Source organism: Paractinoplanes hotanensis (assembly GCF_023717965.1).
In the GTDB taxonomy this organism is placed as follows: domain Bacteria; phylum Actinomycetota; class Actinomycetes; order Mycobacteriales; family Micromonosporaceae; genus Actinoplanes; species Actinoplanes polyasparticus.
In genome coordinates this window covers 54,700-111,060 of the sequence record NZ_JAMQOL010000034.1, presented here as the reverse complement: position 1 = coordinate 111,060, position 56,361 = coordinate 54,700, and the positions used below count along the sequence as shown (strand labels likewise).

The window sequence follows — 56,361 nt, the reverse complement described above, 5'->3', positions numbered from 1 at the left end:
TGTAGGAGCGTTTTCTCAAAGCCGCCCCAGAGCCGGGGCCGGGAATCCCGAGGTGTGGAATCGCGGATGGTGGGCATTGCCACGCTATGACCCAAGCCGCCCTACCTGTGAGTTCCCCGCACCGCCGTCGCTGGCTCGCGCTCGCCGGGTTCGGCCTGGCGGTGTTCGTGGCCGCCGCGATCGGCGGGCTCGGCGTCAGCGGCGCCGGCGCCGAGTACGGCGGCCTCGAACAACCCGCGTGGGCGCCGCCCTCATGGTTGTTCGGCCCGGTCTGGACCGTGCTCTACGTGATGATCGCGGTCTCCGGGTGGCTGGTCTGGCAGCGCGTGGGCTTCACCCGGCCGCTCTGGCTGTGGTCGGCCCAGCTGGTGCTGAACGCGATCTGGACGCCGCTGTTCTTCGGCGCCGGGCAGTACGGGCTGGCCTTCGCCGACATCGTGCTGCTCTGGCTGCTCATCGGTGCGACCGTCGCCGCCTTCTGGCGGGTGCGCCGGCCCTCGGCTGTGCTGCTGGTGCCGTACTGGGCCTGGGTGACCTTCGCCGGCGCCTTGAACCTCTCGATCTGGCTGATGAACACCTGAGCGTGCCAATTTCGGTCGGGGGACCTTCCTAAGTGGGCCTTCGTCACTGCAAGATGATCGCGGTGACACTATGAGTGATACTGGGCTACCGCTGAGCGTGCTGACCGAGATCGGCAGTCCGATCCGGGAGTCCCGGCTGACCGGGGTCGACGAGCTCGCCCGGCTGGCCTGGGGCGCCGACCTCGCGCTGGCGGCGTCCGCCCGCCACGCCCTCCAGCAGATGACGGAGGACGACAGCCGCAGCGTCTCGGCCGCGGCCGTCGCTGCCCTGGAACGCACGGCCGTGCGCCTCGACCCCGAGCGCATCGACTTCGGCACGGTCGCCGCCGAGACCCAGCGCCTGGTGGCCGAGGTGCGCGTCGACGGGCCGCCGCTGGCTGTCGCCGGGGCCACGGTCACCGTCTCCGGTCCCGGCCTGCGGGCCATGCTGAGCGACCGCACCCTGCGCATCATGTGGCTGCCCCGTTCCGACTGGCTCGACGGCTCGGTCACCGTGCGCGGCCCGGCCGGATGGGCCGACGTCCGCGTCACCGGCCAGGTCGGCACCGCCGGCGCTCCCTTCGCCCCGGCCGGCGGCTCGGCCTACGGCACCTCCGGCTCGGCCTACGGCACCTCCCGCGGCGCCGAGCCCGAGGGTCTGCGCACCTACGACGGGGGAATGGTCGCCAACGGCTACGGCCCCTCGCGCGTCACCGTGCTGCCCGCCCCGCCCAGCCCCGGCCGCCGTCAGATCGGCACCACCGTGCTGGTCGCCATCCTCACCACGCTGGTCGTGCTGGGCGGCGCCGGCGTCGCGATGGCCCTGCTCAGCGACGGCCGGTCCGAGCCCCCGCCGGTGGTCGCCCTGCCCACCCAGCCGCAGCCCCAGCCGGCCGAGGCGTTCGAGTCGGCCGAGCCGGCCAGCCCCGCGCCCGAGGTCACCCGGGTCCCGCTCGCCCAGCGGGTGAAGAGCGTTGCCAAGCCCCGGGTGATCGGCACGATCCGGGTCGGCGCCGAGCCCGAGGGGGTCGCGGTCGCGCCCGACGGCCGCACGATCTACGTGGCCAACCAGAACAGCCGCATCCTCTCCGTGGTCGACGCGGCCACCCGCAAGGTCACCCCGGTCGTCCTGCGCAACACCCCGCGCTTCGTCGCTGTGTCGCGCGACGGCAACACCGTCTTCGTCTCGATGTACGAGGACGACAAGCACACCGGCAGCGGCGTCGCGGTCGTCGACACCCGCAGCCGCAAGGTGCTCCGCTACCTCGACACCGGCCACATGCCGTACACGCTGGCCGTGGCCCCCGACAACAAGCTCTGGGTGCCGATCCACAGCGACGGCCGGCTCGAGATCTTCAGCTCGGGCACCCTGCGCATGGTCAGCGAGCTGCCGGTCAAGCCCAACCCGCACGCCGTGGGCTTCTCGAGCGACCAGATGCGCGCCTTCACCGCCAACCACGAGTCCAACGCGGTGACGGTGATCGACATGCGGACGAACGGCGTGCTCCGCAGCATCCCGGTCTCCCGGGCGCCGCACAGCATCGCCGTCTCGCCGGACGGGCGGATGGCACTGGTCGCGGGCTACGAGGCCGACGCGGCCAACCTCATCGACACGGTCACCCTCAAGCGCACCGGCCCGTTCAAGGTGGGCCGCGACCCGCAGAGCGTGGCCTTCTCAGCCGACAGTCGCTACGGCTACACGGTCAACGAGGGCGACGGCACGATCTCGGTGCTCAACGGGCGTACGGGTGCGGTCACCGCGACGGTCAAGGTCGGTAAGAGCCCGCGCACGATCGGGGTGTCGCCCGACGGCCGGCTGGCCTACGTGTCCAACGGCGGCGACAACACCATCTCCATCCTGCGGGTGGGGGAGTGAGCCGACGCGATCGGAGCGCCGGTGAGGTGCTGGTGCGGCGGCTCCACGCCGAACACGGCGCGGCCCTGCTGGCGTACGCGACCAGGCTGAGCGGCGATCGGGCCGCCGCCGAGGACATCGTGCGCCAGACGTTGCTGCGCGCCTGGTCCGACCCGGCCGCCCTCAGCGCGGAACGGGGGGCCGTACGCGCTCGTCTTTTCGGTGTTCTGCGCGAGGTCGCCGGGGCTCCGGCCGACCCGCTCCAGATGCTCGGCGCGGTCGGCACGCTTCCGCCCGAGGAACGCGAGGTGCTGAACCAGTTGTACGTCCAGGGGCGTGATGTCAAAGAGGCGGCAGCGTCGCTCGGTCTTCCGGCCGAGACGGTGAAGTCCCGCAGCTACCAGGCCCTGCGCCGGCTGCGGGAGGCGCTGGCGGCCGGTGTCACGACGGGAGCAGCATGAGCGGGCACGAGACCGGGCAACTCGGGGCGTACGCCCTGGGTGTGCTCGACGACGACGAGTGGGCCGCCGTGCACGCCCACGTCGAGGACTGCCCGCAGTGCCGGGGCGAGGTCGGCGACCTGCGCGCGATCGAGGAACGGCTGGGTGAGATCCCGCCCGAGGCCTTCCTGGAGGGCCCGCCGCCCGGCAGCGACCTGCTGCTGGCGCGAACCCTTTCCCAGGTACGGCAGGAGGGCCGCGGCCAAGACCGGCGGCGCCGGGCGCTGTGGGCGCTCGGTGCGGTCGCGGCCGCCCTGGTGGCGGTGGCCGGCGGGCTGTTCATCGGCCGCGCCGGGGCGGGCTCGCCCGACTCCGTGGAGCCGCCGCCCGTGGTCGCGGCGCCCCGCACGATCACCGCAACCGACCAGGTCACCGGCACGTCGCTGAACGTCACGATCACCCCGGCCGTGGGCTGGGTGCGGCTGCGGGCCACGGTGGCCGGTGTGCCGGCCGGCTCCCAGTGCCGCTTGTTCGTGGTGGCGCGCGACGGCTCCCGCGAGTTCGCCGGAAGTTGGCTGGTCGGCGCGTCCGGCACCACTGTGGACGGCAGCGCCCTGGTCGCGCCGGCCGAGGTGACGGCGGTCCAGGTCGAGACGTACGCCGGGCAGGTTCTCGCCACCGCCCCTATCTAGAACCCCCACCCGACGCCTATGCTCAGATCGTGATTGCTCGATCGACTCAGCGTCACCGCGTCGGGATCCGGTCATGACCGGGGCCGGCTGGGTCGCGCTGGCGATCGTCAGTGTCGGATCGCTCTGTTACGCGACCGCCTCGATCCTCCAGGGCGTGGGCGCCCGCCGCAGCGTCGGCACCGCGCAGACCATGGCCCATCCGCTCTACCTGGCCGGCATCTTCTTCGACATCCTGGCCTGGGTCGGCGCGATGATCGCGCTGCAGACCCTGGCCGTCTACGTGGTCGAGTCCGTGCTGGCCGGCTCGCTCGCCTTCACCGTGCTGGGCGCGCGCATCGTGCTCGGCTCCCGCCTGCGCCGGCGCGACATGGTCGCCGTAGTGATCACGATAATCGCGCTGACGTCCCTGGCGTTCTCGGCCGGCCCGCAGCACGCCGTCGACACCACTAACGAGCTGCGCTTCGCCCTGTGCGGCGCCGCCGCCGCGATGGTCCTTGTCGGCTACGGCGCGGCCAAGGTGGACGCTCCCGGCGGCATCATCGCGGCCTGCGCCGGCCTCTCCCTGGGCGGCGCGGCCCTGGTCGGCCGCTCCCTGCCGGTCCCCGAGGGCGCAGGCGCGGGCGAGGTGACCCTGTCCCTCCTCACCGAGCCGCTCTCCCTGGCCCTGCTGGTCTTCGCCGGCACCGGCATGACCCTGTACGCCCACGCCCTGCAACACGGCGACGTCGGCCCGGTGACCGCGATCCACTGGACGGCCGAGGTGATGGCCCCCTCGATCGTCGCCGTGGTCTTCCTGGGCGACACAGTGCGCGACGGCTGGCTGCTCCCAGCCGGCATAGCCTGCGCCCTCACCGTCGGCGCAGCGATCGTGCTGGCCACCGCCCCCGCCACGCACGCCACCCACGTCGAGGCCCCGGCCGAGGGCGAACCCGTCCCCGCCGGCCCGTCCGCCCTGCCCCCGCAGCCGGTCCGCCCGGCCCTGGGCGCACCCCCACTGCCGGTGCTGCCCCAGCCCGCCGGCGAACGCATCATCTGGTGGGGCCCGCCCCCGATCTGGCGCCCACCGGACAGGGGCCGCCCGGTCGACCCGACCTACCGAGCGCTACCCCTCCCGGCCGCCGCGGCCCCCCGCTTCGTCTGGGCCGCACCCCCACGCCGCCGCTGACCGGTCCGGAATGGTGGATGGCATAGCCGGCCCGGTGTACCGTGCCGTTAACAGGGGATCGTCGCCATGACGAAAGTCTTCGGGCTGGAGGTCAGGCGCGCTGTCTTGTATAAGATCGAACCCGCTCCGGCACTGCCCAGCTCTACCCGTCCGTGAGGGCCGTTCATTCAGGGGTTTGAACAGCCCCAGGTCGGGAGAGCGATCCTTCGGGACATCCGCATAGGCGGACTGCCCCTGGAGGATTGGAGTCCAGAATGAGGTTGCACCGCCCTTAGGTTGGTGCGAGGTGGACCTGTTCCACCTCCTCGAGTTGGTTCGACCGGATCCCACCGACGCTTGACGTCGGTGGAATCTGTCCAGGGAAGGATGGCGCAAGCATCGAGATGGCGTCATGTTTGTGACGGTCCAGTTCCCGATGGCCGATCTTCGGCCGTTTCTGGAGGGAACCGGACGGCTGAACGCTCCCCCATGGCCGCTGGCCGAACCGGCTCGGCATTTTGTGCGTTCGCTCGGCGGGGTGCAGAAACGGCGGCGCGGTGGGCTGACCGAGTGGGTTGGGGAGGATGTCTATTGTGACGTCCGTAGCGGGTTCAGTCTGGAACTGCCGTCCGGAGCATTCCGGCAGGTGGGGCTGCGGCCTCTGTGGAGGCGTTATTACGCCACGGGCGGCTTTCACTGGCCCGGCGTCGTGACCCGGATGGAAGTCGGGTTCGCCGCTCGGATTCCGCGCTCACTGCCGTCCGGCATGCTGTCGATCGCCGCGCGCAATATGGCCGAGCTGACCGTCAACGTCCCTGCCGCGGTCGCCTCGACGTCGCGGCCCGCTCCACTCGGCACTTGCGGGTCCCGGCTCGCCCGGTTGCTTCTGGCCGCCACCACGTCCCACTCCGCTGCGAACCCGCCCCGGAACTGGTGGATGCGGGCGGGCCAGCCGATCGCCCTCGCCGAGATCCCGGCTGCTCGCGGAGAAAGCACCTCGACACTCGCTGTCCAAGAGCTTCACACGCTGCGCGTCGAGAACGTCGAAATTCCCCTCTGGGTGCTCCATTACGGGCCGGGTACCGATCGCGGCGAGCTGCGTCGGCTCAGGATTCATCTGTGGCGGATCCATCAGGAGCGAGAGGTCCTACGGATTGCGCTGGCCGCCTGCCTGGAGAAGCGGCTCGACCCCACCACCAGCCCGGCACTGCGCGACTATCTTGCACAGCAGTCAAAGTGGCTGGGCAAGGCGCGGACCGAAGGATTTCCCCAACGCGAGCTGTTGAGCCATGCGTACCGTCTGGATGCTCTGGTCGAGCCGGGCGGGCTGGAGAAGCTCAAAAGCATGCTCGGCCAGCTCGGCCCGGGGCTCGTTCATTCCGTCGTATCGGTGGCCGGGCAGAACGCAGGCAGCGCACATGCCACGAATGTCATCGTCTATCAATCGGGAGGAAGAATGGTGGTCCACGAGGGCAGCGGGCAGCACGTTGACGTCGGTGGAGGCACCGTCGGCAACATCGTCGGCGGCGATGTCGACAACTCGACGCTGGTGGGGGTTCAGAACGTCACCGATTCGTGGAAGACGTTCGCCGCGGGAACTGATATGAAACAGCTCGCCGAGGAACTCGCCGTGCTGCGGGCGAGTCTCAAGCAGCAGGCCACGACGCCGGAGCACGACATCGCCGTGGCTGAGATCGCCAAGGCCGAGGTCGCGGCCACGGCCGAGGAACCGGAGGAGGCTCGCTCCGCTCTGAAGAAGGCGGGCACGTGGGCGTTCGGGGTTGCAACGTCGATCGGCGTGGCCATCGCAGCCGGCGCGATCAAAGCGGCTACCGGGCTCTGACTTTCAGAAGCGCTGATAGGTGGCGTCGGCGAGTTGGGCCTGGCCTTCGACGTTGGGGTGGAAGTAGTCGACCTGGTTGACGCGGTCGAGGTTGAAGCTGGTCTCGTGCGAGTCGTTGTCCCAGCGGCAGCGGGCGCCGTACTTGTCGCAGGCCTGGCGTAGCTCGTCGTTGTAGTCGTTGATTCTGGACTGGACCTCCCGGCGCCGGGCGTCGTCGGACTCGTCGGTCGAGGTGGGGTCGGCCAGCATCGACGGGCACGTGTTCAAGCGCTTCCAGGCTCGTACGGCCTGGTCGTTCTTGCGGCCCAGCTGCCACAGGCGGTAGAGGTCGGGGACGCCCGCGACCAGCACGTCGGCCTTGGGCAGGCCCTTCTTGAGGCGGGTGAGCGCACGGCCGACGTCGCGGCGGAAGGTGGTGACCGACGTCATCCCGGCCGGGGCGGGGGCGCACGCGTCGTTGGCCCCGATCAGGATCGTGACGTACTGGGCCTTCATGTCGATGGCCTGGGCGACCTGGCCGGGCAGCTCGCCGGCCTCGGCGCCGGGCTTGGCGAAATTGCGGGCCTTGCCCTTGATCTTCGGATTCTTGGCGAGGATGCGGCGGTAGTGGCTGTCGACTGCCTCGGCGGTGCCGGTCGACCACGAGTTGCGGCTGCAGGCCAGGAACGTCCCGCAGCTGCCGAAGCCGGCGGTGATCGAGTCACCGAGCGCGGCCATCGAGGACGGATAGCCCTTCGACGGCGTGCCCGGCTCGGGGTCGGAACCACCCGCACCCCCGGCCCCGGCCTCGCAGGCCAGTGCGAAGACGGCGAGCGTGCCGAGCACGACGAGATGCCAGCGGCGGACCATCGAGCCTCCAGAGTGACGGAATGCAATCACTCAGGCACGATATGTCATGGTGGCGAGGCGGTCAGCTTCCCGGGCGGAAGAGTTCGGAACGCGGCACGTTCAGGGTGACAGTGGCCGGGGCGCCCGCCACGGACCCGGCGATCTGGTCACCCGAGGCGTAGACGTCGTTCGACAGAAAGCCGGTGCCGTCGATCCGCAGATAACCCGTGGCCATCAGGCGCTCGGCCACACCGGCCGCCACCTCGGGGCGTACGTCGGTGTCCGGCATCTGCACCACGGTCACCCGGCCCACCTCCTCACCCTGGGAGTCGGCCACGGTCATGCCCACGTTCACCCGGGCGATCGGCAACGCCTGTGTCGGATTCTCTGGCTGCATGAACCCGGGGTTCCCCGGCCGTAGCGACGAAAACCCGCTGGAAGAACAAGACGATCACCACGAGGTGCAGCAGGTCGCCGCCGTAGTACATGATCTGCGCGCCAGCCTCCGCGTCCGCTGCCGGCACCCCCACGGGCGGGTGACCGTAGAGATATTTCGCCAGGACGCCGTGCGCGGCGATGAACGCCAGGAACACCAGGCCCCGGGTGCGCGGGCCGGGCCGGTGCGGCGCCGGGTCGCGCCCGATGATCGCGGCGGTGAGCAGGCAACCGGCCAGCAGCATGTGCACCTGCACCAGGGTGTGCAACCACGGTCGCGCCATGGCCTGGGCGTGCAGATCGGTCGTGTAGAGCAGCCACAGTCCACCGGCGTCGAGAACGGCTGCGGTCACGGGGTGGGGCAGGACCGACGCTGCCGGCGAACGCAGAACGCGCGCCACGCAGCGGGCCGGGCGCACCGGGAGCGTACGCAGGAGCAAGGTCATCGGCCGGGCGAGCACCAGCAGGATCGGCGCGGCCATGCCGAGCAGCAGATGCGCGGACATGTGGGTACGGAAGTCGTGGTGGTTGCCCAGCCCGGCCGCCGCCGCGGTGGCCACGCCCGCGTACCAGGCGAGTGAGCGCCCGGCCGGCCAGTCGATGCCGCGCCGGCCCAGCCGGGACACCGCCAGCGCGTACGTGCCGGCCAGCGCGACCAGACCCCAGATCAAGCGGCCACCACACGGCGTGAACGGGCCAGCAGGACCACCCCGGCGACGATCAGCAGGACGGCGACGATGTTCCAGGCCCAGTCGTACGCGGTCAGGTCCACCCCGTACCGGATCTGGTGCAGCTGCATCAGCTTGTGCTGCACCGTCCCGTCGTACAGCTGGAAGGCTCCCGCCGCGGCCAGCAGCGCGCCCCACCACGGCCGGGCCTGGAAGGCGCCCCGGCGCCGCAGCGAGGACAGCAGGAAGAGCGAAGCCACCGCCGCGAAGAAGCTGGCGGCGTGCAGGATGCCGTCGGAGACCAGGCCCACGGCGGGGGTCGACCTGTCGTAGAAGTGATGCCAGTGCAGAAGCTGGTGGAACACGACCTCGTCGACGGTGGTGGCGATGCCCAGGCCGAGCAGCGCCCCCGAGAGAACGTTGTCCTTCATGGCTGGTCCGGGTTCCCCCGAAGACCATGGGCAAACGGGGCATGTCAGCGGGGAATGCGGGTATGCGGGCGTGGCGGTGCCGCCCCCAACCTCCTGGCCCGGGGACGGCACCGCACCATGGCGGATGAGGTGTCAGCCGCCGTTGATGACGAACTGCGAGCCCGGCTGGGTGACGATGTTGCCGTCGGCCGAGTTGGTGATGGTCACGTTGGTGAGGTTGGCGTTGCCGCGGGCGCCGCTCATCGCGAGGATGCCGGCCCCGTTGTTGCTCTTGTCGATGCGTACGTTGGTGATGGCGACGTTCGGCATGTTGCCCCCGCCCGTCTTGAACTGGATCCCGTCGTACGTGGAATCGAGGATCTCGGTGTCCCGGATCGTCACGCCCGGGATATCCTTGCCCTGCGGGAACAGGGTGATCGCGCCGAACTCCTGGTCCTCGTTCCAGAACACCCCGCCGGCCCGGTAGAGGCCGTTGTTGGCGAGCAGCGTCGTCCCGCCGAACGGCAGCGGGTCGTGGTCGGTCGCCAGCATGATGCCCGGGTAGTTCATCGTGTCGTAGATCAGGTTGTTCTCGGCCGAGTTGTTGGAGCCGCCGTAGATCGCGATCCCGTTGGCCCGCCACGGCAGCTGCACCGTGTTGTTGACGAAGTGGTTGTTGGACGCGACGTCGACCGACGTGTCCCTGACGCGCGGGTTGGCCCACACCGCCAGGGAGTCGTCACCGGTCGTCCGGAAGGTGGAGTTGAACACCCGGGAGTTGCGCGTGCCGTTGCTGAAATTGATGCCGTCGGCGTACGTGTCCCGGATGCGCATGCCGCTGAACTCGAGCCCGTCGCCCGGGTTCCAGTAGGCCGGCGTGTCCGAGTAGTCGCGGCCGACCCAGGCGCCGACGTTGACGTGCTCGATCCACACGTTGCTGATCTTCGTGTTCTTGCCGAGCCGGCCGTTGATGCCGTGGCCGCGGTTGGCCCGGTTCGTCGTCATGCCGAAGATGGCCAGGTCGGAAATCTGCGTGTTGTCGTCGATGTCGAAGCCGACGTTGCCCTCGTGCGGGTGGTTGATGTTGCCGACCACGTTCTGCGGCTCGGTGTTCGTGTAGAGCCGCGTGTGCCACATGCCGGCGCCGCGGACCACCACGTTCCGGATGCCCTTCTGGTTCCACTGGTTGCGGGCCGGGTCGGGCGACAGGATCTTCTGCTCCTGACGCCACTGGCCGGCCGGGATCCATACGCAGCTGATCACGCCGTTCTCGTCGTCGGTGACGGCCCGCTGGATCGCGGCCGTGTCGTCGACGCCGTCGTTCGGCACCGCGCCGTAGTTGGTGATCGACACACAGCCCGCGGGCTGGCTGAGCGCCGGCGCCACCTGCTCGAGGTCGATCATGTCGACGTAGTAGAACGACGCCGTGTCACCGGCGTCCCGCTGCAGCTTGAAGCGGGTGCCCGCCGGGTACGACGTGGACAGCAGCGCGTTCGACTCGTCGAAGAGCCGGCGCGCGTCGGCCGACGGCGTGTTCGACAGCGACTCGGTGTCGTCCGTCGTGCCGTAGAGCCAGCTGTTGCGCGACGACAGGGTCAGCTTCTGCACGAACTGGTCGTTCGCGTAGAGGCTGATCGTCGCGGTCTGACCGCCGCCGTTCGGGGCGTCCGGGATCGAGTTGCGCACGACGATCGAGTTGGCCTGGTTGACCGAGGTGAACTCGACGAACTGGCCGGTGCTGTTCAGGCGGACCGACTTGCGGCCGGACGACTCGGTGCCGAAGTTCGTGTGCCCGAAGGTCCGCAGCGCGTCCGCCTCGACCAGGGTGCCCGAGTAGCGGGCGGCTTCGGCCTCGTACGAGACATAGGGGGTCGCCGCGCCCCGGCCGACCACGATCGATTGCGTACGGGCGTTGTTGTTCTCGTTCGTCTCGGCGACCACATTCGTGGCGTCGGCGGTGGCCGTGACGGTCGCGCCGCCGCTGCTCGCCGTCCACGTCCCGACGTTCACGGTGACGGTCGCGCCGGCCGCGACGCTGCCGGTGTTGGCGCTCAACGTGGTGCTGCCGGCGACGACCCGCGTGACGCTGGCCGCGGCCGCGCTGGTGCCCCGGTTGTTGACCTGCACCGCGAAGGTGACCGACGTGCCCGCGGCCGGGTTGGACGGGTTCGGGGTGACGCTGAGGACCTGCAGGTCGGGGCCCGGCGCCTGGGCGACGACGAGCGGGGCCGGTGACGTGTAGGTGTTGTTGCTGTTGTCGGTCTCGGGCACGGTGTTGGCCGGGTCGACGACGGCGGACACCTGGTAGCTGCCCTGGCCGCGTCGTCCCGCGCTGACGCTGACGGCGGTCGAGGCGCCGGCCGCGAGGGCGCCGACGTTCGCGCTGCCGATGACGTTGCCGTTCAGGCGCACGTCGACGCTGGTCGCGGCCGAGGCGACGGTGCCGGAGTTCCGTACGGTGGCCGAGACGTTGATCGTGGAGGACTCGTCCGGGGCGGTAGGCGTCCACGTCAGACCCGACACGGCGAGATCCGACGCCGGCGCCCAGGAGCCGAGAACCTGCAGCTCAGCCACCTGCGCCCCCGGGGCACCGGTGTTGCTGAAGACCTGCAGCTGCAAGTCGGCGACCCGGCCGGTGACCGGGATGGTCACGGTGTTGCCGGAGCCGAACGCATAGTCGGCGCGCGCCTTCAGCGAGGTGAAGCCCGCGGCGCCCTGGGCCCGGCCGAGCACCTGGATCGCCTGCGTGCGCGGGCCCCAGGCCGGATCGGGGTTGAGCTTGACGACCACGCCGGTGACGTTGGCGTCCGACCCGAGCTTGGCGGTCAGCGTCGCCGGGAAGCCGTTGGACTCCCAGTAGCTGGCCAGGTTGTTGTCGTTGGCGTTGGCGGCCACGAAGTTGAAGACGTTGTTCGACGCCTCCATCGGCTTGCCCGCCGCGAGGTTGGCGCCGGTCGGCGGGTCCGGATCCGGGTCGGGGTCGGGGTCCGTACCGGCCACGCCGTAGACCTCGAGCTCGGACAGCTGCCCCGCGGGCCAGCCGGTGTTGCCGGTGATGTTCACGCGGACGTATCGGACGGTGGCCGCGGTGAAGTCGACCGTGACGGTGTTGCCGCTGCCCGGGTTGAAGGTGCGCCCGGCGCTCGCCGACAGCGTGCTCCAGCTCGAGTTGTTGGTGCTGCCCAGCACGCTCAGCGTCTGCGTACGGGTGGCCCAGTCGGCCGGCGGCGGCAGCTTGAGCTTGACCTGGTCGATAGCCACGCTGCTGCCGAGGTCGACCTGCGCCCACTGGGGGAACGAGTTGTTGGGGCTCTCCCAATAGGAGGAAGCGTTGCCGTCGGTGACGTTTCCGGCGCCGTACGGGCCGTTGACGCCGCTGGCGGTGGCGGCCTTGCCTTGCGCGAGGTTGGGGCCACCGGCTGCCTGAGCAGGGGTGGCCGAGATCCCGGCGGTGACCAGAGCGGTCGCCAGGATGCCGGTAAGGAGTCTTCGTCCTCTCATCGTTCCCTCTTCGTGTGCGCACGTGGCCGCCGGGCGGGGACCCGGCGACCACCGGGGGGACGGGGATGCCTGCCACGATTTTTCGCTGTGCTGCTGAGTTTTTTCGTGAACAGGCATTCAAGGTTTCAGATACATCACTAGTTCGTCAACGGGTGATGTCGTAGACACGGCAAAACGTTCGCGGAGCCAGGGAACGTGAACACCCGGCCATGGTCTGGACCGGTCTTCTCACGGCAGTGCTGCTGCTGGTCGCGGAGGCGACGACCGGAGTTCCCGGCGCGACCGGCAGCACGCCGTGGGTCGCCTGGGTGGGCGCGGCGGTTGCGGCCGCTGTGGCTGCGGCTGTCCTCGTACGCCTGCCGGTGCGCCCGGCACTCAGCCGATGCGGGTGATCATCCGGTTCCGGTTCGGAACGACACCTGCACGCGCAGGCCGTCGTGGCCCGTGGAGGAGGCCGCGATGATGCCGTCGTGGGCCCGGGTGATCGACCGGGCGATCGCCAGGCCGAGCCCGGCGCCGCCACTGTGGTCGATCCGCGAGCCGCTCCGCCGGCGGAACGGCTCGAACAGCGCGGGCACCTCGTCCGGCGGCACGTCGTCGCCGGTGTTCACGACGGACAGCGCGGGCTCGTCGCCGACCCGGACGTCGATCGTCCCGCCCGGCCGGTTGTACTTGATCGCGTTCTGGATCAGGTTGGACACCAGCCGCTCCAGCAGCACCTGCTCGCCGATCACGACCCGCGGCGACAGCTCGCTGGTGATCGTGACCCCGGCCGCGTCGGCCCGGGCGCGATGCGCGTCGAGAACTTCGGCCGTGATGCGGTCGAGGCGTAACGGCGTACGGGAAATGAGCCCCCGATCGCTCTCGCTGAGTGCCAGAAGCCCCTCGATCAGGCGCTCGTTGCGTTCGTTGGTCTCCAGCAGCTGCGCCGCCAGCAGCTCCAACTGGCCGTCCTTGAGCTTGCGGGCCAGGCCGACCTCGATCAGCGTCCGCTGCACCGCGAGCGGGGTGCGCAGCTCGTGCGAGGCGTCGGCCGCGAACCGGCGTTGCGCCTCGTAGCCGATGGCGATCCGGTCCATCATGTCGTCGATCGTGCGTCCCAGCACGGCCAGCTCGTCCCGCCCGTCGCCGGGACGCAGCCGGTGCCCGAGGTTCTGCGGCCCGACGTTGGCGATCACCGGCGTCAGGTCATGCAGCGGGCGCAGACACCACCGGATCGCCGGATAGCAGGCGGCGAGCAACGCCGTCAGCACGAACGTCGTGGCCAGGATCATCGGGATGCTGGGCCGCCGGAACAACTGACGGCAGATGATGTTCGAGCTCTCCGGACCGGGCGCCCCGCACCAGCCCGGAGTGATGTCCCACCACACCGACAGCAGGGTCTCGGCGGCCGGGCGCACGACGAACCCGGCGACGAGCAGCGCCGCGCAGAGCAGCAGGATTCGTCGCCTCACCTCCCCACGCTGACACACGATCGATAAAGAATTCATAAGGACGCCGCTGACACCGGCCCGACGCCCGGTCCCGAACGATGTTCACGTGTTCAAGCTTCTCGCCGCGCTGGCGGCTTCCACGCTGCTCGTTGTGGGGACGGCAAGCCCGGCCTCAGCCATCGCGTACGGGGAGAACGCGCGCGACGGCGCCTACCGCTTCTCGGTCCTGCTGACGATGACCGGCCTGCCGACCGCCGACCGCGGCACCCGCGACAGCTCCTGCTCCGGGGCGCTGATCGCACCCACCTGGGTCATCACCGCCGGTCATTGCTTCCGCGACGCCAAGGGGCGCAAGGTCAGCCGTACGGTGGCCGAAAGCACCAAGGCCACGGTCGGCCGCACGCTGGTGTCGGGCGGTCGTGGCGGCCAGGTCGTCGAGGTGATCGCCGTCCGCCAGTCCGAGACCACCGACGTGGCCCTGGCCGAACTGGCCGCACCGGTCACCGGCATCACTCCGCTGCGGGTCGCGACCTACCCACCGTCGCCGGGCGAGACGCTGCGCCTCACCGGTTTCGGCCTGACCGCCGACCAGACGCCGGCCGAGCGCCTGCAGACCGGCCGGTTCACCATCGACGCCGTGGGCGACTCCCTGCTCGAGACGTCCGGCACAGCCCCGCAGGACGACACGAGCCCCTGCCCCCACGACTCGGGCGGCCCCTACTTCCGCACCACCGACGCCGGCCCCGAACTGGTAGCCGTCGTGAGCGGCGGCCCCGGCTGCCCGCACACCGGCCCCGACTACAGCGCCCGCACCGACAACATCAGCGACTGGATCACCGCCACCACCGCGTCGACCGGCCACTCGCGGCTCTACCTGGCGGCCCTGATCCCGCTGACGCTGGTCGTGGTGGCCCTGCTGGTCTGGGCCTATCGTCGTACCCGTGCTGACCCTGGGAGTAGACCTGGCCTCGGCCGATGAGCGCACAGCCCTGGCCCTGATCGAGTGGACCGGCACCGCGGCCGTCGTGCGCGACCTGCGGCTGGGCGTCTCCGACCCGGAGCTGATCGACGCGATCCGCGCCGCAGACAAGGCCGGCCTGGACTGCCCGCTCGGCTGGCCGTCCCTGTTCGCCGACTTCGTGGCGGCCCAGCGAACGGGGGACTGGCAGCCCGTTCCGGCCGACGCGGCCTGGCGGCGGGGCCTGGCCTACCGGGTCACCGATCTGGTCGTACGCGCCGAGGCCGGTCTCAACCCGCTCAGCGTCGCCGCCGATCGCATCGCCTACGTGGCCTTCCGCGGCGCCAACCTGCTGGCCCACCTGGCCGCCGACGGGATCCCGATCGACCGCTCCGGGGCGGGGCGCGTGGTCGAGGTCTATCCCGCCGCCGCCCTGCGCCGCTGGGGCCTGACCCATCGGGGTTACAAGCGGCCCGGCCAGGCTTCCCTCTTGGACGAGCTGCAAGCTGCCGCGCCCTGGCTCGACCTTGGCGCTTTCGAGCCGCCGGCCCGGCGCAGCCACGATGCTTTCGACGCCCTGATCGCCGCCCTGGCCACCCGGGCCGCCGCCCTGGGCCGCTGCTTGCCGCTGACCGCAGCCCAGCTGGACGCCGCGCAGGCCGAGGGCTGGATCGCACTGCCGACCGGAGAGCTCGGAGACCTGGTTCTCTCTGCCTGATCGCGCGCACCAGCCCTTGCCGCGCGGTGTCAGATGGGCTTTTGCCGACTGGTCGGTCTTCATAGCCGGCTCCGGTTCAGGCGCCTCCGCCCGGTCCGACGGAGGCGCCTCGCGGGCGAGGGGTTCGTCAGCGGCTCCGGGCGAGAACCTGTGGATCGGCCGGTGTGCCGTCCCTCGCAGCGTCGTTGCCGGCCGGGCGTCCGGGTAGCAACCGGTCCAGCCATCCCGGCAGCCACCAGTTGGCCCGGCCCAGCAGCGTCATGGTCGCCGGTACCAGGACCATCCGCACCACTGTGGCGTCGATGAAGATCGCGGTAGCGAGGCCGAGCCCGAACATCTTGGTCGACGGGTCGTCGGCGATGGCGAAGGACAGGAACACCGCCACCATGATCAGGGCGGCCGAGGTGATCGTCCGGGCGGTGCCGGAGATGCCCTGCACGATCGCCTTGTGGTTGTCGCCGGTTCGCACGTACTCCTCTTGCACGCGGGACAGGAGGAAAACCTCGTAGTCCATGGACAGGCCGAACAGGATCGCGAAGAGGAACATGGGGATGAACGACACGATCGGTACCGTTGCCTCCAGCCCGATCAACGCACCACCCCAGCCCCATTGGAACACCGCGACCAGGACGCCGTAAGCCGCGCCGATGCTCAGCAGGTTGAGCAGCACCGCTTTCAGCGGCACGAGCACCGACCGGAAGGCCAGCATCAGCAGCACGAACGACAGCGCCAGCACGGCGCCGATGAAGATCGGCAGGCGCTGGCTGGTGCGGTGACCCACATCGGACAGGCTGGCCGCTGCACCGCCGATGTGTGCGTTCGACGGGCCCGGCCCGACCGCGGTGGGGAGAACCTCGGCGCGCAGCCGGGCGACGGTATCGGCCGTGGCCTGCTCCTGCGGTCCGGTGGAGGGGAACACCACGAGGGTCGCGATCCCGGTGGCCTGATCGACTCGCGCCGGCGCGACCGAGGCGATGCCCGGGTCCGCCGCGACTGCTGCTGCGACCCGGCCTGCCGATCCTTGATCGCCCGCGAGGTCGACGGCGATGATGAGGGGGCCGTTGGTGCCCGGGCCGAAGCCGTCGGCGATGAGGTCGTACGCTCGGCGCTCGGTGCGGTTTTCCGGAAGCGAGCCGTCGTCGGGCAGCCCGACGCGCAGGCCGAGGACGGGCAGCGTCGCGGCTAGCAGCAGCCCCGCTGCGCCGACCGCGTACGGCACCGGATGCCGGTTGACGTGCCCGATCCAGCGCTGCCAGCCGGATGCGCCCGCGGCGTCCGCAGCCGCTGCCCTCCGCTGCCCGAACCGACCCCGGCCGAGCAGCCGACCCAGCGTCCCGGCCCCGGCCAGGCGTGAGCCGGCGGCGCCGAGGAAGGCCGGCAGCAGCGTCACCGACGCAATGACCATGGTCAGCACAACGATGGCGACCGCGAGCCCACCCATCGTCATGAACGGCACGTTCGAGACCGCCATGCCGAGGATCGACACGACGACGGTGCCGCCGGCGAAGACGACGGGCCGCCCGGCCGTGGCCACCGCTTGCCCGGCCGCCTCGTGGGGCTCCAGCCCGAGCTTGAGGTACTCGCGGTGCCGGACGAGCACGAACAGCGCGTAGTCGATGCCTACCCCCAGCCCGACCATGCTGCCGAGTACCGGGGCGAATGTCGGGATCTCGGTCACCCGCGCGAGCAGCGTCATCGTGGCTACGCCGACGGTGAGGCCGAAGACCGCCATACCGATCGGCAGTGCGGCGGCGGTGAGCGAGCCGAACGCCAGGAACAGGATGGCGGCCGCGGCCAGGAGGCCGATCAGCTCGCCGGTGCCGCCGCCGGTGTCGGAGAAGGCGAAGAACAGGTCCCCGCCCATCTCGATGCGTAGCGGCATCTCGCTGCGCAGCCGGTTCCCGAGGTCGACGAGGGCGTCGAGGTCGTCGACCGAAAGCCGGCTCTGGTCGGGGTACTGCACGCGCACGACGGCGATCCGTCCGTCGGCCGACACCAGGCCGGCGCTGACGGCGGCGTCCGCGCCCCGGCCGAGCGCCCCTGCCGGGTCGCTGGTGTCGAGCACCTGCGGGAGTCGCCTCGCCTCGGCCTGCAACCGCGTCAACGCGGCACGCGCCGGACCGACGTCGAAGAACGACGCCCCGCTGTCGACGGGGGTGACCACCACCTGGGCGGTCATCCCCTCCTGGCCGGTGCCGGCCCGCTCGATCAACTCCGCGGCCCGTTGTGAGTCCAGTCCGGGAGCGGTCATCGTGTCGGCGGTCCGGCCGCCGAAAGCGGTGGCAGCGAGGACTGCCAGCGCAGCGGCGAGTAGCCACGCCGCGATCACCTGCCACGGATGGCGGGCGGCGCTGCCACCCAGTCGGGAGAGGGCTTTCGAGAGCATGGGGTCCTCCAACCACCTCGTCGGCCGCTTTTCGCACGACCGCCGACCACGAGGGTCGTCGTGGCGGCGCTCGCGGGCATCGGCCCGGGAGCCTCGGATCGGCCCGCCCCCGGGCGGAGAGACGTCCCGTTCTTTCGGCCGATGCGCGGCGCGGTGGGCTCCATAGGCTGAGACCGTGCTGCGAGACAATCTGCGAAGCCTGTGGACCGCTCCACGGCCGCCCGACGCCCCGGGCCGGGTGTGGCGGGACTGGGCGCTGGTCGCCGCGGCCCTGGGCAGTGTGCTGCTGGAGGTCACGCTGCGGGAGGACGTCGTGTGGCGGCCGGTCGCGGCGGTGCTGGGCGTTTGGCTGGCGGTCCTGCCGCTGTGGCGGCGGACCCGCCCGCTGGCGATGGTCGCGCTGGCCTTCGGCGCGGTGATCGCGCTCCAGGCGGCCACGCTGGTGGCGGCCCCGCGGGAGCCGGTCGGTCTGAACTCCAGCCTGGTGGTACTCGTACTGGTGTATGCGTTGCCCCGGTGGGGATCGGGCCGGGAGATCGTGCTGGGGGTCCTGGTGATCCTGGCTGCGTTCGCGATCTCGGTCGTAACGGACGATATCCCCGCCGGTGAGGGGATCGCGGCCCTTGTTTTCCTGTTCATGCCCGCGGTGATCGGGGCGTCCGTGCGGTTCTGGGCGACCGCTCAAGAGCGGCAGCTGGAGCGGATGCGCTCCCATGAGCGGGAGCGGCTCGCCCGGGAGCTGCACGACACGGTGGCACACCATGTCTCGGCCATGGTGATCCGCGCCCAGGCCGGCCGGGTGCTCGCCGGCGCTGACCCGGCCGCCGCTGTCGAGGCGCTGGAGGGGGTCGAGGAGGAGGGCGCGCGCACGCTGGAGGAAATGCGCCTCATGGTCGCGACCTTGCGCGACAGCGGCGCCGGCCCCGAGCTGGCGCCGGCGGCCGGTGTCGCCGACCTGGAGCGCCTGCTGCGCGCCCCGGGCGCCCGGCTCCGCGTGGACCTGGGACTCGACGGCGACCTGGACGGGCTGCCCCCGGCTGTGGGCGCGGCGGTCTACCGCATCGTGCAGGAGTCGGTGACCAACGCCATGCGGCATGCGGTGGACGCGACCGAGGTGATGGTCCGGGTCACCGGAGAACCGCAGCGGGTGCGGGTGACGGTGCGAGACGACGGCGCGCGAGTCGGCCGCGGTCGCGACGGGTACGGTCTTGCCGGGCTGCGAGAGCGCGCTGCCCTGCTCGGCGGGGAGCTGAGCGCCGGGCCGGGTACCGACCGGGGCTGGCATGTCGAGGCAGAGCTGCCGCGGGGGAGAGCGAACAACGGTGTCCATCCGCGTACTCGTCGCTGACGACCAGCCGGTCATCCGTACCGGCCTGCGCATCATGCTGAACGCCCAGCCCGATGTCGACGTGGTGGGCGAGGCAGCCGACGGGCGGGAGGCGGTCCGGCTGGCCCGGGACCTGCGACCCGACGTCTGCCTTTTCGACATCCGGATGCCCGAGGTCGACGGGCTGCAAGCCACCCGGCTGATCGCCGGTCCGGGCGTCGCCGACCCGATGGTCGTGGTCGTGATCACCACCTTCGATCTGGACGAGTACGTCTACGGCGCCCTGCGCGCCGGGGCACGCGGGTTCCTGCTCAAGGACGCGGGACCCGAGTTGCTGGCGCAGGCCGTACGGTCTGCCGCCGACGGCGAGGCGCTCATCGCGCCGAGCGTCACCGTGCGCCTGCTGCAGGCGTTCGCGGACGTACCGACCGGGCGGCCCGCCGCTCAGCCGATCTCTCCGGTCACCGCCCGCGAGGAGGAGGTGCTGCTGGCCGTCGCTCAAGCGCTGACCAATGTCGAGATCGCCGATGCCCTGCACATCAGCCTGAGCACGGTCAAGACGCACCTGGCGAGCCTGATGGCCAAGCTCGGCGCCCGCAACCGCGTGGAGATCGCGATGTGGGCCTACGAGACCCGCCGGATCATCCCGGGCCCCTGAAACCCGCATTCCTCAGGTCGTGCGGTGTGCCGTCTCATCGATGGGGCGGCGGGGCTGCGCTGGGTGGACGTCGCCCTCACTCCCACCACATCCAACCGATGTGCGCCACAACTCGCGCAGCGCCGGTGCGGTGCAAGAGTGGCCATCTGATCGTGGTTATGATTTGGGGCACACCGAAGGGCTTGGGTCCGTCGCCGGCGGGGCGGACAACGCACCCGGTGAATGCTGCGCAGCCTTCGGCGGCGTATTGCTTGGGTCGATGCGAGGGTGTCTACGCTCCAGGGTCATAGCCGATCAGTGGGGTGCCGTCCAGCTGTAAGGCCATCAGATTGCTCCCGGACTGGGCGCTTGCAGGCCCGGCCGCGTCCGCCGTATCGCATCCAGTCACCTTTCGAGGTGGTCTTGCAACTCAGGGGCCCGGCCTGCCACCCTTGCCGCGCCGTCGTTTGCGGCTGAACGCGCTCCGCTGGCCCCTGTGGGAGCGGATCTTCCATGCGGTGCGTTCGACCATCGATTGTCCGGCCCCGTGGGCCTCATCGGCCAGGAACCGCTACCGAACTCCGGTCATCACGGTAGCGTCGAACAGTGCCCGCCTGGATAGGCCCCGGCCACCTCAGCGGCCACCCGGATTCACTGATTGAACAGGTCGATCGCACGGGTCGAACGTGCGCAGCGCCAAGCCGACGGTCCGGTCATCACCCCTACACGTTCCCCCGGCAGTCAGAACCTTTCGCCATGGCCGGCCGCCCCTCATCGCGTCGATCGCCTAATCGAGCCGCCCGCAGCCCGTCAAGAGATAGTTATCGGTGTGTCTCGGCGCCCGTTCGGTGAGACGCGGACTTCGTCAGCACCGTCGTGACCGTCGATGTCACCCGACACCGACGCCACCACCCTTATCAGACAGTTCAGCCCGACCCGTGGGCGAGTCGGCGCACCCAGGTCAGGGTGAACTACCCAGATCCTGCATTCTCGGCCAGCCTCTCGAGGTACGTCCTGAAGGCCCCGTATAGGCGGCGGACTGGTCATTTGACTCTGGCTTGGCCGTGCCAACCTCGGCATGGCCAAGCAACGTCGGGTTGGTGCCCCCGTCCCCGCTCTGTGTGTGGGGTGAGCGGCCCTCGTCGCTCAGTACGCCCGCCATTGCAGCTCACTGGCTATGAATTTCTACGGTTCTGATGTTGACATCCTCCGCCACTCAGGTCGTTGAGACAGTGAGGGAGGATGTGTTCATGACCGCACCGGACGGGTTCACCGAGTTCGTCTCGGCCCGCAGCCACCGCCTGCTGAAGGCGGCCTGGCTGCTGACCGGAGACGCCGGAAGAGCCGAGGATCTATTGCAGACGGTGCTGGCCAAGGCGTGGCGGCAGTGGGGCCGGATTGAGTCAGGCAACGCGGAGGCATACGTTCGCCGTATGCTCTTCCACGCCCACGCTAGCTGGTGGCGCCGTCGATGGCGGGGCGAGACTCCGGCCGAGGCTCTGCCCGACCGCGCAGCTATCGGCGACCTGGCTGGTGAGGCGGCCGACCGCGACGTGGTGCTCCGGGCCTTGGGCCAGATCTCACGGCAGCAGCGCGCGATCATTGTCCTTCGCTACCTAGAGGATCTCTCGGTCGTCGATACCGCAGCCGTCCTGGGCTGCTCGGAGGCGACTGTGCGAACACAAACATCGCGTGCTCTGGCCACCATGCGCACTGACCCTCACTTTCAGGGCTGCCGAACGGAGGGTGTCAACTCATGACCAGCGATGAAAAAGAGCTGCGCCGGCTTCTACATGCTGTCGGGCCGGCGCTGCCCGAACCCGAGAACCGGATCGCGGCCGTCAGCGCCCGGGTCCGGCGGACTCGTCGCGCCTGGACCGGCGGGGCGCTGGCGGCCGTCGCTATCGGGGCCGCCCTCGTTGCCGGTCTGCCGGGATTGGTGGGCCAGTCCGACGGCGGCACACCGGCCGCCGGCCAGGCCACGCCCGGCACGGTCACTGCCCGCACCGACGGTTGCGACGAGCCTTCTTCGGCGCCAGCCGACCAGGCCGGATTGGCCGACATCAACAACCGCCTGTGGGCGGCCGGCGAGGCGCGCTTCGCCGACTCCTTCGGCGAGACCCTGACCCTGTCCGACCGGGTCCGAGTGTTCCGCAAGCCATCGACAGAATTCGACTCTTGGGTGAAGGGCGAGTTCCGCGCTGCATGCGTAGAGATGGCGAACTCGGTCTACTCCGCCCGCGGCGTCCAGGCCATCCTGGACCGGGTCGAGGCCGACCGCGCATTCTGGGAGTCGAAGGGCCTGGCGTTCAGAACTCTCAGCGTCGACGTGAACGGCACGATCACCGTCGGCGTCGATCCGAACAAAGTCGACAGGGCCCAGACGGAGCTTCAGGCCCGCTACGACAACCCCGTCGTGGTCGAGCCGCAGAAGGAGGTTGCGCCGGCGACCGGAACAGACTGACGCCAGCGCAACCTCGATCGATCAGTTGTTGATCGGAGTTAGCTTCCAGACCCGGGTGACGTCCGCCCAGTCCTGGTAAAACATGTCGCTTCCGCTGCCGGCGGAGACGATGCCCTCCGCTCGGGCCTCCGAACCGCTGTAGGAATACACCGGACCGCCGCTGTCGCCACCACGCACAGCGACGCCACCGCCGACCTTGTTCGTCTCGATGGTGCCCTGGATGACCAGATTGTTGTTGCCCTGATCATCAGGCTTGGTGAAAGTGATATTAGTGCTCCGGACCTGACGCAGGTTGCAGACGGCGGCACTGGTCTCCATGGCGGTCGTGACGCCTGACTGGCAGACCAGGCGACCCGCCCCCCAGTGATTGAAGCCGCGGACAACCCGTGACGTCGGGTTGAGCGTCGAACCCTCGAAGATCAGCGGGGAGCTTTCGGTCCGGATGATGAGCAGATCGCTGCCACGGGACTCGAGGTACACCGGACCCATGGTCTCCAGCGAATTGTGGCCAGGGTGCCCCTGCTTGGCGCTGTCTCCGGGCGACGCGCAATGCGCAGCGGTGAGAATGTACCTGTTACCGTCTGCGTTCCGCACGCCGAACCCGGTCGTGCAATACCCCCCGCGGGACACGCCGTTGCGCCACGTCTCCCAGCGCGATCCTCCATTCCACTGCGCGTAGTCGTCGTACCGGCTAGCCATCGACTCGATCGGTGCTTCTCCAAGGGTGTACTTAACTGGATAGGACACTCCGGAGGCCGCGACAACTTCGCGCGCCTGGGGAACAGGAGGAAGGCCCTTCGCGGTCCGAGCCCGGGAGCGCGCGGCCACGGTAGCCGCAGGAGCGGCCTGGACCGTGAGCCCACTGCCATCGGGCTCTACCGCGACGGCCTGGATCTCGCTGCTGACACTCGCCCCGTTGGCCGAGATTACATTCGCCGCCGCCTGCAGCTCGGCGAAGGAGTGAGCAGCCGGCACAACGGTGACCGACCCGAACTTGCGAGCCGAGGCCAGCGCCTCGGTCATTTTCGGGGTCAGGTCGCCCTTGTAGTAGAGCGTAATACCTGCACCCCGGTACGCGACTCCCGCGAAGCCGGACGCCTTCTCGAGCCCGGCCTCGCTGAGCACGTTACTCGCCGGCGCAAGTTTGGCCTGAGCCTGCATTTCGTCCAGAACAGTCGGCTCGACGTGGTCGAAATTGGGTGTGACATGCGGCTTGGGATCGTCGGCGAAGGCGGGCGACGGTAACGCCAGCCCAAGAGGAATCAGCAAGGCGGCAAGCGCGCCGACGGCCGACCGGGCCCGGCGGTTCGCAGGTGGACTGTCGTTGGTGGACATTGGAACAAGGCGCATGGGCGGTGAGGTTAATCGATCAAGATCGTCGCCGCCGCCCCGTTTTGCGCTGTTGTCAATGGGGCGGGCAAGTTTCGGCGTCGATAGTGCCCAGCAGGGCAAGGGTTGCGGTAATGAAGTAGGCCTGTCGGTCGACTCAGTGCAGCGGCCTCCCGATGATCGCTTTGAGGGAGAACCCGGGGGCGGTGTCGCTCTGGTCTGGACCGCCCAGCGGGTCGAGGCGTGGCAGCAGACCGGGGAGCGGCCCGCGGTAGCGGTGTGGACGGTCGAGCAGACCGCCACCTTCCTCTCCTACGTCGCCCAAGACCGGCTCGCCGTGATGTGGTGGCTGATCGCGCTTCGCGGTCTACGCCGTGGTGAGGCCGCCGGGCTGCGCTGGGCCGACGTCGACCTTGACGCCGGGGTCGCGATGATCGAGCAGCAGCGCATCGCCAACGGCCGCGCAGTCACCGTCGGACCGCCGAAGACCGCCGCGAGCCGGCGGCTGGTCGCGCTGGACCGGCACACGATCCGGCTGCTGCGTGAGCACAGGCGCCGGCAGCGCGCCGAGCAACGCGCGGCGGGCCAGGCGGCGTGGCAGGACTCCGGCTACGTGTTCGTCACCGAAGGCGGGGCGCCGCTGCACCCGGACTTCTTGACCCGACGCTTCCACCACCTGGTCGGCGAGTCCGGGCTGCCGCCGGTCCGGCTGCACGGCCTGCGCCACGGCGCGGCCAGCCTCGCGCACTGCGCCGGCGTCGATCTCAAGACCGTGCAGGCCCAGCTGGGGCACAGCAGCATCGTGCTCACGGCCGACACCTACACCAGCGTCCTGACCGACCTCCTGGCCTACGCTGCCGAAGCCACCGCGAAGCTGGTGCTCGCCGCCGCGGCCCGCAATCCCGGCCATCGGCACCGCCGAAACGATCACCCGGCAAAATCCGCTGGGGTGCTCGAGGTCGCGGCTTCGAAACGTCCCGTTACCAGGCATTCCGATCATCGCAAGGGGTTGAGGCAGGGCCGCCCACATACGTCCCACCGACGTCCCACAAAGATCAAGGGCGTATAGCTGGATAGCTATACGCCCTGGTCATGCTGGTGCGCCGCGTAGGACTTGAACCTACAACCCGCGGATTAAGAGTCCGCTGCTCTGCCAGTTGAGCTAGCGGCGCTCGTTGGCAACGACGAAAACGTTAGCACGGCTCTTGGTGATCTTGGAAATCGGGGGTGTGGGGGGACCCGCGGACGAGGGCACCCACCCGGACGGAGGACTCGATCTCTTGCATTCATGAGGCAGGATGTCCCCCGCAACTGGAACAACGGGACGGACGGACGGTCAGCATGCGGCGCACGCTCGTGGCAGTCATGGCGATGGCGGTGATCACGCCGGTCGCGCTGGCGGGGTGCGGCAAGGACGAGGACAAGGGCGCGTCGGCCTGGATGGGCACGCCGTCGGCCGGCGCGAGTGCGGGGCCGAGCGCCGGCGCCGGGACGTCGCGGGAAGAGTCCGCCACCGTGCCGATCAGCCTCGCCGTCACTCCGGCCGCGGGGAAGACCGGGGTGCCGGTGAGCGCCGAGATCGGCCTCAAGGTCGCCGGCGCCAAGGTGACCACCGTCACGGTGAAAGACGCCGCCGGCAAGGCTGTGGCGGGCACGCTGCGCGAGGACGGTTCGGCCTGGGTGCCCAGCTCGCCTCTCAAGACGAAGCAGAAGTACGCGGTGAACGTCGTCGCCACCGCCGATGACGGCACCACCAAGACCGCCGGCACCACCTTCACCACGATGGGCAAGCCCGGCAAGAAGACCGGCACCGGCCTCTACCTCTTCGACGACCACACGTACGGCGTGGCCATGCCCGTCGTGGTCGAATTCAGCCCGGGCATCAAGAAGGCCGACCGCGCCGCCGTGCAGCGCCGCCTGTTCGTCACCACCACGCCGGCTCAGCCGGGCGTCTGGTCGTGGACGCCGAACGGCACCCAGGCCTACTACCGCGGCCCCGAGTTCTGGAAGTCGGGCACCACGCTCAAGGTCCGCGTCGCGCTCGGCGGCCTGCCGACCGGCGGCGGGCGTTACGGCGACCGGGACCGCTCGGCCACGGCGAAGATCGGCCGCAAGTTCGAGATGAAGGTCGACAACGCCACCAAGAAGATGACGGTGGTGCAGGACGGCAAGACGGTGAAGACGATGCCGGTGAGTCTGGGCAAGAAGAGCACGCCGTCCTCGAGCGGCGTCATGGTGGTGATGGAGAAGAAGGCCGACACGATCTTCGACACCACGGCCGAGCTCGGTCCGGACGAGGGCTACCGCACCGAGATCCAATTCGCGCAGCGGCTGACCTGGAGCGGGCAGTACATCCACTCCGCGCCGTGGTCGGTGGGTGACCAGGGGCGTCGCAACGTGTCCCACGGCTGTGTGAATGTCGCGCCCGGTAACGCTCGCTGGCTGTTCGACCGCACCCTGATCGGCGACCCGGTGACGGTGAAGGGCACGGGCGACAAGCTTTCGTACGGCAATGGCTGGACGCCGTGGGACAAACCGTGGTCCGAGTTCGTCAAGGGCAGTGCTCTTCCGGTGCCCGCGGAACTCAAGTGACCATTGTGGCAAATGGTTCCAAATCGGGCTGAACCGCACCGTTGAAATGTGCGGGCGGCACGATTCCGGGATTGGTGGACGGGGAAGATAAAGGCAGTATTGGCGCCGGGACGACCGATGCCGTGAGGGGACCATGAAGACCTGGGGAATCAAGAACGCCGCGATTGCGCTGGTCGCTGCGAGCGTCCTGCTCGCCTCGGGCTGTGGTGACGGCGACAAGAAGTCGTCGTCCTGGCAGGGCGGCGGCGAACCGGGCAGCAGTGCCGCGCCGAACGGCGAGGCCCCGTCACCCGAGGCGCTGCCCAGCACCGTCGCGGTGTCCTCGCCGGCCGCCGAGGCCAAGAACGTGCAGGCGATCGCTCCGATCAAGTACACGAGCGAGAGCCCCGGCGACACCACCGTCACGGTGACCGACGCCAAGGGCAAAGAGGTCGAGGGCACCCTCGACAAGGACGCCAAGACGTTCACCCCGGCCAAGGCGCTCGCGTGGGACACCAAGTACACGGTGACCGTCACCGGTCCCGAGGCCGACGGCAAGACCAACACCGCCACGAGCACCTTCACCACGATGGCGAAGCCGGCAAAGCTGATCCGCGTCTCGAGCTTCCTCGGCGACGGCCAGAGCGTCGGCGTGGGCATGCCGCTGATCATCCGGTTCGGCCGCTCGATCCCCGAGAGCTACCGCGACGACGTCGAGCGCCGCATGAAGGTCACCGCCACCCCGGCCCAGGAGGGCACCTGGCACTGGACCAGCCCGACCGAGGTGCACTACCGCACGAAGGTCTACTGGAAGGCCAACTCGAAGGTCTTCTACAAGGTGGCGCTGGCCGGCGTCCCGCTGGGCAACGGCTACTACGGCCGGTCCGACCTCACCGTCGATCTCAAGATCGCTCGCGAGTTCATCATGACGGTCTCGAACAAGTCGAAGCAGATGACGGTCAAGCAGAACGGCAAGGTCATCAAGACCATCCCGGTCAGCCTGGGCAAGAAGAGCACCCCGTCCTCCAGCGGCACGATGGTCGTCATCGAGAAGAAGAAGCACACGATCTTCGACACGACGGACGAGCTGCCGCCCGGCGAGGGCTACAAGACCCCGATCGACTTCGCCCAGCGCATCACGTGGAGCGGCCAGTTCATCCACGCCGCACCGTGGTCCGAAGGCAAGCAGGGCAAGGTCAACGTCTCGCACGGCTGCGTCAACGTCTCCGAGAAGATGGGCGCCTGGCTCTTCGACCGCACCCTCATGGGCGACCCGATCACGGTCACGGGCACGGAAGAGAAGCTGAAGAACGGCAACGGCTGGACCGACTGGAACATGAGCTGGGCCGAGTACAAGAAGGGCTCCTACCTCTGAGCGGTCCAACACCTGAGCAATGCGGGGCCCGGTCGGCGACGACCGGGCCTTTTGCTTCCGTACGAGGTGAGGCCCGCCTAGCCTGACCAAGTGTCACAATTCGTACGTTTAATTCTGGTATTTATGCTTTTGGCGGGGTGCAGCGGCGTGGAAGAGAAGCCGGCCCCGCCCCCATCGCCGAGCGTGGCCCCGCCTGCCTCGGCGTCGCCCCCACCCGTGGATGATCCGCCCGGCACGCTCGCCTGTGCCGCATTGGCCGAGGCGATAGCCGACTCGTCACTCATGACGCCCGGCGTCGTGGACGGGATCGCCGGGGCGAGCGCCACCGCGGACGCCCCGGTCGCCGACGCGGCCGAGCGCCTCGCCGTTGCGTACGCCTCAGCCTTGGCCGCCGCGGGGAAAGACACCGAACCGGATGCAGTCGCAGCGGTCGGAGCTGCCGCCTCGGACATGGCGAATGTCTGTTCGGACAGCGGGCTGCAGACCGTCGGGTGATCACGAAATCGCTGGCCGGGGATCTAATCGTTCGGCAAACCGCTGACGCCGATGACGCTCAGCGGCCGGTTCGTGACACAACTTGGTCACGAACCGCCCGCATCCACGTCTGGCAATGCAGGATGCACTACCGGAGCGGGAGACATAGAAGGAGACCGCGATGGCGCAGATCCATCACTTCGACCATGGGTGGATCACGCCCACCATCAGCTACGTCCTGTCGGTGCTGGGCTCGATGCTGGGGCTCACGTGCGCCATCCGGTTCCGGAGTGCCGCCGGTCGTGGCGAGCGCGTCTGGTGGCTCACGCTGGCGTCGGTGTCGATCGGCGGCACCGCGATCTGGAGCATGCACTTCGTCGCGATGATGGGCTTCAGCGTCACCGGCACCGCGATCCGCTACGACGTCGGCCTCACCCTCGCCAGCGCGATCATCGCGGTGGTCGCGGTGGGCGTCGGCCTGGCGATCGCCCTGCTGGGCAGGGGTGCGCAGAATGTTCGCATCGTGAGCGGTGGGGTCGTCGCCGGTCTCGGCGTCGCCGCGATGCACTACACGGGCATGGCCGCCATGGAACTGCACGGCGATGTGTCGTACTCGATGACCCGGGTCGGCCTTTCGGTCGGCATCGCGGTGGTCGCGGCCGCTGTCGCGCTTTGGCTCGCTGTCACGGTCCGCCGGCCGCTGGTGGTCTTCGCCGCCGCGCTCGTGATGGGTATCGCCGTCAACGGCATGCACTTCACCGGCATGACCGCGATGTCCGTCGACGCCGACCCGTCAACCGTTCAACTTCCGGGCGCGACCGCAGCCGGCATGATCGTCCCCATCGGGGTGGCCGTCGTCTTCGGCATCATCGGCCTCGCGTACGCCCTGATGTCAGCCCCGACCGCAGAGGACCGCGCCGCGTCCGCCTACCTGGCACAGCGCCGGGAAGAGGCCGCCGCCCGGATCCCGCAGCAGGCGCCTCCGCCCACGCCGGGCAGCCTCGCCTCGGGCGCCTGGACCTACCGCGATCGGGACCGTTCGCCGCGTTGAGACGGATCTAACAAAGAGGGGCCGGCCGCCGAGGCCGGCCCCTCTTGCGTCTCAGGAGCCCCGCACGGGATTTCACTATCTGAAGATGGTGAAACCGCTTTTCCGGGCGGCAAATGCAACGCCCCTGGTGACGCTGCGTATCCTCTGCCTCGACACAGCGAACGACCGCGGTGTATTTGGTCTCCACTTGTTACCGACCCGTTTCCGGCGGCTTCACGGGTGGGCCGATCGGCTGATGGGCGGGCACCGCCCGGTCGCTCGATCTTGTCTGACTGTCATAGCCTAAACCGGATAGCCTCTTTCCTCAGGGAGTGGGCGAGTTCGATCAAAGTGGGGGCGAAATGAGCGTGGGCATCCTGGGTACCGGCTCGTACCTGCCGGCCGAGGTGGTCACCAACGACGACCTGGTGCGTCTCGTGCCGGACGCTGACCCCGAGTGGGTCAGCCGGAAGACGATGATCCAGGCCCGTCGTTTCGCGGCCCCGCACGAGGCCGCCTCCGACCTCGCGGCCGAGGCGGCGCGAGAGGCGCTGGTCAATGCCGGTCTCGAGGCCGTCGACATCGACTACCTCATCGTTTCGACGTCCACCGGTGACTCTCCGCAACCGCCGACCTCCACTCTGGTGCAGCACAAGATCGGCGCCAACGGGGCGGCCTGCTTCGACATCAACGTCGTCTGCGCCGGCTTCATCTTCGGCGTGGCGCTCGCCAACAGCCTGGTGTCGATGAACCCGACGGCCAAGGTGCTGGTGATCGCGTCCGACATCTACTCGCGCATCCTCGACTTCGGCGACCGCCGCACGGCCGTGCTCTTCGGCGACGGCGCGGGCGCGGCGGTCGTGGGCACGGTGGCCGACGGCTACGGCTTCCTCGACATGGAACTGGTGTCGCGGGGCGAGGCCAGCGAGCTCATCCACGTGCCCGGCGGCGGCAGCCGCCTGCCGGCGTCGGCCGAGACGGTGGCCAACGGCGACCACTACTTCAAGATGAACGGCCGCGGCGTCCGCGACTTCGTCAACATCGGCGTCCCGCCCGCGCTCGAGGCCCTGCTCAAGCGGGCCGACGTCGCGGTGGAAGACGTCACCCACTTCGTGCCGCACCAGGCCAACGGCATCATGCTGGCCGAGCTGGTCGAGAAGGCGGGCCTGACCGAGGCCACCACCCACCTGACCCTCGACCGCTACGGCAACGTGGGCAGCGCGTCGGTGCCGGTCACGCTCGACGAGGCGGCCCGCAAGGGCGCGCTCAAGGACGGCGACATCGTGCTGATGGCCGGCTTCGGCGGCGGCATGTCGGTCGGCGCGTCCCTGATGCGCTGGGGTGGCACGCCGCGGCGCTGACGTTTTCTCGTGCTGCTGAGCGGCGCGCGGCGGATTCTCGCGGCGCGTCGCTTTTCCATGCCAGCCCTGGCGGGTCGCTCTCGCTCGGCCTGGCGGGGTCGACTTTCGCGCGCCCGGCCCGAGCTAGCGGGGCTGGATGAGCCAGTTCCACGCTCGCTTGAGCGTGTGCTGAAGGCCCTCGTCCGCGTTGTGGGCGGCCGGGTCCTCGCTCGGCTCGGGCAGGTCGGCGCCGGGAACGGTCAGGATCACGCCGTGCTCGAACAGGCCGCTGATCTTGTCGGCCGGGGCGAAGCGGTGTCCCCCCGGCGTCTTCACGATCAGCCCGTGAAAGACGTCCGACTGCTCGTCGTCCAACACGTGCTCGACCTCACCGGCGCGGGCGCCCGACTCGTCGTACACGGGCGTGCCGTCCTTGAGCACAAGGTAGGCGACCGGGGCGCCAAGGTCCTCGGGAGCTTCGTTCTTGGTCATGGCTCCCGCAGTACCCTCAGGTGGCGCGGCCTATGCTTCGCGGTCGGCCGGCAGCGTCGCGATCTCGCGATAGAAGCGGTCGATCTGGCGTACGGTCGCCTCGAACTCGTCCAGGCCGAACGGCTTGGTCACGTACGCGTTGGCCCGGTGCTGATAGCTGGCGACGATGTCAGGCGCCGCGCCCGAGGTAGTCAGAATCACCACGGGGATGGCCTTGAGCCGATCGTCGGTCTTGATGGCGGCCAACGTCTCGCGCCCGTCCATCCGCGGCATGTTGAGGTCGAGCAGAATCAGGTCGGGCCGGCTCGCGTTGGCGTAGACACCCTCGCGGCGCAGATAGTCCAGCGCCTCGCGCCCGTCGGCCACCCGGTCGACGCTGGTGTGCGTTGTCGCGTTCTCCAACGCCTCGGAGATCATGAGGGCGTCGGCGTCATCGTCGTCGACGACGAGAATCTGCAGGCTACGCACAGGGGCCCCTTTGGTTGCTGTGCCGCAAGCATAGGGGCAAGCGCCGACCTCAACCACGCCCGGGCAGTTCCAATTCGGCATCCTCGGACGGCGCCTCCACGAACCATTGCCTCACCTGCGCGGGAGCCAGGTCGTAGCCGGTGGCCCGGGCCCCGGACCAATTGACCCCCACCAGCATCCCGTCCTGCTCGAGCCGCGGCAGCCACCCCCGCGCCCATTCATCGACGTCGACCGCCAGCACCTCGAACCCCCGGTAGGCGGCCACCTGATCCACCACCCGCCCGGCCCGGGTCGCCTTGGACCAGAACGGAACCGCCCGCCGCCCGTCATCCCCCGCAGGCGCCGGCATCCCCTCCGGGTCCCGGATCGAGAAGACACGCCCTTCCCGCGCCACCTCCCGCCGAAAGGCCGCCCGGTGCGCCCCACTGAGCGACATCACAGTCCCCCCATCCTGATCGAGCGCCTCCATCGTGCTGCATCCAAGAGCCGGACGAGGCCGAGACCGCTCGAAAACACCCCCTTCCCTCCGCGCGCCCACCCACGTGCTGTTCGTGCCCGACGTGCGGACCCGACATGCCCTTCGTGCCCGAGGCGCCGCCCGCGCTGCCCGGCCGTGCCGGTCTCGCTGTGCCACGCCGCTTGCCCTGGCGTGTCGTTCGGCTGCGCCGCGCCGTCCGCCGGCTCGGGCCGGGGGTGGTGGTCTGTCAGGTGCGGGCTCCGGGAGTTGCAAGGGGTCTTGTGAATGTCTATAAACGCTGGTCGCCGCGTATTTGTGCGAATTCTTGATCTTGTTATTGCGAGCGTTCCGAGCATTTGTTCGGGTTTCAAAGGGTTGGTACAACCTCAGCTTTTCGGTCAATCCGGGCTAAACATTTAGTACAAGAAAGAGGAATTCATCCAGAAACGCGGGGGAAAGGCGCGGCGGGACCGGCTCGTGGGCATAGTGTCCGTTTTGTCGGTCGGCCATTCGCCGGGCAACCATCAGTAACTGGAGGAATTTCGATGAAGAACAATCGGCGCATCGGTGCGTTCGTGGCTATGGCCACGGCGGCGGTCGGCATGGCTACCGTGACCGCGACGGCGCCCGCTGCGGCGGCGCCCGTCCGGGGGCCGCAGCCGGTCTCGAACTGGCTGGGCGCGGTCCGGGCCAACGCGGACAGCTGGGTCAAGATCTACTGGCGTACGGACCGCCCGATCTGCGACGTCGAGGTGCGGGTCGGCGGCGGCCGTGACGTCGATGTCGACTACCCGGGCCGCAAGCGTTTCACGTCCTTCACGCGGGGCGACATGCTGCGTCCGGGCCGCACGGACTTCACCGCCTTCGAGGTGAACCCCGACTACAACCGGGCCGGCGTCGCCCGCCTGCGCGCCACGATCTCGTACGACCTGTGCGGTCGCCGCGACCGCACCCAGTACAAGTCGTTCGCGCTGGCGCTGCCGGTGCTGCGCAACAACGGCCCCCACAGCGGCCCGGGCCGCCCCGGCAACGACGGTCGCCCCGGCAACGACGGTCGCCCCGGCAACGACGGTCGCCCCGGCAACGACGGTCGCCCCGGCCACGACGGTCGCCCGAACGGTGGCCACGACGGTCGCCCGAACGGTGGCCACCACGGCCGCCCGGCGAGCCCGAGCCCGTCGGCCAGCACGTCCAGGCCTGCCGCGTAAGCAGAGCGCATCCCCCGTGCCGCGGGTCCCGGGACCACCGATTGTGTCGGTGAGCCGGGACCCGCACGCGCGCGCCCCTGGCCCGTATGAAACGGCATCAGTGACGTGCGGGTCGTGGTCCTGGGCGACGACGAGCTCGAGACCAACCACGCGGCGACCGGGAGTTCGCGCGGCGACTCGCTCGGCCGGGGCAGAGCCCGGGTTGAGGCCGGCCACGACCCGGGCGGCCACGGCAACGATCAGCTGACGCCCGCCGAGGCCGCGACGCGCCGGCCCGGCCCGGTCGAGAGACACCACCCTGATGCCCCCGTGCGGAGCTGAGGGGCTGAGGCAAGCGGCACCGAGGTGCCGGAACATAGTGGGCGCCGCCTTCGTGGCGCTGGATGAACGAGGGCGGCCCAGACCCGCCGGACACGAGCGGCGGTTGACGCCGGACATAAGTCGCCCGGCCAGCAGAACTGGCCGGGCGCGGACGTTTCTTGGGGTCAGACGCGCGAGAGGAGCTGGGTCTGCTCGTCCGACTCGCGCCGGGCGTTCATGATCAGGGCCGATGGGTCGGTGAGGACCATCTCCATCGCCTTCGAGATCAGGTTGGGGTCGAAGGTGGACGCGTGGAACGTCGCCTCGAGGTGGAGCACGCCGTTCATCTCGCTGGTGGTCAGCGTGACGCCCTCGGGGCTGTTCAGCGTGGGCACGCTCAGGTTGACCCGCCACTCCGGCCCGACCGACCACGGCAGGTCGCCGAGCAGGTCGTGCCGGCCCTGGTTGCTGAAGGTCAGGCGGGGCCGCGGCGGGATGGCGAGCTCCGACGGGTACGGGTCGGGCATGCCGGGCGCGCCGTCCAGAGCGATCTTGCCCTCGCGCAGCACCATCATCGTGAGGATGCGGCCGGTGGCCAGCTCGCTCTTGATCGTCGTGTTGATCGACGCCGGGTCCATCATGTTCTGCGGGGAGAGGTACGGCCCCATGCAGAAGTTGCTGTCGATCCGGGTGTCCTTGTCGAGGAAGCGCCGGCCGTCGGCCAGGAACGTCGCGCCGCCGGTGTCGGGCTTGAGGCCCAGCTGGTGCAGCGCCGCGGTGAACGCCGCGAACGTGATGGCCGACGTGGTGACACCCGGGGAGTACTCGTCACGCCACTGACGCATCAGCTTGAGCGTCGTGGCCGAGCGGGCCGAGCGCACGGTCAGATTGGGCTGCCACTTGCGCATGCGGGTCTCTTCGGGCTCCGGCGGGCGGGCGAAGCTGATGCCCTCTTTCCACCGGGCCGGCTTGGTGCCGAACTGCTTCCACCAGGCCTTGGGCAGCGCCATGCGGTTGCGCTCGAGCGGCGGGATCACCGCGGCCCGGCCCTGGCTGGCCGCGAGCACCAGCTCGTGCACCAGCGAGTTGACCGGTCCGGCGTCGCCGTACGCGTGGGAGACCTTGATCGCGATGTAGCCGGCCCCGACGAGGATGCGGATCGGGTGCACGCCGCGCGGCTCGGCCTGGAGCTTGCGGGTCATGCCGTCCATGTCGAGCGACCAGTCGCCGGAGTCCTGCACGGCGCGGTGCACGAACTGGGCGAACTCGGCCCCGTCCATGTGTTCCCAGCGGGCGCCGACGCGGTCGAGTTTCGAGACGGCCCGGTGCTTGGGGTCGGCCGCGTGCAGACCGATCAGAGCCCGGCGTACGCCGTCGACGGTCACGCCGTACAGCGGGCCGACGGTCCGGATGTATTCGAGCGGCAGCCAGGCCCGCTCGTGCAGCGTCATGGTCGTCGTGTTCGCGCTGTCGCCCCGGCGCTTGCCGCCACCGAAGACGACCCGCAGGACGGTCGGCGCGACCAGCACGGTCTCGACGCCCATCACGATGGCGACCCACATCACCAGGTCGGTCAGGCCGCCGGTGCTGCCGCCGTACCAGGCGCCGCCCAGCTCGGCGAGACCCGCGAACAGCGAGAAGATGCCGGCGCCGCGCACCCTGTCCTGCACGCGGGAGATCGCCATGAAGAAGTGCAGGAAGACGAACGGCACGTAGGTCAGCGCGAGCAGGCGCAGCGCGTCACCGGCCGTCTCGGCGTACTGCGCGCCGAAGACGGACATGATCGGGTTGGCCAGGAAGAACACCAGCGCGGCGGCCGGCACGCCGCCACCGAGGCAGATCATCAGGCCGACCCGGACCTTGGAGGTCAGCGCACGCTTGTCGCCGCTGGCCACCGCGAACAGCGTGAGCGCCACGTTGCCGGGCACCATGGCCAGGAACGACAGCACCATGAAGGCGGTGTAGAACGACGCGTTGGCCTCGGCCGACAGCACCGCCGTGACGACCAGCGGGAGCGCCGCGCGCGGCAGGTACGTCGCCAGGTTGAGCAGGTTGTGGTCGAAGGTCGACTTGCCGCGGCCCTTGAGCAGCGAGAGCCGGGGGCGGGCGGAGTCGATGATGCGGCGGCGGCGCAGGGCGACGCTGAGGATGGCGGTCGACAGCACGATGCCGGCGACCCAGGTGAGCAGCAGCTCGTTGCCGGTCAGGGTGATCGGCGCGAGGGCCAGACCGCCCAGCAGCACCAGCTTGATCACCGAGAACCAGGCGTTGCGCATCAGCTGGAGCGGGCCCTTGAGCAGGCCGACCAGGGCCTCGTCGAGCACCAGCGTGACCGAGTTGAGCGCGATGCCGACGACCAGCAGGACGGTGCCGAACGTGCCACCCAGCGCCGCCTGCAGGCCCGGGATCCACAGCTGGGCGACGACCACGTAGACGATGCCGCCGACCGTGGCGGCGCTGCCGGCCACGAGCAGACAGGTCGTGATCAGTTCCCACTTGGGACCGCGCAGCTGCGACAGGTCGGAGATCAGCATGGTGCCCATGCCGAACATGCCGATGGTGCCGATCAATGTCATCGCCGACACCGCGGCCGACGCCTGGCCGACCGCCTCGGGCGACGCCGAGCGGGCGGCGACCCACCAGAAGGCGAAGCCGAACAGCGACGTGATCGCCGTCGTCGCGATCAGCGACCCGGCGTTCAGGAACAGATCGACGTGCCCCTTGAGGGCGGTAATGATGCTGCTGCGGCGTTTGGCCGGCTTCGGCACCGAGCCTTGCGGCACTCTGACCTCGGTCGCGGTCACACAGCCTCCCCACGGAACGACGATGAAAGGGTAGTTACTCGCCGGTTTCGAGTGCTACGGGAGAGCGGCCGACCCTTTGCGTACTGTCCGGTATGGACGATCAGTGAAGCGGCGGATCGGAGTGGCCGTTCGGTCGATACTTGGTACGCCTGAAGTCCCAGATGAATCATCCGGTCACTCGCGGTGACGTGGATCATCACAACCAACCCGCTCGTTTGAAACGCCAGAAGAGGCCGCTACAGACGAGAACAACTATCACAATCGTCGCCGAGAACCCGTACCGGGAGTCGATACCGGGCATATTTGTGAAGTTCATCCCGTAAATTCCGGTGCCGACGGTCGCGACGGCCGCGATGCCCGCCCAGGCGGCGATCATGCGCATGTCGTTGTTCTGCTCGATAGTGACCTGCGTGAGCCGTGCCTGCAGCACCGAGTTGAGCAGGTCGTCGAAGCCGGCCACCCGGTCGGCGGCCCGGGCCAGGTGTCCCCGCACGTCCTCGAAGTAGGGCCGCAGAGTGGATGGCGCCGCGGTCAGCTCCAGCACCCGGGTCAGTGGTTCCTGCAGGGGCAGGACGGCGCGCTTGAGCTCGACCATCTCGCGTTTGAGCTGGTAGAAGTGCGCCACGTCGGCCGAGCGGCCGGTGGCGAAGGTCTCCTCCTCCAGACGCTCCAGGTCGTGCTCGATCTCGGTCGAGACGTCCAGATAGTCGTCGACCAACCGGTTCGCCACCGCGTACGCGACGGCCCACGGGCCGGCCCGCAACAGCTCCGGTCGCTTCTGCATCTCCTGCCGCACCGGCCACAGGGCGCCCGGCGCGCCGTGACGCACGGTGATGACAAACCACGATCCGATCAGCAGGGTCACGTCGCCGGTGTCGACCACCTCACTGGTCGCCGTCAAGGTGTCGTGCTCGACGTACCGGGCTGTCCGCAGCACCAGCCGCGTCACGTCGCCGATCGTCTCGACCAGCGGCCGGTGCCCGCCCTCAGTCGTCTGCTCGACGATCAGCTCGTGCAGGCCGAACGTCTCGGCGACCGTGCGCATCGTCACCAGGTCGGGCTCGTGCAGCCCCAGCCAGAGGAACTCGCCCCGGCGCCGGTGCGCCGAGGCGTAGTGGACAGCGCCGGGTTTGCGCCGCCCGCCCTGATAGACAGCGCAATCGACCACGGCATCCGGATTGTGGCGCCGCGCTTCGAGGTCGGGGCCCGTGGCGCGTGGGGCGATACCTTCGACGAGCCGGCCCAGGAGCTTGAACACCAGCCGACGGTAGCGGTAGTCAGCGACTCAGTCGGACCGGCGCATGGCACGCACGCCGGCCCACAGGCCGAGTGCCGATACGGCGGTCGCGGCGATCAGCCCGCTGAGGGTGGCCGAGGTGAAGATCTCACCGTTGAACAGTGCCCGTTCGGCGTCCACCACATAGCTCAACGGATTTCCCTTGGCCAGCGCCTGCAGCCAGCCCGGGCCGTTCTCGATCGGCAGCAGCACTCCGGCCAGCAACAGCAGGGGGAAGAGCAGGGTCTGCTGCACGGTCCAGAACAGCCATTCCTGGTTCTTCGAGGCCAGGGCCAAGGTGTACGAGAGAGCGCCGAGCCCGATGCAGAAGGCCGCCAGGATGAGCAGCCCGAGCACCGCGCCCGCGAACTCGAAGCGGAACCCGAACGGCACGCAGACGGCCACAATCAGGGCAGCTTGCGCGAACATCGGAACGATCTCCTTGAGCGCGCGCCCGATCAGCAGGGCCGGTCGGCGCAGGGGAGTGACCAGCATCCGTTCGTGCGAGCCGGTCTGGATCTCGAAGAGCAGGTTCGACCCGGTCATCGAGCACGCGAACAGGCACGACATGACGATGATCCCGGGCACGAACCACTGCAGGGAGTTGTCCGGCAGCAGCGGGGCGAACAGGCCCAGGAAGACGAGCGGCTGCACCATCGAGAAGATGATCGTGAACGGGTCGCGCAGCAGCGGGCGGAGTTCGCGGCTGAAGACGGTGCGGGAATCGGTGATCAGCGTGGTCACGGCTCAGACCTGCACGAGTTCGCCGGCGGTGTCGGCGGGCTCCTGGGCGGCGCCGCCCTCGCGCAGGCTGCGACCGGTGAGCTTCAGGAAGACGTCGTCGAGGGTCGGGCGGGTCACCTCGACCTCGGCGGCGGGATGGCCGGCGGCTCGCAGGTCGTCGAGGATTCCCGGTACGCGCCGGGGCGCGCCCTGGGCGGCGATGACGAGCCGGGCGCCCCGGCGTTCGGGGTGCAGCGCGGCCACCGCCGAGGCGGCCGCGGCGGCGTCGGTCTCGTGGTCGAACCCGAGGGTGATGTGATCGCCGACATGCTCGGCCTTGAGCCGGGCCGGGCTGTCGTCCGCGATGATCCGCCCGTGGTCGATCACGATCACCCGCTCCGCCATCGAGTCGGCCTCGTCGAGGTAGTGGGTGGTCAGCACGATCGTCGCCTCGTGCCGGGCGCGTAGCGCGAGGATGTGCTCCTGCAGGTTGGCCCGGTTCTGCGGGTCGAGGCCGGTCGACGGCTCGTCCAGGAAGAGCAGTTCGGGCGAGTGGATCAGGCCCATCGCGATGTCCAGACGCCGGCGCTGGCCCCCCGAAAGGGTCGAGACGCGGCGGTCGGCCACCTCGGCCAGCCCCAGTGATTCGATCAGGGTGTCCGCCCGGTTCCGGGCGTCGCGCACGCCCAGCCCGTACGCCCGGCCCTGACTGATCAGTTCGTCCCGGCCGCGCTGGCTGTGCCCGGCGCCGTTGCCCTGCCCGATGTAGCCGATCCGCAGGCGCACCTCACGCTGTTGCCGCACCACGTCGAAGCCGGCCACCCGGGCTGTTCCCGCGGTCGGCGGGATCAGCGTCGTCAGCATGCGCAACGTCGTCGACTTGCCGGCGCCGTTGGGGCCGAGCAGTGCGACGAGTTCGCCCGGCGCGACGGAGAGGTCGATGCCGTCGACGGCGCGCACGTCCTTGAAGTGCTTGGTCAACCCTCGTGTCTCAATCATGAGTACGACGCTAGGGTGGCTTGCGGACACTTTCTGACCTCAATGTGGCGGAGTCTGGATTCATGGCGAACACGAGTGCCCGGATGCTGCGACTGCTGTCGTTGCTGCAGACCCACCGCTACTGGCCGGGGTCCGAGCTCGCCGGCCGGCTCGAGGTCAGCCCCCGCACGCTGCGCCGCGACGTCGACCGGCTGCGCGACCTGGGCTATCCGGTCGACGCGAGCCGCGGGGTGGCCGGCGGCTATCAACTGCAGGCGGGCGCGGCCGTGCCGCCCCTGCTGCTCGACGACGACGAGGCGGTCGCGATCGCCATCGGGCTGCGGACGGCGGCGGCGGGGGCGGTGGCCGGGTTCGAGGAGACTTCCGTACGAGCCCTGGCCAAGGTCATCCAACTGCTGCCGCCCCGCCTGCGGCGTCGCATCGATGCGCTGCGCGAGGTGACCACGCCCGGCGTCCTCGGTGGCGGGCCCACTCTCGACGCGGGCGTGCTGACCACGATCGCCCTGGCCTGCCGGGGCGAGGAGAGGCTGCGCTTCGACTACACCCCGCGCGACGGCGGGACCGCCGCCCGGTTCGTCGAGCCGCACCGGCTGGTGCCGCTCGGCCGGCGCTGGTATCTGGTCGCCTGGGACCTCGACCGCGGCGACTGGCGCAGCTTCCGCGTCGACCGGTTGAGCTCACCGGCGCTGACCGGCGCCCGTTTCCGCCCGCGCGAGATCCCGGGCGGCGACCCGGCGGCCTGGTTGCGCTCGCGCATGTCGCAGATTCCCGCCCGGTACGACGTCTCGGTCGTGTTCGAGACCGGCGCCGACACGGTGCGCGCCCTGATCGGCCACTACGGCACGACGGAGGCGCTGACCGGCGAGTCGTGCCGCATGCGCATGAGCATCGACGACCTCGGCTGGCCGGTCATGGTGCTCGGGGTGCTGGCGGTTCCGTTCACCATCGAGTCGCCACCCGAGCTGCGCGACCGTGCGCTGGAGACGGCCGACACCCTGCGCCGGGGCGCCGCCTGATCCACTGACCTGTATGGACGGATCGGCGCCCCCGTGGCGCCGATCCGCACGGAGAAAGCTACCGGCCCCCTCCGACACTTTTCGCGCCAATCTAAGCCGGTGCTTATATAAGACTGAATGAATTTCCGTCGGGCGTTCGGCACCGCCGGAAAATGTCGGGGGTGGCGGGCAGAATCGGCCCATGACCACGATCGGTGCGATCTTCCTGCCATCGAACCCGCCCGAGACTCTGCGCTCCGTCGCCCAGGCTGCCGACCAGGCCGGCCTGGAAGAGCTGTGGATCTGGGAAGACTGCTTCCTCAACGGCGGCCTCACCGCGGCCACCGCCGCCCTGGCCTGGACGCAGAATCTGCGCGTCGGCATCGGCATCATGCCGGTCCCGTTCCGCAACGTCGCCTCGCTGGCGATGGAACTGGCCACGCTCGGCCGCATGTTCGGCGACCGCGCGCTGCCCGGCATCGGCCACGGCGTCCAGGAATGGATGGGCCAGGTCGGCGCCCGCGCCGCGTCGCCCCTCACGCTGCTCAGGGAGTATTCGACGGCGCTGCGCGCCCTGCTGCAGGGCGAGTCGGTCACGGTCGCCGGCAAGTACGTCACGCTCGACAACGTCCGGCTCGACTGGCCGCCCGAGGTGCCGCCGCTGCTCTCGGTGGCGGCCGGCGGGCCCAAGACGATCGCCCTGGCCGGTGAGGTGGGCGACGCGGTCGTGCTCGCCGGCGGCACGTCCCCGGCCAAGGTCGCCGAGGTGGCCCAGGTGGTCACCGACGCTCAGCTCACGGTCTTCGTGCCTGCCATGACCGGCCCCGGCGCCGAGGCCAAGCTGCTGGCCGACATGGAGAAATACAAGGCCGACTGGCCCGGCCTGTGGGGAACCCCGGCCGAGATCGCGGCCGGGGTGGCCGAGTTCGCCGCCGCGGGCGCGAGCAAGGTGATCCTGCAGACCGTGGCCGGCGAAGACCCGGAGGCCTATGTGCGCTGGGTCGCCGAAGAAGTGCGGCCGCTGGTCGGTTGAGCGGCGGGCGAGGGGAATGCGGCCGCGCAGCGGAACGCGGACCGGTATGACACTGGTCGCGGAAGCGGGCCGGTCTCGTCCCCGGTCCGTTAGCCTGCGCCGAGGGTGCCAGTGAGAACGACGGGGGCAAGATCACGGTGACGACGAGGTACGTGGCGATCGGCGACAGCTTCACCGAAGGCGTCGGCGACGAGTTGCCCGACGGCTCGGTGCGCGGGTGGACCGATCTGGTGGCCGCCGGGCTCGCGGCCGGCAAGGGCGAGACGGTGCAGTACGCCAACCTCGCCATCCGCGGGCGGCTGCTCGAACCGATCGTCAACGAGCAACTGCCGGCCGCCCTGGCCCTCTCCCCGCCGCCCACGATCCTCACGCTCAACGGCGGCGGCAACGACATGCTGCGCCCCGGCGGTGACATGCTGCGGCTGACCGAACTCACCGAGCGGGCGATCCAGCGCTGCCTCGAAGCCGGCGTGCGCATGGTGCTGCTCAGCGGGGGTGACCCGTCCGAGCGGCTGCCGCTGGGCGCCATGATGCGCCGCAAGGGCGAGGCGCTCACCCAGTCGGCCATCGACCTGGCCAAGCGCTACGACATCACGTTCGTCGACGTCTTCCACGACGCCGAGATCCGCCGGGCCGGCTACTGGTCGTCCGACCGCCTGCACCTCAACGCGGCCGGCCACCGCCGGGTGGCCGGCCTGGTCCTGGGCGCGCTGGGCTACGAGGGGGCAGCCCACGTGATCGACCCCAGCCCCAACGAGAGCCGCCGCGTGCTGGCCGAGGCCCGCTACTACCGCGAGCACGTGCTCCCGTGGCTCAACCGCCGGGTGCGTGGCCGTTCCTCCGGCGACAATCGCACCGGCAAGTTCGTCGACTGGGTCGACATCAACCCGGCGCACAAGGGCTGAGCGCAGAAAGCCGGCGTAGAAGGGCTAGGCGCGGAAAGCCCGGCGCGGAAAGCCCGGCGCGGAAGAGCTAGGGCAACGGGCGGCGGCGGATGTGGTCGTCGTGCCACTCCGTGCCGACCAGGAAGCGTTTCACGCCGATCACCTCGAAGCCGTGCTTGGCATAGAACTTGCCGGCCCGCACGTTCTGCTGGTTCACGCCCAGCCAGCAGAACGCGGCCCCGGCGGACGCCGCTGAAGCCAGCGTGGCCTCCATCAACGTCGCGGCGGCTCCCGAACCATGCCGTTCCGGCGCCAGATAGAACTTGCTCAGCTCGATGCTGACGTTCCCGTCCACCACGGCGGCCACGTCGGGGTCCTTGATCGGGCCGCCGACCAGCATCGAATAGCCCAGCGGCACCCCGTCGCCGAGCACCAGCAGCAGCACCCGCTGCGGATCGGCGAGGTAGCCGCGGAAGCTCGCCGCGGAGAGGTGGGTGGCGACGAAGTCGTCGATGTCGGATTGCCGGGTGCCGGGCGGGCAGGCCAGCCCGAAGGTACGTTCGGCCAGATCGTGCAGCAGTTCGGTGTCGGCAAGTTCGGCGCGACGGGTCGTGATCGACATGGAAAGACAGTTTATTGTTTGCCCCGTGCACGCTCCCACGATGAAACACCTCGGCGACGTCATTCCGCTGCCGGCTTCGGTCCGGCCCGACCCCGCCGCCGACTTCCGCGTCCCGGCCGACGTGTCGGTGAGTGGCGCCGCGGCCGCCGCCGCCGTGGCCGACGAGCTGGCCGACCTGCTGCGCGAGGTGACCGGGTTCCCGGTCCCGCGGGCGGCCGGTGGGGCCATCCGGCTCGAGGTCGACGACGTACCGGACGAGGCGCGGTCGCCCGAGTCCTACCGGCTGGCGATCACCGCCGACGGCGTGACCCTGGGCGCTCCCACCGAGCAGGGACTCTTCGCCGGCCTGCAGACGCTGCGGCAGCTGCTGCCCCTGAAGGGTGAGGCCGTCCTGCCCGGGGGCCACATCGAGGACGCGCCGCGCTTCGCCTACCGCGGCACGATGCTCGACCTGGCGCGGCACTTCTTCCAGCCGGCCGACATCCGGTCCTACATCGACACGATCGCGCAATTCAAGATCAACCACCTGCACCTGCACCTCACCGACGACCAGGGCTGGCGACTGGAGATCGAGGGCTGGCCGCGCCTCACCGAGGTCAGCGGGGGCGAGGGCACCGGCATCGACGGCGCCGGGCCGGGGTTCCTGACGGCCCAGGAGTACGCCGATCTGGTCGCGTACGCCGCCACCCGGCACATCACCGTCGTCCCCGAGATCGACCTGCCCGGCCACGTCAACGCGGCCCAGGTGGCGTACCCCGAGCTGACCTGCGACGGCGAACCCGTCCAGCCGCGCACCGACCCCGAGGTGGGCTACAGCTCGCTGTGCGCCGGCAAGGAGGAGACGTACGCGTTCGTCGAGGACGTCATCCGTACCGTCGCCGCGCTGACCCCCGGCCCCTACCTGCACATCGGCGGCGACGAGGCGCTCAGCACCACCGCCGAGGACTACCGGACCTTCATGACCCGGGTGCTGCCCATGCCCGGCCGGTACGGCAAGCGCGCGATCGGCTGGCACGAGATGGCCGCCGTCGACCTGCCGGCCACCGCGATCCCGCAGTACTGGCGGATCGAGCCGGCCGACGACGGCGTGGCCCGGGCCGCCGCGGCCGGCCACCAGGTGATCATGTCACCGGCCGACCGCAGCTACCTCGACATGAAGTACGACGAGTCGACCCCGCTCGGCCTCGACTGGGCCGGCCTGGTCAGCGTCGAGCGGTCCTACGACTGGGAGCCCGCCGACCGCCTGCCCGGCGTGGGTGAGCAGTCGCTGCTCGGCGTCGAGGCGCCGCTGTGGTCCGAGACCCTGCGCAGCCTGGCCGACGTCGAGTTCATGGTGTTCCCGCGGCTGCTCGCGATCGCCGAGATCGGCTGGACGCCGCGGGCTGCCCGGGACTGGTCGTCCTTCCGCGACCGGCTGGCCCGGTTCGGGCCGCGCTTCGAGGCCCAGGGCATCAACTACCACCGCTCGCCCGAGATCGACTGGAGCTAGGTTTCCTCAAGACAGCACGATCCGGGGGCCGCTGCGCACGCGGGCCGGCACCCGGCTCAGGTCGATGGCGGTGTTCTGCGGCGGCAGGTAGTAGTCGAGCCTGGCCAGCCGCTGCACCAGCGTGCCGAGAACGGCCACAGTGATCTTCTCGCCGGGGCAGCGGTGGCCCGTACGCGGGTCGCCGCCGCCCTGCGGGATCAGCTCGAACGCGCCGACCCGGCGGCCGAGGAAGCGTTCGGGCCGGAACTCGTACGGGTCGGGCCAGACCCGCTGGTCGTGGTGCTGGCCGTAGATGTCGAGCAGCACGAGCGCTCCCGCCGGAATGCTCGTGTGCTGGAAGGTCAGGTCGTGGCGGGCCCGGGCGCCCAGGAAGGGCGCGAACGGATAGAACCGGCGCAACTCGTGCACGAAGGCCAGGGTGTATTCGTCGTCGCCGGCGCGCAGCCGGGCGCGGGTGCCCGGCCACCGGTCGAGCGCGTGCCCGGCGAAGGCCACGAACCACGTCACCGCCGTGGTGGGGCGGATGATGTTGATCAGTTCGACCGCGGCCGTGCCGGCGTCGAGCAGGTGGCCGTCCTCGCGGTGGTGCGCCGTCCGGGACACCGCCGTGTCCGTGGGCTCCTGCCGCCGCGCGGCCTCGATGATCTCGGCGAACCTGCGTTCGAGGCGCACTCGCGCCACGCGGGCCCGCACGTGACGCGGACCCAGCGTCGCGAAACCGTCCACCATCGCCAGCAGGTCGGCCGTCAGAGCGTCCAGGTCAAATGCGTTCTCCGGTACGCCGGTCCAGCGCGACACCGCGTCCGCGAGCACCTTCGCCGTCCCGTCGAACAGCGACACCGGCTTGCCGCCGCGCCAGCCGTCGGCCGCCTCGTCGAAGATCTTGCCGGTCAGGGCGGCGAGCGTGTCGATGCCGTCCTGGTGCATCAGCAGCGCCACGAACAGCGCCTTGCGGGCCTTGTGCGCCTGGTCGTCGAGGGTGTGCACACCCCTTCCGAACAGTGTGTCGACCACCGGGGCGGGCAGGGCGTCGTGCCGTTCGAGGTTGTCCTCGCCATAGAAGAAGCGGGCGGCATCGGGACCGCTGACTGCCACTGCGCGCTGCCCGCCGAACCGCATCGGGACCGGACGGCCGTGACTCCGGCGACGCAGGTCGGGGAGCCATGCGTACCCTTTGGCCGCGAACGGCAAGGTCTGGTCTGCAAACGCCATGGCAGTCCGTATCCCCTTCGGTGACGCCGCGAAACCGGCTCGAAAATCTTCCTTATCTTTTCCCCTCGGCGGACTGTCCGTCTGGGGTTTCTGTCGGAGGGCGGCCCTAGTCTTGGGCGCGTTCGAGTGGTCCACGAGAGGCCGGAGGCAGTGGTGCGACCGAGTGCGGGGGCGTCAGGTTCCCAGACGTACGAGGATCCGAGCGTGCCCGGTCCTGCCGCCGGCCCGTCCGAGCCCGCGGCCGGTGATTCCGGCGGCTCGTCGCAGACGGCGCTCGCCGGGTCGGCCGGGCGGTCGGCCGCGATGCTGCTCGGCTTCCTGGCTCTCGCCTGGCTTCAGGTCGGCGTGGTGCTGCTGGTCGTGCTGCTGATCCTGCAGCCGCTGCCCGGGTCGCTGGCTCTCGGGGTCGCCGTGCCGCTGGTCATCGCCGTGGCCGGGCTGTTGTGGTGGGCCACCGTGCGAGCCCTGCGCCTGCGCCGGTCCACTCCGGCCGGCGTGCCGGTGCTGCGTCAGCACGCGCCCGCTCTCTGGGCGATGCTCGACGACGCGTCCGTCGCGGCCGGGGTGAAGCCGCCCGACGGCGTCACCGTCGTCGCCGGCGCCACGGTCGCGCTCTTCCAGCCGCTGCGCCTCGGCGGCCTGCTGGGCGGCCGCCGCGAGCTCCACCTCGGGCTGCCGCTGCTGCAGGCGTGGGACGACTCGCGCCTGCGGGCGGCCGTCGTCCACGAGCTGGCGCACGGATCACCCGCGCTCGGCGGCCGTTTCGCCCCGCTCGCCCGCCGCGGCCGGGTCGCCCTGGGGCGCATCGTCCCGCGCATCCCGCGCCGCAGTCCCGCCGGCCCCCTGCTGCGCGCGTGGGCGCGGTTCTACCTGCGCGCCGACACCCCGTTCAGCCATGCTCAAGAGCTGGCCGCCGACCGCGTGGCCGCCTCCTTCGCCGGCCCCCGGGCCGCCGCCGCGGTGCTGCGCGACCGCCCCGCGCTCGAGGGCATGCAGCAGCTCTTCCACGCCGAATATGTCAGCCCCGGCTGGCAGACCGGCCTCATCCCCGACGACGTCTTCGGTGGTTTCCTGCGCGTGCTCGCCGCCCGCAGCGACGACATGCCCGCCCTGCGCTCACATGAGCCCGAGCCGCCCGGTGAGTGGGATCCGCACCCGCCACTGGCGACCCGCCTGGCCGCGCTGTCCGCACTCACGCCCGAGGGCCCCGAGGCCGCCGAGAAGCCGGCCGGCGATCTGGTGCCCGACCTGCCCGGTCTGGGCCGGGCGTTGCAGGCGGTCGCGTTCCCGGTCGGCGGCCGCGCCGTCGTCAGCTGGGACGAGTTCTTCGACGTGGCCCGCGTCGCCGAGATGGAACGCGAGGCCGACGCCTCCCTGCGCGCCCTGTCTCGCGCGGCGGGCGCCCCCGTGACCAGTGCCGCCGAGGTCCTCGACCTGTCGGCCGACGGCCGCCTGCGCAAGATCGCCGAGACCGTCTTCGGTGACCTGCCGCCAGACGAGGTGACGGGCCGCATCACCGACCTCATCGCCCTGCTGCTCGCCCTGGCCGCCCTGCGCAGCGGCGTGGCCCGCTGGCGCCACAGCTGGACGGGCACGGCCGAGCTGGTCGCGATCGACGGCTCCTACCTCGAACTCCAGGCCCCGGCCGAGATGGCCGGCGACCCCGCCACCGTCACCCAGGTTCGCGAGTGGCTGACCGCCGTCGGCATCGACCTGAACGCGGCCACCGACACGGCCCGCCACCTTTCCGCCCGCGTCCCCGTGCTGGGCGGCGTGGTCGGCGTCCAGGTCGACGGCGCCCGCACCGACCTCCTCGTCCTCGAGACCGGCCTGTTCCTGGTCCCCGGCCTGCCCCGCTCCCGTCATCACGAGGCCAAGCGCCGCCTGACCCGCCTGGCCGCCGACGGTGTCCTTCCCAACGGCACCCCGGCGCCGGATTCACCGATTCCCCAGCAGCCGCCTCCGGCCGGCGCACCGCAGGCAGCAGCCACCGCCGCCCCTGCTGGTGACGGCCCGGCCGTGGCCGATGCGGGTGCGTCCCCGGTCTCGCCGCTCGGCGCATCCGCGGCTTCGGCTGCTCCACATCCCGCCTCGGCCGATCCCGCGACAACAAATGCCGCGACCGCCGCACCACGACCGGCCGACCCCACCGCGGGCAGCCGCTTCGTGCCCTTCGCCGACGTGGCCACTGCCTCAGCCACACGCAACGGCCGCCGTTCCTGGGCGATCAGCCTCCGCGACGGCGGCACCCTGAACGTCCGCACCACCCTCGACAGCGAGGAACTCCCTGGCGGCTGGGCCGCCCTGGACGACGCCGTAGCCTTCCTGACTCGAACTCGCTGAGCCGCCGGCCTTCATTCCGCTCACCGGGCCGCCTGACTTCGGCGTTCTCGACGTCGGCCGTTCACAGGTGCGGACGAGACCGCGGCTGAGCTGAGGTCCACACAGGACTGGCCGAGCTGGCCGAAGACGCTCCGGCGAAACGGTTGCCCAGGCTTTTCGTGATGACGGCCATTCTCCTGTGTTCGCTTGACCGTGTCGTTGCTCACCGGATGGTGACGCTGAGCCGGGCGATCACCGACGGCTGTCACTTCCCAGTTCGGTTACAGCTCATTTCGGCCACGTCAATTTTCGTCGGGAGAACCCTGCCGTCCGGAAGGCGTACCCCTGTGGGTCTTTGCAGGCAGGAGGGCTGATCAGCACGCCTGGGGGACTGCGGGGCGGATCTTGCGTGAGGATGCGGTTGCAGATTGCGCATAAAGGGGCAGCACGCTCGGTGAACTTCCTAAGGGGACGGCGCGTGCTACCGGGCAGAACGGGTCGCATGGGTGACTGAACGGTGAACGAACTGTCACGTCAAGTAACAATAAGCTTGCGGAAGGTTCGCTTTATCGCTTCCGATAACGGGTAGGAAAGTGCCTGGACCGGCGGGATGATCCCATCGAGGCAGGGGAGGCCAGACATGGAGCGGGGACCGTTGGCGCTCTTCGGAGCGATCATCGCGGTCGGGCTCGGGCCTGCACTGTGGATGGGCGTCCAGCTCGGGCCGTCTCCGCAGCCGGGGCCGGCACGTCCGCCCGCCGGGGTCAACGAGCAGGGCGCGGAAAAGGCCGGGCAGCTGCTGGGGGGAACGGGCGCCGGTGCGGAATCGAGTGACAGCAGCCTCGACCCCGCCCCACGCGGCAACGTCATCCCGCTGACCACGTCGCCCGAGGCCAAGCCGTCGCCCAGCACGAGCACGAAGCCTTCGGCCGCCACGACCTCGCCGACCACCACCGACCCGACGACCCCGGCCGACCCCGGCACCACCGCTCCGCCCGAGTCCACCACCGTGCCGGTCCCCGACCCGACCGAGGCCACCAAGCCGCCGGTCGACGACGAGACCACCGACCCGGCCGACCCGGCCGACACCACCGACCCGGCCGACAACGACGGGACGGACGACGACGACCCGACGCCACTCACCGGCAGTGTCGGCGTCCACATCTCGTCCGAAGACAGCTAGGTGTCTGTTGCGCCGCATCCCCGGCCCAGCTACGAAACAGGCCCCTACGAACGTCGGGCCGCGCCCTGGGGTGACTCGGGCGGTGGCAGGTAGGTCGCGGCCAGGGCTCGGGCGGTTTCGGTGAAGACGGCTCGCAGTTCCGGCGGGTCCAGGACCTCGGCGTCGGCGCCCAGCTTCAGCAGCTCGATGTGACCGTGGCGGATTGATTCGATCGGCACCCGGGTGATCAGGCGGCCCGTCTCGTCGGGTTCGCCGGCCTCGGCTCGAGCCACCCTGGACATCTCCGGCGGGAAGATGAACGCCATCCGGTCGAGGGCCGCCGCTGTCATACGCACGGTGGCCGTGCCGGTGTAGACGCCCTGCTCGTACCTCTCGGTCCACTCGGCCCAGAACGCGGCCAGCTCGAAACCCTCGGGCCGGGCCGCCGGCTCGTCCAGCAGCTCCGCGTCCAGGATGTTCGACACCCGGTAGGCGGTCGTGCGGGTCGCCGTCGCCGCCACCAGATACCAGCGGCCCGCCTTCAGCACCACGCCCAGCGGGTTCAGCGTCCGGGTCACCTCGCGCGGGGCTTTCCAGCGGCGGTAGCGCACCTCGATCCGGCGGCCGCTCCACACCGCGTCGGCGACGGTCGAGAGGTACGGGACCGGCTCGTCGGCCCGGAACCAGCCGGGCGCGTCGAGGTGGAATCTCTCGCGTACGCGGTCGGCCCGGTCGGCCAGTTCGCCCGGCAGCGACGCCCGGAGCTTGAGCTGAGCCGCCGCCAGCACCGAACCCAGCCCCAGCTCGGCCGCGGGACCGGGCATGCCGGCCAGGAAGATCGTGCCGGCCTCGTCCGTCGTGAGCCCGGTGAGCCGGGTCCGGTAGCCGTCCAGCAGCTGGTAGCCGCCGGCCGGCCCGCGGTCCGCGTACACCGGCACCCCGGCCGCACCGAGTGACTCGATGTCGCGGTAGACCGTGCGGACCGAGACCTCCAGCTCGTCCGCGAGCCCTTGCGCCGTCATTCGCCCTCGCGTCTGCAACAGCAGCAGAAGCGAGAGCAGACGGTCGGCGCGCATGACCAAGACGCTAACGCCGAAGGGGAGCCCGACGGGCTCCCCTTCGTGTGGTGCGGTGGATCAGAGCGCGAGCAGGCGGTTCAGGATGTCCCGGTACGCCCGGAGTTCGACCCGCAGCTTCTCGGTGTCGTCGGAGTTGCCGGCCAGGCCGTCCCGCTGCGCCTTGAGCGCGCTGGTCAGCTTGTCGACCGCGTCGCCGACGAGCGTGGCGGCCTCGGCGGTGGCCTCCTTGGGCTCGTCCACGAAGCGCAGCTGGATGTCGCGGAACCGCTCGGCGAACGAGTCCCCGTCCGGCAACAGCTTGTCTCCGGTGGTGGAGCCGGGGGTCGTGGCCTTGGGAGCGGCAACGGCGCCAACCGGCACGGCGGCGGTTTCGGCGACCGGCGACGGCGTGTCCGACGCCGGCTGGAAGTCCTCGCTGTCGACCCGGTCGGTGTCGTCAGCCTTGTCCGAGGACGAGGACGAGGGGCCGTCGAGCTTCTCGCCGGTGGCCGGGTCGACCGCCTTGGGGCTGTCGAACGTCCCGTCGTCCTTGACCGCCTGATCCTCGGCCGGCCGGGCGTCGGAGTCGGTGAGCGGCAGATCGACCGGCGAGTCGTCCTGCGGCCGCTCGGTGTGCGCGGCCCGGTAGCTGGTGTCCTCGACGACCGAGCCGTCCGGCCCGTACGTCGTCGACGTGACCGCCTTCTCCGTCGTGTCGCCCTGGCGCTCGTGACCGGCCGGCTGAGCGTCGACGTCGGCCGCGGAAACGTCATCCCGGCGGGCAGTGTCATCCGGGCCGTCGGACGGGCGCGCGGCGTCGGTCGAGGTGTCGCCGGACGACTCGCGCGGCGCGTCGCTCCACGGTGACCCCGCCCGCTGCGGCGGTACGGAGACAGCCTGCGTACGGTCCGGGTCGGCCTGGGGCTCGGTCTCTGTCTCTTTCTCGTTCGAGAAGAACTTCATGAGCGATCGCTCCTAGCGGGTGGTGTCGCGGGCGGGGGATTCGTCGTCGGCGGCGGCGCGAGGGGCCGGCGCCGCGCCCTCCGATGTGGAGTCGGGCGTTGAGTTGTTGATACCAGTCGAGGGCACCGGGTCGGTACCGAGCAGGTCGGCGAAGAGCGCCCGGTAGTGCACCAACGCCTGCCGCAGGTCTTCGGTGTCGGCCTCGCCGGCGGTGTTGCGCTGCGAGATCTCGTGCGCCTGCCGGTAGTGCTCGAGCGTGCGCGCGTGCTCGACGGAGAGATCGGCGAGCCGCTCGTCGTACTCGCCGGTCGGGTAGCCCCGGTCGGCGATCAGCCGGGTGACCAGGTCGTCGGCCGCGGTGACGGCCTGCTCCGGGTTGTCCACGAACTGGATCTGCACTTCTTCCCAGTTCGCCGAGTAGGTGGCCCGGGCCTCGGCCGACAGCGGCTTCAGTTCGAGCGAGGCGTGCCGCTTCTCGCGCTCGCGCAGCTCCTTCTCGGCCTCGGTGCGGCTGCCGGAGTCGGCCACCACCCGGTCGTACTCGGGCCCGAAGGTGTTCTGCAACTGCTTGCGACGCATCACCCGGATGCCGTAGACGACGGCGGCGATGACGATGAGAACGACAACGATCAAGACGATGGTGACTGTGGGGGACATGGGGCCTCCTCTTATCAACATCCGTTATTCCCACCCGCGGTGTCCCGTCAACCCCCTTCGCGCCCCTCCGTTTCGTTCCTTGCAGTAACCGCCTGGTCACAGTGTCATAAGGACGACGCGCCGAGCCGTGCCAATCTGAACCGCCAAAAAGGATTTAAGCCAATCTTTAGGTACGGCCTGACGGTGGCTCGCCCTCCAGGTTTTCCGTATTCTCCCGAGGGCGTACGCCGGAAGAGCGGAGCCTGATGAAGAAGCGTTACTGGTCGATCCGTTCGAAGATCATCGTCCTCGCGGCCGTCCCCCTGACGGCTGTGCTGGCTCTGTGGCTGTTCGCGACGGCGCTCACCGCCGGTCCGGCGTTCAACCTGCTGTCCGCCCGCACGGTGCTGGACAACGTCGGCAACCCCGGCATCGAGCTGGTCGGTCAGCTGCAGCGTGAGCGCCTGTTCAGTGTGGAATATCTCTCCGCCACCGGCCCGCCCTCGCAGGCACTGCTCACCCAGCGCAGCGCCACCGACCGGTCGATCGCGAGCTTCCGCCGGCTGGCCGAGGGCGACGAAGCGCGGGGAGCGACGAGCACCGAGTTGCGCGGCCGCATCGACCAGTTCCTGACCCAGCTGCAGAGCCTGACCGGCAACCGCGGGCACATCGACCGCCGGGCGATGGATCCGATCGGCGCCCAGGGCCTGTTCAACAGCGTGATCGGGGCCGGCTTCCAGACCTTCGCGGCCACCGCCACCTTCAACGACCAGCGGATCGACGGCGAACTGCGCGCGCTGACCACGGTCGGCCACGGCCAGGAGTACCTGAGCCGGGTCGATGCCCTGGTCGGCGGCGCGACCGCCGCCGGCCGCTTCACGCCCGAGATCCGCGGTCAGCTCATCCAGGACGTGGGCACAGCCCGGTTCCTGCTCGAGCGCGGTGTCGAGGACATGGCGCAGAGCGACCGCGCCGGGTTCGCCCAGGTGCGCAGCGGCACGGCCTACGACCGCCTCGACAGCCTGCTCGACCAGCTCGTGCAGCAGAGCCGCGACGGCGCGGCGACGCCGGTGAGCAGCTCGGAGTTCCGCCCGTCGTACGTCGCCGTGGCTCAGGAGCTGCGCACGTTCGAGGTGGCGGCCACCGACTCGCTCACCGAACGGGCCCGGCCGGTCGCCGAGCGCGTGCTGTTCCGGCTCGGCCTGGCAGGCATCCTCGGGCTCGCTGCCCTGGCCGCCTCGCTCTATCTCTCCGTACGCGTCGGGCGTTCGATCGTCGGCCGGCTGCGCCGCCTGCACGGCGAGGCCCGTGAGATGGCGGCCGAGCGGCTGCCCACCGTGGTCCGCCGGCTGCAACGTGGTGAGAGCGTCGACGTCGACGTCGAGACGCCGCCGCTCGAGTACGGCCGCGACGAGATCGGCCAGCTCGGCCAGGCCTTCAACGAGGTGCAGCGGACGGCCCTGCAGTCCGCGGTCGAGGAGGCGAACGTCCGGCGCGGCCTCAACGAGGTGTTCCTCAACATCGCCCGGCGCAGCCAGACCCTGCTGCACCGCCAGCTCGCCCTGCTCGACCGCATGGAGCGCCGCGAGACCGAGCCGCAGGAGCTGGAGGACCTCTACCGGGTCGACCACCTCGCCACCCGGATGCGCCGCCACGCGGAGGATCTGGTCATCCTGGCCGGCGCCGCCCCCGGCCGCGGCTGGCGCAACCCGGTGCCGGTGATCGACGTCGTCCGGGGCGCGATCAGCGAGGTCGAGGACTACAAGCGCGTCGACATCCGCTCGATCGAGTCGGCCTCGGTGCTCGGCCGCGCGGTCGGCGACGTCATTCACCTGCTGGCCGAGCTGCTCGAGAACGCGGCGTCGTTCTCCCCGCCGCAGACCCGGGTCCAGGTCTCCGGTCAGACGCTGCCCAACGGGTACGGCATCGAGATCGAGGACCGGGGTCTCGGCATGACGCCCGAGGCGATCGACGCGGCGAACCGGCGCCTGGCCGAGCCGCCCGACTTCGACCCGGCCGACAGCGCCCGCCTGGGTCTGTTCGTGGTGGCCCAGCTGGCCCACCGGCACGGCATCCGGGTGTCGCTGCGCGCGTCCGCGTTCGCCGGCGTCACCGCGATCGTGCTGGTCCCCGGCGAGCTGATCGCCACCGCCCCGGTCGCCGCGCTGCCGTCCGGATCGTCCACGGGGGAACGCCCGCTGGTCGGCTCGGGCACCGACGACCCGTCGCGTCCTTCGCTGGCCGCGCTGCAATGGCAGGGCACCGAGGAGCTTCAGCAGGTCACGGCGTCGGGTCGCCCGATCATCGACGGCACCGCGCGGCCCGGCCCCGCGGAGCCCCACCCGGTGCGCGGCGCGGTCACCAGCGGCCAGCTCCGGCCGCCGTTCGGCGCCGGCGGCCCCTCGCCGAGCTCGGTCGTCGAGGGGCTCAGCGACGAGGGACTGGTGCAGCGCCGGCGCGTACGCCGCCGGCCCGAGCCGGCGCCGGCGGAGGAGTTGCCCGAGCTGCCCCGGCGCGCGATCCCGGCCCAACGGTCGGTCCCGCGCAACTCTGCCCCGGCGCCGACGCAAGCACCGGCAGAAGCACCGATGCGAACACCGGCGGCAGCGCCGATGCAGGCGCCGATGGTGCCCACGGGGGCTCCCGCCGCGCCGCAGCCCGGCGAGGCGGCCACTGAGGACGGTCTGCCCCGCCGCGTACGCCAGGCCAACCTGGTCCCGCAGCTGCGCCGCCCGGCCGGCGAGCCGCGCGAGGAGCAGCCGGCCACGCTCCGTTCGCCCGAGCAGGTTCGCAGCATCATGAGCGCGCTCCAGAGCGGCACCACCCGCGGGCGCATTGACGCGGCTCGTTACCTTGGGGAAGGGGAGCCGACAGCGCAGAGTAATGTCCCCAGCGCGACTCGCGACGGAAAGCGCGGCGGGAACGGGCATCATCTCGCGGATTCCGCATCTGAAGATAGGTCTAATGCGGACGACACGGACATTAATGTTCGCCCAAGCGCCGCATCCTTTGCCGATGCGGCTACCGTCAGTTTCCCGGCGATCGTCACCCAGACGCTCGCCCGGGACGAGGCATCAACCGGGGGCGGGTCGGATGCGGGGGAAAACCGCGCCAACAGTCCCGGGCGCGAAAACGTCATCAGGCCGGAAAAGGACGCATAAGTGACACAGACGACGAACCAGCGCGCGCACCTCACCTGGCTCCTCGACGATCTGGTGGAGCGGGTGCCTACGGCGCAGCAGGCGGTCGTGCTCTCCGCCGACGGGCTCCTCATGGGATCGTCGGCCGGGCTGAATCGGGAGGACGCCGAGCACCTGTCGGCGATGGCGGCAGGCTTCCAGAGTCTGGCCAAGGGAGCGAGCCGGCACTTCCGGGCCGGCCCGGTGCGCCAGACCGTGGTCGAGATGGAGTCGGCCTTCCTGTTCGTCACGGCCGCCGGTCAGGGCGCTTGCCTGGCCGTGGTCGCCTCGAGCGACGCCGACCTCGGCCTGATCGCGTACGAGATGGCCATGCTCGTCACCCGGGTCGGCCAGAACATGAGCGCACCCGGGCGCTCCGCCGTGTTGCCCTCCGATGCCGGCTGAGCCGCGGCGCGTGGCGCACGACTGGCTCGACCACGACGCGGGCCCGGTGGTCCGGCCGTACGCCATGACCCAGGGCCGGGTGGCCGCCGAGGGCAACGAGTTCGACCTCGTGGCCTTCGTCGTGGCCACGCCCGCTGACGACCCCGGCCCCGATGTGCTGCAACCCGAGCACCACGCCATCGTGGCCGCGTCCTGGGAGCCGATCTCGGTCGTCGAGCTGGCGTCCGCGCTCGACCTGTCGATCGGCGTCATCCGCGTTCTGCTCGGTGATCTACGCTCGGCGGGACTCATCTCGCTGTACGAACCCCCGGCGGCGTCCCAGCCGCACGATGTCGACGTACTCAAGGCGGTTGTCAATGGACTCCGTGCGCTCTGACCGCAACGGCGCGTCGTCGCGCATCCCGGTCGCGCTCAAGATCCTGATCGCGGGCGGCTTCGGCGCCGGCAAGACCACGATGGTCGGCTCGGTGAGCGAGATCCGGCCGCTGCAGACCGAAGAGGTCCTCACCGGCGTCGAGGGCGCCGATGACACCGGCGGCGTGGAGGGCAAGACCACGACGACCGTGACGATGGACTTCGGCCGCATCACGATCACCGAGGACCTCCAGCTCTACCTGTTCGGCACGCCCGGGCAGGACAGGTTCTGGTTCCTCTGGGACGAGCTGTCCGAGGGCGCGCTGGGCGCGGTCGTGCTGGCCGACACCCGCCGCCTCGCCGACTGCTTCCCGTCGATCGACTACTTCGAGCAGCGCGGCACCCCGTTCGTCGTCGCGGTCAACTGCTTCGATCCCGATCAGCGCTTCGGCGCCGGGGCGGTGAGCCGGGCTCTCGACCTCGACGAGGGTGTTCCGGTCGTCCTGTTCGACGCGCGGGAACCGATCGGCGCCCGCAACGTGCTGATCGAGCTGGTCGAGTACGTCGCCCGCCGTCAACTGGCCGCCGCGGCGTCCCGCTGAGCGCGCCGGTGTGATGGGATCACACCATGGGCGCGAAGGATGAACTTGTCTTTGTCGGTGGCTACACGGCGGACAAGGGTGGTGACGGCGAGGGCATCGTCCTGCTGACGCGCGACCCGTCCACCGGCGTGCTGTCCCGGCGGGGGGTCGTGGCGCGCACGCCCAGCCCGTCGTTCCTGGCCCGGCATCCCTCGCTGCCGGTCCTGTACGCGGTGAACGAGCTCGACCCCGACGGCGCGGTCTCGGCCTTCACGGTCGCCGCCGACGGCTCGCTCACCCCACTGGCCGGCCGGCCCACCG

General features: G+C 70.3%; 52 protein-coding genes and 1 tRNA gene (1 of these 53 only partly in view). 32 read left to right on the top strand and 21 right to left on the bottom strand.

What is annotated here, in order from left to right; all coding sequences use genetic code 11:
* Positions 1-86 precede the first annotated feature (86 nt).
* The 6 genes from LXN57_RS24415 (at position 87) to LXN57_RS24390 (ending at position 6,534) form a co-directional block, all read left to right on the top strand.
* Positions 87-581: a TspO/MBR family protein gene (locus LXN57_RS24415; RefSeq protein WP_251800504.1), complete on the top strand. Its 495-nt coding sequence runs from the start codon at positions 87-89 to the stop codon at positions 579-581.
* A gap of 70 nt (positions 582-651) precedes the next feature.
* Complete coding sequence (locus LXN57_RS24410; protein WP_251800503.1) at positions 652-2,436, top strand: YncE family protein; 1,785 nt, start codon at positions 652-654, stop codon at positions 2,434-2,436.
* Entirely contained in the window at positions 2,433-2,876 is a 444-nt protein-coding gene (locus LXN57_RS24405) for a sigma factor-like helix-turn-helix DNA-binding protein (protein ID WP_438872907.1), read from the top strand. The genes LXN57_RS24410 and LXN57_RS24405 overlap by 4 nt, the downstream gene beginning before the upstream one ends.
* Positions 2,873-3,547, top strand: a complete 675-nt coding sequence (locus LXN57_RS24400; protein ID WP_251800502.1) for an anti-sigma factor — start codon at positions 2,873-2,875, stop codon at positions 3,545-3,547. Before LXN57_RS24405 ends, LXN57_RS24400 begins: the two co-directional genes overlap by 4 nt.
* Positions 3,548-3,620: 73 nt before the next feature.
* Positions 3,621-4,712 carry a DMT family transporter gene (locus LXN57_RS24395; protein ID WP_251800501.1) on the top strand — a complete coding sequence of 364 codons (1,092 nt, stop codon included), beginning with the start codon at positions 3,621-3,623 and terminating at the stop codon, positions 4,710-4,712.
* A 391-nt stretch (positions 4,713-5,103) separates the two neighbouring features.
* Positions 5,104-6,534, top strand: a complete 1,431-nt coding sequence (locus tag LXN57_RS24390; protein WP_251800500.1) for a hypothetical protein — start codon at positions 5,104-5,106, stop codon at positions 6,532-6,534.
* A gap of 3 nt (positions 6,535-6,537) precedes the next feature.
* Here LXN57_RS24390 and LXN57_RS24385 read toward each other — a convergent pair whose 3' ends face one another.
* The 5 genes from LXN57_RS24385 to LXN57_RS24365 all read right to left on the bottom strand — a co-directional run bounded on the left by LXN57_RS24385 (position 6,538) and on the right by LXN57_RS24365 (position 12,376).
* Complete coding sequence (locus LXN57_RS24385) at positions 6,538-7,383, bottom strand: GDSL-type esterase/lipase family protein (RefSeq protein WP_251800499.1); 846 nt, start codon at positions 7,381-7,383, stop codon at positions 6,538-6,540.
* A gap of 61 nt (positions 7,384-7,444) precedes the next feature.
* A complete protein-coding gene (locus LXN57_RS24380) occupies positions 7,445-7,705 on the bottom strand; it encodes a hypothetical protein (RefSeq protein WP_251800498.1) in 261 nt (86 codons plus the stop codon).
* Complete coding sequence (locus LXN57_RS24375; RefSeq protein WP_251800497.1) at positions 7,680-8,468, bottom strand: cytochrome c oxidase assembly protein; 789 nt, start codon at positions 8,466-8,468, stop codon at positions 7,680-7,682. Before LXN57_RS24375 ends, LXN57_RS24380 begins: the two co-directional genes overlap by 26 nt.
* A complete protein-coding gene (locus LXN57_RS24370) occupies positions 8,465-8,896 on the bottom strand; it encodes a DUF2243 domain-containing protein (RefSeq protein WP_251800496.1) in 432 nt (143 codons plus the stop codon). The genes LXN57_RS24375 and LXN57_RS24370 overlap by 4 nt, the downstream gene beginning before the upstream one ends.
* A gap of 132 nt (positions 8,897-9,028) precedes the next feature.
* Positions 9,029-12,376, bottom strand: a complete 3,348-nt coding sequence (locus tag LXN57_RS24365) for a CARDB domain-containing protein (protein WP_251800495.1) — start codon at positions 12,374-12,376, stop codon at positions 9,029-9,031.
* 209 nt (positions 12,377-12,585) lie between these two features.
* Between LXN57_RS24365 and LXN57_RS24360 the strand changes: the two genes are divergently transcribed.
* Positions 12,586-12,768 (top strand): hypothetical protein, encoded by a 183-nt coding sequence (locus LXN57_RS24360; RefSeq protein ID WP_251800494.1) that lies wholly within the window; start codon positions 12,586-12,588, stop codon positions 12,766-12,768.
* Here LXN57_RS24360 and LXN57_RS24355 read toward each other — a convergent pair whose 3' ends face one another.
* Positions 12,769-13,866, bottom strand: coding sequence for a sensor histidine kinase (locus LXN57_RS24355; RefSeq protein WP_438872906.1), 1,098 nt, complete (start codon positions 13,864-13,866; stop codon positions 12,769-12,771).
* Between the two features lie 49 nt (positions 13,867-13,915).
* On the opposite strand from LXN57_RS24355, the gene LXN57_RS24350 reads away from it, so the two are divergent.
* Both LXN57_RS24350 and LXN57_RS24345 read left to right on the top strand, forming a co-directional pair.
* Positions 13,916-14,788: a S1 family peptidase gene (locus tag LXN57_RS24350; RefSeq protein WP_251800492.1), complete on the top strand. Its 873-nt coding sequence runs from the start codon at positions 13,916-13,918 to the stop codon at positions 14,786-14,788.
* Positions 14,751-15,485, top strand: coding sequence for a DUF429 domain-containing protein (locus LXN57_RS24345; RefSeq protein WP_251800491.1), 735 nt, complete (start codon positions 14,751-14,753; stop codon positions 15,483-15,485). Before LXN57_RS24350 ends, LXN57_RS24345 begins: the two co-directional genes overlap by 38 nt.
* Positions 15,486-15,612: 127 nt before the next feature.
* Here LXN57_RS24345 and LXN57_RS24340 read toward each other — a convergent pair whose 3' ends face one another.
* Entirely contained in the window at positions 15,613-17,871 is a 2,259-nt protein-coding gene (locus LXN57_RS24340; protein WP_251800490.1) for an MMPL family transporter, read from the bottom strand.
* A 175-nt stretch (positions 17,872-18,046) separates the two neighbouring features.
* Here LXN57_RS24340 and LXN57_RS24335 point away from each other — a divergent pair, with 175 nt between their 5' ends.
* The 4 genes from LXN57_RS24335 to LXN57_RS24320 all read left to right on the top strand — a co-directional run bounded on the left by LXN57_RS24335 (position 18,047) and on the right by LXN57_RS24320 (position 22,299).
* The gene (locus LXN57_RS24335; RefSeq protein WP_251800489.1) at positions 18,047-19,219 is read left to right on the top strand and encodes a sensor histidine kinase; all 1,173 of its coding nucleotides are present in this window, start codon (positions 18,047-18,049) and stop codon (positions 19,217-19,219) included.
* Positions 19,194-19,856: a response regulator gene (locus LXN57_RS24330; RefSeq protein WP_251800488.1), complete on the top strand. Its 663-nt coding sequence runs from the start codon at positions 19,194-19,196 to the stop codon at positions 19,854-19,856. The genes LXN57_RS24335 and LXN57_RS24330 overlap by 26 nt, the downstream gene beginning before the upstream one ends.
* A 1,229-nt stretch (positions 19,857-21,085) precedes the next feature.
* On the top strand, positions 21,086-21,595 hold the full coding sequence (locus LXN57_RS24325; RefSeq protein ID WP_251800487.1) for a SigE family RNA polymerase sigma factor: 510 nt from the start codon (positions 21,086-21,088) through the stop codon (positions 21,593-21,595).
* Entirely contained in the window at positions 21,592-22,299 is a 708-nt protein-coding gene (locus LXN57_RS24320) for a hypothetical protein (RefSeq protein WP_251800486.1), read from the top strand. Before LXN57_RS24325 ends, LXN57_RS24320 begins: the two co-directional genes overlap by 4 nt.
* A gap of 21 nt (positions 22,300-22,320) precedes the next feature.
* On the opposite strand, the gene LXN57_RS24315 is transcribed toward LXN57_RS24320, so the two are convergent.
* On the bottom strand, positions 22,321-23,634 hold the full coding sequence (locus tag LXN57_RS24315) for a trypsin-like serine protease (RefSeq protein ID WP_251800485.1): 1,314 nt from the start codon (positions 23,632-23,634) through the stop codon (positions 22,321-22,323).
* 13 nt (positions 23,635-23,647) lie between these two features.
* Between LXN57_RS24315 and LXN57_RS24310 the strand changes: the two genes are divergently transcribed.
* Positions 23,648-24,697 carry a site-specific integrase gene (locus tag LXN57_RS24310; protein ID WP_251800484.1) on the top strand — a complete coding sequence of 350 codons (1,050 nt, stop codon included), beginning with the start codon at positions 23,648-23,650 and terminating at the stop codon, positions 24,695-24,697.
* Between the two features lie 27 nt (positions 24,698-24,724).
* Here LXN57_RS24310 and LXN57_RS24305 read toward each other — a convergent pair.
* Positions 24,725-24,800, bottom strand: a tRNA-Lys gene (locus tag LXN57_RS24305).
* Positions 24,801-24,969: 169 nt separating this feature from the next.
* On the opposite strand from LXN57_RS24305, the gene LXN57_RS24300 reads away from it, so the two are divergent.
* From LXN57_RS24300 to LXN57_RS24280, 5 genes are all read left to right on the top strand, one after another.
* Positions 24,970-26,220 (top strand): L,D-transpeptidase, encoded by a 1,251-nt coding sequence (locus tag LXN57_RS24300; RefSeq protein ID WP_251800483.1) that lies wholly within the window; start codon positions 24,970-24,972, stop codon positions 26,218-26,220.
* Between the two features lie 133 nt (positions 26,221-26,353).
* Entirely contained in the window at positions 26,354-27,574 is a 1,221-nt protein-coding gene (locus LXN57_RS24295) for a L,D-transpeptidase (RefSeq protein ID WP_251800482.1), read from the top strand.
* A gap of 147 nt (positions 27,575-27,721) precedes the next feature.
* Positions 27,722-28,069 carry a hypothetical protein gene (locus tag LXN57_RS24290; protein ID WP_251800481.1) on the top strand — a complete coding sequence of 116 codons (348 nt, stop codon included), beginning with the start codon at positions 27,722-27,724 and terminating at the stop codon, positions 28,067-28,069.
* Positions 28,070-28,229: 160 nt separating this feature from the next.
* Complete coding sequence (locus LXN57_RS24285) at positions 28,230-29,099, top strand: MHYT domain-containing protein (protein ID WP_251800480.1); 870 nt, start codon at positions 28,230-28,232, stop codon at positions 29,097-29,099.
* Positions 29,100-29,440: 341 nt separating this feature from the next.
* Positions 29,441-30,439, top strand: coding sequence for a 3-oxoacyl-ACP synthase III family protein (locus tag LXN57_RS24280; RefSeq protein ID WP_251800479.1), 999 nt, complete (start codon positions 29,441-29,443; stop codon positions 30,437-30,439).
* Between the two features lie 123 nt (positions 30,440-30,562).
* Here LXN57_RS24280 and LXN57_RS24275 read toward each other — a convergent pair whose 3' ends face one another.
* The 3 genes from LXN57_RS24275 to LXN57_RS24265 are packed head-to-tail and all read right to left on the bottom strand — an operon-like array spanning position 30,563 to position 31,847.
* Positions 30,563-30,910 (bottom strand): PRC-barrel domain-containing protein, encoded by a 348-nt coding sequence (locus tag LXN57_RS24275; protein WP_251800478.1) that lies wholly within the window; start codon positions 30,908-30,910, stop codon positions 30,563-30,565.
* Positions 30,911-30,940: 30 nt separating this feature from the next.
* Positions 30,941-31,378, bottom strand: a complete 438-nt coding sequence (locus LXN57_RS24270) for a response regulator (RefSeq protein ID WP_251800477.1) — start codon at positions 31,376-31,378, stop codon at positions 30,941-30,943.
* A gap of 49 nt (positions 31,379-31,427) precedes the next feature.
* Positions 31,428-31,847, bottom strand: coding sequence for a DUF2750 domain-containing protein (locus tag LXN57_RS24265; protein WP_251800476.1), 420 nt, complete (start codon positions 31,845-31,847; stop codon positions 31,428-31,430).
* Between the two features lie 533 nt (positions 31,848-32,380).
* On the opposite strand from LXN57_RS24265, the gene LXN57_RS24260 reads away from it, so the two are divergent.
* On the top strand, positions 32,381-33,043 hold the full coding sequence (locus tag LXN57_RS24260; protein ID WP_251800475.1) for a collagen-like triple helix repeat-containing protein: 663 nt from the start codon (positions 32,381-32,383) through the stop codon (positions 33,041-33,043).
* Positions 33,044-33,148: 105 nt separating this feature from the next.
* Entirely contained in the window at positions 33,149-33,364 is a 216-nt protein-coding gene (locus tag LXN57_RS24255) for a hypothetical protein (protein ID WP_251800474.1), read from the top strand.
* A 164-nt stretch (positions 33,365-33,528) separates the two neighbouring features.
* On the opposite strand, the gene LXN57_RS24250 is transcribed toward LXN57_RS24255, so the two are convergent.
* From LXN57_RS24250 to LXN57_RS24235, 4 genes are all read right to left on the bottom strand, one after another.
* The gene (locus tag LXN57_RS24250) at positions 33,529-36,147 is read right to left on the bottom strand and encodes a lipopolysaccharide biosynthesis protein (RefSeq protein ID WP_251800473.1); all 2,619 of its coding nucleotides are present in this window, start codon (positions 36,145-36,147) and stop codon (positions 33,529-33,531) included.
* A 196-nt stretch (positions 36,148-36,343) separates the two neighbouring features.
* Positions 36,344-37,405 (bottom strand): magnesium and cobalt transport protein CorA, encoded by a 1,062-nt coding sequence (locus tag LXN57_RS24245; RefSeq protein WP_251800472.1) that lies wholly within the window; start codon positions 37,403-37,405, stop codon positions 36,344-36,346.
* Between the two features lie 27 nt (positions 37,406-37,432).
* A complete protein-coding gene (locus tag LXN57_RS24240; RefSeq protein WP_251800471.1) occupies positions 37,433-38,167 on the bottom strand; it encodes an ABC transporter permease in 735 nt (244 codons plus the stop codon).
* A gap of 3 nt (positions 38,168-38,170) precedes the next feature.
* Entirely contained in the window at positions 38,171-39,145 is a 975-nt protein-coding gene (locus tag LXN57_RS24235) for an ABC transporter ATP-binding protein (RefSeq protein ID WP_251800470.1), read from the bottom strand.
* Positions 39,146-39,207: 62 nt separating this feature from the next.
* Between LXN57_RS24235 and LXN57_RS24230 the strand changes: the two genes are divergently transcribed.
* The 3 genes from LXN57_RS24230 (at position 39,208) to LXN57_RS24220 (ending at position 42,078) form a co-directional block, all read left to right on the top strand.
* On the top strand, positions 39,208-40,161 hold the full coding sequence (locus LXN57_RS24230; RefSeq protein ID WP_251800469.1) for a helix-turn-helix transcriptional regulator: 954 nt from the start codon (positions 39,208-39,210) through the stop codon (positions 40,159-40,161).
* Between the two features lie 181 nt (positions 40,162-40,342).
* On the top strand, positions 40,343-41,173 hold the full coding sequence (locus LXN57_RS24225; protein ID WP_251800468.1) for an LLM class flavin-dependent oxidoreductase: 831 nt from the start codon (positions 40,343-40,345) through the stop codon (positions 41,171-41,173).
* 137 nt (positions 41,174-41,310) lie between these two features.
* A complete protein-coding gene (locus LXN57_RS24220; RefSeq protein WP_251800467.1) occupies positions 41,311-42,078 on the top strand; it encodes an SGNH/GDSL hydrolase family protein in 768 nt (255 codons plus the stop codon).
* 67 nt (positions 42,079-42,145) lie between these two features.
* Here LXN57_RS24220 and LXN57_RS24215 read toward each other — a convergent pair whose 3' ends face one another.
* Positions 42,146-42,679 (bottom strand): GNAT family N-acetyltransferase, encoded by a 534-nt coding sequence (locus LXN57_RS24215; protein WP_251800466.1) that lies wholly within the window; start codon positions 42,677-42,679, stop codon positions 42,146-42,148.
* Between the two features lie 25 nt (positions 42,680-42,704).
* Here LXN57_RS24215 and LXN57_RS24210 point away from each other — a divergent pair, with 25 nt between their 5' ends.
* Entirely contained in the window at positions 42,705-44,168 is a 1,464-nt protein-coding gene (locus tag LXN57_RS24210; RefSeq protein ID WP_251800465.1) for a beta-N-acetylhexosaminidase, read from the top strand.
* Positions 44,169-44,174: 6 nt separating this feature from the next.
* Here LXN57_RS24210 and LXN57_RS24205 read toward each other — a convergent pair whose 3' ends face one another.
* Positions 44,175-45,263: a cytochrome P450 gene (locus LXN57_RS24205; protein ID WP_251800464.1), complete on the bottom strand. Its 1,089-nt coding sequence runs from the start codon at positions 45,261-45,263 to the stop codon at positions 44,175-44,177.
* A 321-nt stretch (positions 45,264-45,584) separates the two neighbouring features.
* Here LXN57_RS24205 and LXN57_RS24200 point away from each other — a divergent pair, with 321 nt between their 5' ends.
* Positions 45,585-47,723: a M48 family metallopeptidase gene (locus LXN57_RS24200; protein WP_251800463.1), complete on the top strand. Its 2,139-nt coding sequence runs from the start codon at positions 45,585-45,587 to the stop codon at positions 47,721-47,723.
* A gap of 619 nt (positions 47,724-48,342) precedes the next feature.
* On the top strand, positions 48,343-48,885 hold the full coding sequence (locus tag LXN57_RS24195; RefSeq protein ID WP_251800462.1) for a hypothetical protein: 543 nt from the start codon (positions 48,343-48,345) through the stop codon (positions 48,883-48,885).
* A gap of 44 nt (positions 48,886-48,929) precedes the next feature.
* On the opposite strand, the gene LXN57_RS24190 is transcribed toward LXN57_RS24195, so the two are convergent.
* Genes LXN57_RS24190 through LXN57_RS24180 form a run of 3 tightly spaced genes read right to left on the bottom strand, consistent with a single transcriptional unit; the run spans position 48,930 to position 51,542 of the window.
* Positions 48,930-49,940 carry a helix-turn-helix transcriptional regulator gene (locus LXN57_RS24190; protein ID WP_251800461.1) on the bottom strand — a complete coding sequence of 337 codons (1,011 nt, stop codon included), beginning with the start codon at positions 49,938-49,940 and terminating at the stop codon, positions 48,930-48,932.
* Between the two features lie 60 nt (positions 49,941-50,000).
* Complete coding sequence (locus LXN57_RS24185; RefSeq protein WP_251800460.1) at positions 50,001-50,885, bottom strand: hypothetical protein; 885 nt, start codon at positions 50,883-50,885, stop codon at positions 50,001-50,003.
* 12 nt (positions 50,886-50,897) lie between these two features.
* Entirely contained in the window at positions 50,898-51,542 is a 645-nt protein-coding gene (locus LXN57_RS24180) for a hypothetical protein (protein WP_251800459.1), read from the bottom strand.
* Between the two features lie 245 nt (positions 51,543-51,787).
* Here LXN57_RS24180 and LXN57_RS24175 point away from each other — a divergent pair, with 245 nt between their 5' ends.
* The 5 genes in view from LXN57_RS24175 to LXN57_RS24155 are tightly spaced (at most 26 nt apart) and all read left to right on the top strand, a layout consistent with a single transcriptional unit that may run on beyond the window.
* Positions 51,788-54,682 carry a sensor histidine kinase gene (locus LXN57_RS24175; protein WP_251800458.1) on the top strand — a complete coding sequence of 965 codons (2,895 nt, stop codon included), beginning with the start codon at positions 51,788-51,790 and terminating at the stop codon, positions 54,680-54,682.
* A complete protein-coding gene (locus tag LXN57_RS24170) occupies positions 54,683-55,105 on the top strand; it encodes a roadblock/LC7 domain-containing protein (protein WP_221381206.1) in 423 nt (140 codons plus the stop codon).
* Positions 55,095-55,481 carry a DUF742 domain-containing protein gene (locus LXN57_RS24165; RefSeq protein ID WP_221381205.1) on the top strand — a complete coding sequence of 129 codons (387 nt, stop codon included), beginning with the start codon at positions 55,095-55,097 and terminating at the stop codon, positions 55,479-55,481. Before LXN57_RS24170 ends, LXN57_RS24165 begins: the two co-directional genes overlap by 11 nt.
* Positions 55,462-56,061, top strand: a complete 600-nt coding sequence (locus tag LXN57_RS24160; RefSeq protein WP_251800457.1) for a GTP-binding protein — start codon at positions 55,462-55,464, stop codon at positions 56,059-56,061. The genes LXN57_RS24165 and LXN57_RS24160 overlap by 20 nt, the downstream gene beginning before the upstream one ends.
* Positions 56,062-56,087: 26 nt before the next feature.
* On the top strand, positions 56,088-56,361 hold the 5' portion of the coding sequence (locus LXN57_RS24155) for a lactonase family protein (protein WP_251800456.1). Its footprint extends 779 nt past the window's final position; the window shows 274 of its 1,053 coding nt (coding positions 1-274); its start codon is at positions 56,088-56,090; its stop codon lies beyond the right edge, outside the window.

Coding starts and splice junctions, on each gene's coding strand:
- LXN57_RS24415 (WP_251800504.1), top strand. CDS start 87: ATGACCCAAGCCGCCCTACCTGTGAGTTCCCCGCACCGCCGTCGCTGG.
- LXN57_RS24410 (WP_251800503.1), top strand. CDS start 652: ATGAGTGATACTGGGCTACCGCTGAGCGTGCTGACCGAGATCGGCAGT.
- LXN57_RS24400 (WP_251800502.1), top strand. CDS start 2,873: ATGAGCGGGCACGAGACCGGGCAACTCGGGGCGTACGCCCTGGGTGTG.
- LXN57_RS24395 (WP_251800501.1), top strand. CDS start 3,621: ATGACCGGGGCCGGCTGGGTCGCGCTGGCGATCGTCAGTGTCGGATCG.
- LXN57_RS24390 (WP_251800500.1), top strand. CDS start 5,104: ATGTTTGTGACGGTCCAGTTCCCGATGGCCGATCTTCGGCCGTTTCTG.
- LXN57_RS24385 (WP_251800499.1), bottom strand. CDS start 7,383: ATGGTCCGCCGCTGGCATCTCGTCGTGCTCGGCACGCTCGCCGTCTTC.
- LXN57_RS24380 (WP_251800498.1), bottom strand. CDS start 7,705: ATGACCGTGGCCGACTCCCAGGGTGAGGAGGTGGGCCGGGTGACCGTG.
- LXN57_RS24370 (WP_251800496.1), bottom strand. CDS start 8,896: ATGAAGGACAACGTTCTCTCGGGGGCGCTGCTCGGCCTGGGCATCGCC.
- LXN57_RS24365 (WP_251800495.1), bottom strand. CDS start 12,376: ATGAGAGGACGAAGACTCCTTACCGGCATCCTGGCGACCGCTCTGGTC.
- LXN57_RS24360 (WP_251800494.1), top strand. CDS start 12,586: ATGGTCTGGACCGGTCTTCTCACGGCAGTGCTGCTGCTGGTCGCGGAG.
- LXN57_RS24355 (WP_438872906.1), bottom strand. CDS start 13,866: ATGAATTCTTTATCGATCGTGTGTCAGCGTGGGGAGGTGAGGCGACGA.
- LXN57_RS24340 (WP_251800490.1), bottom strand. CDS start 17,871: ATGCTCTCGAAAGCCCTCTCCCGACTGGGTGGCAGCGCCGCCCGCCAT.
- LXN57_RS24325 (WP_251800487.1), top strand. CDS start 21,086: ATGACCGCACCGGACGGGTTCACCGAGTTCGTCTCGGCCCGCAGCCAC.
- LXN57_RS24320 (WP_251800486.1), top strand. CDS start 21,592: ATGACCAGCGATGAAAAAGAGCTGCGCCGGCTTCTACATGCTGTCGGG.
- LXN57_RS24315 (WP_251800485.1), bottom strand. CDS start 23,634: ATGTCCACCAACGACAGTCCACCTGCGAACCGCCGGGCCCGGTCGGCC.
- LXN57_RS24310 (WP_251800484.1), top strand. CDS start 23,648: ATGGGCGGTGAGGTTAATCGATCAAGATCGTCGCCGCCGCCCCGTTTT.
- LXN57_RS24300 (WP_251800483.1), top strand. CDS start 24,970: ATGCGGCGCACGCTCGTGGCAGTCATGGCGATGGCGGTGATCACGCCG.
- LXN57_RS24295 (WP_251800482.1), top strand. CDS start 26,354: ATGAAGACCTGGGGAATCAAGAACGCCGCGATTGCGCTGGTCGCTGCG.
- LXN57_RS24285 (WP_251800480.1), top strand. CDS start 28,230: ATGGCGCAGATCCATCACTTCGACCATGGGTGGATCACGCCCACCATC.
- LXN57_RS24280 (WP_251800479.1), top strand. CDS start 29,441: ATGAGCGTGGGCATCCTGGGTACCGGCTCGTACCTGCCGGCCGAGGTG.
- LXN57_RS24275 (WP_251800478.1), bottom strand. CDS start 30,910: ATGACCAAGAACGAAGCTCCCGAGGACCTTGGCGCCCCGGTCGCCTAC.
- LXN57_RS24265 (WP_251800476.1), bottom strand. CDS start 31,847: ATGGAGGCGCTCGATCAGGATGGGGGGACTGTGATGTCGCTCAGTGGG.
- LXN57_RS24260 (WP_251800475.1), top strand. CDS start 32,381: ATGAAGAACAATCGGCGCATCGGTGCGTTCGTGGCTATGGCCACGGCG.
- LXN57_RS24235 (WP_251800470.1), bottom strand. CDS start 39,145: ATGATTGAGACACGAGGGTTGACCAAGCACTTCAAGGACGTGCGCGCC.
- LXN57_RS24230 (WP_251800469.1), top strand. CDS start 39,208: ATGGCGAACACGAGTGCCCGGATGCTGCGACTGCTGTCGTTGCTGCAG.
- LXN57_RS24225 (WP_251800468.1), top strand. CDS start 40,343: ATGACCACGATCGGTGCGATCTTCCTGCCATCGAACCCGCCCGAGACT.
- LXN57_RS24215 (WP_251800466.1), bottom strand. CDS start 42,679: ATGTCGATCACGACCCGTCGCGCCGAACTTGCCGACACCGAACTGCTG.
- LXN57_RS24195 (WP_251800462.1), top strand. CDS start 48,343: ATGGAGCGGGGACCGTTGGCGCTCTTCGGAGCGATCATCGCGGTCGGG.
- LXN57_RS24190 (WP_251800461.1), bottom strand. CDS start 49,940: ATGCGCGCCGACCGTCTGCTCTCGCTTCTGCTGCTGTTGCAGACGCGA.
- LXN57_RS24185 (WP_251800460.1), bottom strand. CDS start 50,885: ATGAAGTTCTTCTCGAACGAGAAAGAGACAGAGACCGAGCCCCAGGCC.
- LXN57_RS24180 (WP_251800459.1), bottom strand. CDS start 51,542: ATGTCCCCCACAGTCACCATCGTCTTGATCGTTGTCGTTCTCATCGTC.
- LXN57_RS24175 (WP_251800458.1), top strand. CDS start 51,788: ATGAAGAAGCGTTACTGGTCGATCCGTTCGAAGATCATCGTCCTCGCG.
- LXN57_RS24165 (WP_221381205.1), top strand. CDS start 55,095: ATGCCGGCTGAGCCGCGGCGCGTGGCGCACGACTGGCTCGACCACGAC.
- LXN57_RS24160 (WP_251800457.1), top strand. CDS start 55,462: ATGGACTCCGTGCGCTCTGACCGCAACGGCGCGTCGTCGCGCATCCCG.